This window comes from Gammaproteobacteria bacterium (assembly GCA_019911805.1).
Lineage (GTDB): Bacteria > Pseudomonadota > Gammaproteobacteria > Thiohalobacterales > Thiohalobacteraceae > JAHJQQ01.
In genome coordinates, this window is sequence record JAIOJV010000088.1 from 1 (window position 1) to 56,826 (window position 56,826).

At 65.7% G+C, this 56,826-nt stretch carries 51 protein-coding genes (1 of these 51 only partly in view); 22 read left to right on the forward strand and 29 right to left on the reverse strand.

All coding sequences use genetic code 11. The features are described 5' to 3' along the window. A partial coding sequence (locus K8I04_11095; protein MBZ0072254.1) for a hypothetical protein occupies positions 1 to 332 on the reverse strand: 332 nt, incomplete at its 3' end. A gap of 247 nt (positions 333 to 579) precedes the next feature. Between K8I04_11095 and moaA the strand changes: the two genes are divergently transcribed. Then, positions 580 to 1,602 (forward strand): GTP 3',8-cyclase MoaA, encoded by a 1,023-nt coding sequence (moaA, locus tag K8I04_11100; protein ID MBZ0072255.1) that lies wholly within the window; start codon positions 580 to 582, stop codon positions 1,600 to 1,602. Between the two features lie 86 nt (positions 1,603 to 1,688). On the opposite strand, the gene napF is transcribed toward moaA, so the two are convergent. Next, positions 1,689 to 2,192 carry a ferredoxin-type protein NapF gene (napF, locus tag K8I04_11105; protein ID MBZ0072256.1) on the reverse strand — a complete coding sequence of 168 codons (504 nt, stop codon included), beginning with the start codon at positions 2,190 to 2,192 and terminating at the stop codon, positions 1,689 to 1,691. A gap of 806 nt (positions 2,193 to 2,998) precedes the next feature. Next, positions 2,999 to 4,363, reverse strand: a complete 1,365-nt coding sequence (locus tag K8I04_11110; GenBank protein ID MBZ0072257.1) for an NAD-dependent succinate-semialdehyde dehydrogenase — start codon at positions 4,361 to 4,363, stop codon at positions 2,999 to 3,001. Positions 4,364 to 4,426: 63 nt separating this feature from the next. Here K8I04_11110 and K8I04_11115 point away from each other — a divergent pair, with 63 nt between their 5' ends. From K8I04_11115 to K8I04_11125, 3 genes are all read left to right on the forward strand, one after another. Beyond that, a complete protein-coding gene (locus tag K8I04_11115) occupies positions 4,427 to 6,367 on the forward strand; it encodes a transglycosylase SLT domain-containing protein (GenBank protein ID MBZ0072258.1) in 1,941 nt (646 codons plus the stop codon). Positions 6,368 to 6,462: 95 nt separating this feature from the next. Beyond that, positions 6,463 to 7,431: a complex I NDUFA9 subunit family protein gene (locus tag K8I04_11120; GenBank protein ID MBZ0072259.1), complete on the forward strand. Its 969-nt coding sequence runs from the start codon at positions 6,463 to 6,465 to the stop codon at positions 7,429 to 7,431. Between the two features lie 142 nt (positions 7,432 to 7,573). After that, positions 7,574 to 8,839, forward strand: a complete 1,266-nt coding sequence (locus K8I04_11125) for a multifunctional CCA addition/repair protein (GenBank protein MBZ0072260.1) — start codon at positions 7,574 to 7,576, stop codon at positions 8,837 to 8,839. A gap of 72 nt (positions 8,840 to 8,911) precedes the next feature. On the opposite strand, the gene K8I04_11130 is transcribed toward K8I04_11125, so the two are convergent. The 4 genes from K8I04_11130 to folB all read right to left on the reverse strand — a co-directional run bounded on the left by K8I04_11130 (position 8,912) and on the right by folB (position 11,958). Then, positions 8,912 to 9,709: an undecaprenyl-diphosphate phosphatase gene (locus tag K8I04_11130; protein ID MBZ0072261.1), complete on the reverse strand. Its 798-nt coding sequence runs from the start codon at positions 9,707 to 9,709 to the stop codon at positions 8,912 to 8,914. Positions 9,710 to 9,777: 68 nt separating this feature from the next. After that, positions 9,778 to 10,965, reverse strand: a complete 1,188-nt coding sequence (locus K8I04_11135) for an SAM-dependent methyltransferase (GenBank protein ID MBZ0072262.1) — start codon at positions 10,963 to 10,965, stop codon at positions 9,778 to 9,780. A gap of 138 nt (positions 10,966 to 11,103) precedes the next feature. Next, positions 11,104 to 11,595 (reverse strand): 2-amino-4-hydroxy-6-hydroxymethyldihydropteridine diphosphokinase, encoded by a 492-nt coding sequence (gene folK, locus K8I04_11140; GenBank protein ID MBZ0072263.1) that lies wholly within the window; start codon positions 11,593 to 11,595, stop codon positions 11,104 to 11,106. Continuing rightward, positions 11,596 to 11,958 carry a dihydroneopterin aldolase gene (folB, locus tag K8I04_11145; protein ID MBZ0072264.1) on the reverse strand — a complete coding sequence of 121 codons (363 nt, stop codon included), beginning with the start codon at positions 11,956 to 11,958 and terminating at the stop codon, positions 11,596 to 11,598. A gap of 232 nt (positions 11,959 to 12,190) precedes the next feature. Between folB and plsY the strand changes: the two genes are divergently transcribed. After that, entirely contained in the window at positions 12,191 to 12,793 is a 603-nt protein-coding gene (plsY, locus tag K8I04_11150; protein MBZ0072265.1) for a glycerol-3-phosphate 1-O-acyltransferase PlsY, read from the forward strand. 211 nt (positions 12,794 to 13,004) lie between these two features. Here the strand turns inward: plsY and tsaD are convergent, their stop codons facing one another. Continuing rightward, positions 13,005 to 14,036, reverse strand: coding sequence for a tRNA (adenosine(37)-N6)-threonylcarbamoyltransferase complex transferase subunit TsaD (tsaD, locus tag K8I04_11155; protein ID MBZ0072266.1), 1,032 nt, complete (start codon positions 14,034 to 14,036; stop codon positions 13,005 to 13,007). Between the two features lie 155 nt (positions 14,037 to 14,191). On the opposite strand from tsaD, the gene rpsU reads away from it, so the two are divergent. From rpsU to metH, 6 genes are all read left to right on the forward strand, one after another. Continuing rightward, positions 14,192 to 14,407, forward strand: coding sequence for a 30S ribosomal protein S21 (gene rpsU / locus K8I04_11160; protein ID MBZ0072267.1), 216 nt, complete (start codon positions 14,192 to 14,194; stop codon positions 14,405 to 14,407). A gap of 20 nt (positions 14,408 to 14,427) precedes the next feature. Next, on the forward strand, positions 14,428 to 14,874 hold the full coding sequence (locus tag K8I04_11165) for a GatB/YqeY domain-containing protein (GenBank protein ID MBZ0072268.1): 447 nt from the start codon (positions 14,428 to 14,430) through the stop codon (positions 14,872 to 14,874). 82 nt (positions 14,875 to 14,956) lie between these two features. Continuing rightward, entirely contained in the window at positions 14,957 to 16,750 is a 1,794-nt protein-coding gene (dnaG, locus tag K8I04_11170) for a DNA primase (GenBank protein MBZ0072269.1), read from the forward strand. A gap of 145 nt (positions 16,751 to 16,895) precedes the next feature. Next, positions 16,896 to 18,752: an RNA polymerase sigma factor RpoD gene (rpoD, locus tag K8I04_11175; GenBank protein MBZ0072270.1), complete on the forward strand. Its 1,857-nt coding sequence runs from the start codon at positions 16,896 to 16,898 to the stop codon at positions 18,750 to 18,752. A gap of 902 nt (positions 18,753 to 19,654) precedes the next feature. Further along, positions 19,655 to 21,550, forward strand: a complete 1,896-nt coding sequence (locus K8I04_11180) for an ATP-binding cassette domain-containing protein (GenBank protein MBZ0072271.1) — start codon at positions 19,655 to 19,657, stop codon at positions 21,548 to 21,550. 354 nt (positions 21,551 to 21,904) lie between these two features. Continuing rightward, positions 21,905 to 25,606, forward strand: coding sequence for a methionine synthase (metH, locus tag K8I04_11185; protein ID MBZ0072272.1), 3,702 nt, complete (start codon positions 21,905 to 21,907; stop codon positions 25,604 to 25,606). Positions 25,607 to 25,645: 39 nt separating this feature from the next. On the opposite strand, the gene K8I04_11190 is transcribed toward metH, so the two are convergent. The 3 genes from K8I04_11190 to K8I04_11200 all read right to left on the reverse strand — a co-directional run bounded on the left by K8I04_11190 (position 25,646) and on the right by K8I04_11200 (position 27,392). After that, on the reverse strand, positions 25,646 to 26,119 hold the full coding sequence (locus K8I04_11190; GenBank protein MBZ0072273.1) for a glycine zipper 2TM domain-containing protein: 474 nt from the start codon (positions 26,117 to 26,119) through the stop codon (positions 25,646 to 25,648). A gap of 92 nt (positions 26,120 to 26,211) precedes the next feature. Further along, complete coding sequence (locus tag K8I04_11195) at positions 26,212 to 26,760, reverse strand: TlpA family protein disulfide reductase (protein MBZ0072274.1); 549 nt, start codon at positions 26,758 to 26,760, stop codon at positions 26,212 to 26,214. 2 nt (positions 26,761 to 26,762) lie between these two features. Further along, the gene (locus K8I04_11200; protein ID MBZ0072275.1) at positions 26,763 to 27,392 is read right to left on the reverse strand and encodes a hypothetical protein; all 630 of its coding nucleotides are present in this window, start codon (positions 27,390 to 27,392) and stop codon (positions 26,763 to 26,765) included. 128 nt (positions 27,393 to 27,520) lie between these two features. On the opposite strand from K8I04_11200, the gene K8I04_11205 reads away from it, so the two are divergent. Both K8I04_11205 and K8I04_11210 read left to right on the forward strand, forming a co-directional pair. Next, the gene (locus K8I04_11205) at positions 27,521 to 27,778 is read left to right on the forward strand and encodes a hypothetical protein (protein MBZ0072276.1); all 258 of its coding nucleotides are present in this window, start codon (positions 27,521 to 27,523) and stop codon (positions 27,776 to 27,778) included. A gap of 302 nt (positions 27,779 to 28,080) precedes the next feature. Further along, positions 28,081 to 28,722 carry a TusE/DsrC/DsvC family sulfur relay protein gene (locus K8I04_11210; GenBank protein MBZ0072277.1) on the forward strand — a complete coding sequence of 214 codons (642 nt, stop codon included), beginning with the start codon at positions 28,081 to 28,083 and terminating at the stop codon, positions 28,720 to 28,722. Positions 28,723 to 28,799: 77 nt separating this feature from the next. Here K8I04_11210 and K8I04_11215 read toward each other — a convergent pair whose 3' ends face one another. Both K8I04_11215 and K8I04_11220 read right to left on the reverse strand, forming a co-directional pair. After that, on the reverse strand, positions 28,800 to 29,237 hold the full coding sequence (locus K8I04_11215) for an Rrf2 family transcriptional regulator (GenBank protein MBZ0072278.1): 438 nt from the start codon (positions 29,235 to 29,237) through the stop codon (positions 28,800 to 28,802). A gap of 192 nt (positions 29,238 to 29,429) precedes the next feature. Further along, positions 29,430 to 30,032 (reverse strand): CBS domain-containing protein, encoded by a 603-nt coding sequence (locus tag K8I04_11220; protein ID MBZ0072279.1) that lies wholly within the window; start codon positions 30,030 to 30,032, stop codon positions 29,430 to 29,432. A 300-nt stretch (positions 30,033 to 30,332) separates the two neighbouring features. On the opposite strand from K8I04_11220, the gene K8I04_11225 reads away from it, so the two are divergent. After that, the gene (locus tag K8I04_11225) at positions 30,333 to 32,654 is read left to right on the forward strand and encodes an RNA-binding transcriptional accessory protein (GenBank protein ID MBZ0072280.1); all 2,322 of its coding nucleotides are present in this window, start codon (positions 30,333 to 30,335) and stop codon (positions 32,652 to 32,654) included. A gap of 205 nt (positions 32,655 to 32,859) precedes the next feature. Here K8I04_11225 and K8I04_11230 read toward each other — a convergent pair whose 3' ends face one another. The 3 genes from K8I04_11230 to K8I04_11240 all read right to left on the reverse strand — a co-directional run bounded on the left by K8I04_11230 (position 32,860) and on the right by K8I04_11240 (position 36,107). Next, positions 32,860 to 33,945, reverse strand: coding sequence for an NAD-dependent epimerase/dehydratase family protein (locus K8I04_11230; GenBank protein MBZ0072281.1), 1,086 nt, complete (start codon positions 33,943 to 33,945; stop codon positions 32,860 to 32,862). Between the two features lie 213 nt (positions 33,946 to 34,158). After that, entirely contained in the window at positions 34,159 to 35,229 is a 1,071-nt protein-coding gene (locus K8I04_11235; GenBank protein MBZ0072282.1) for a GGDEF domain-containing protein, read from the reverse strand. After that, entirely contained in the window at positions 35,226 to 36,107 is an 882-nt protein-coding gene (locus K8I04_11240) for a PhnD/SsuA/transferrin family substrate-binding protein (GenBank protein ID MBZ0072283.1), read from the reverse strand. Before K8I04_11240 ends, K8I04_11235 begins: the two co-directional genes overlap by 4 nt. Positions 36,108 to 36,318: 211 nt before the next feature. On the opposite strand from K8I04_11240, the gene K8I04_11245 reads away from it, so the two are divergent. After that, on the forward strand, positions 36,319 to 37,257 hold the full coding sequence (locus tag K8I04_11245) for an ABC transporter ATP-binding protein (GenBank protein MBZ0072284.1): 939 nt from the start codon (positions 36,319 to 36,321) through the stop codon (positions 37,255 to 37,257). Beyond that, positions 37,254 to 38,027: an ABC transporter permease gene (locus tag K8I04_11250; protein MBZ0072285.1), complete on the forward strand. Its 774-nt coding sequence runs from the start codon at positions 37,254 to 37,256 to the stop codon at positions 38,025 to 38,027. The genes K8I04_11245 and K8I04_11250 overlap by 4 nt, the downstream gene beginning before the upstream one ends. A gap of 25 nt (positions 38,028 to 38,052) precedes the next feature. Here the strand turns inward: K8I04_11250 and rnd are convergent, their stop codons facing one another. Continuing rightward, complete coding sequence (gene rnd, locus K8I04_11255) at positions 38,053 to 39,213, reverse strand: ribonuclease D (GenBank protein MBZ0072286.1); 1,161 nt, start codon at positions 39,211 to 39,213, stop codon at positions 38,053 to 38,055. Between the two features lie 248 nt (positions 39,214 to 39,461). Here rnd and K8I04_11260 point away from each other — a divergent pair, with 248 nt between their 5' ends. Together K8I04_11260 and K8I04_11265 are read left to right on the forward strand one after the other, a co-directional pair. After that, the gene (locus K8I04_11260; protein ID MBZ0072287.1) at positions 39,462 to 41,420 is read left to right on the forward strand and encodes an ATP-binding cassette domain-containing protein; all 1,959 of its coding nucleotides are present in this window, start codon (positions 39,462 to 39,464) and stop codon (positions 41,418 to 41,420) included. A gap of 194 nt (positions 41,421 to 41,614) precedes the next feature. Beyond that, positions 41,615 to 42,013, forward strand: coding sequence for a hypothetical protein (locus tag K8I04_11265; protein ID MBZ0072288.1), 399 nt, complete (start codon positions 41,615 to 41,617; stop codon positions 42,011 to 42,013). Between the two features lie 179 nt (positions 42,014 to 42,192). Here the strand turns inward: K8I04_11265 and K8I04_11270 are convergent, their stop codons facing one another. Next, the gene (locus tag K8I04_11270; protein MBZ0072289.1) at positions 42,193 to 42,807 is read right to left on the reverse strand and encodes an NAD(P)H-dependent oxidoreductase; all 615 of its coding nucleotides are present in this window, start codon (positions 42,805 to 42,807) and stop codon (positions 42,193 to 42,195) included. Between the two features lie 319 nt (positions 42,808 to 43,126). Here K8I04_11270 and K8I04_11275 point away from each other — a divergent pair, with 319 nt between their 5' ends. The 3 genes from K8I04_11275 to K8I04_11285 all read left to right on the forward strand — a co-directional run bounded on the left by K8I04_11275 (position 43,127) and on the right by K8I04_11285 (position 47,813). Then, positions 43,127 to 44,221: an efflux RND transporter periplasmic adaptor subunit gene (locus K8I04_11275; protein MBZ0072290.1), complete on the forward strand. Its 1,095-nt coding sequence runs from the start codon at positions 43,127 to 43,129 to the stop codon at positions 44,219 to 44,221. Further along, entirely contained in the window at positions 44,218 to 47,370 is a 3,153-nt protein-coding gene (locus K8I04_11280) for an efflux RND transporter permease subunit (protein ID MBZ0072291.1), read from the forward strand. Before K8I04_11275 ends, K8I04_11280 begins: the two co-directional genes overlap by 4 nt. Positions 47,371 to 47,444: 74 nt before the next feature. Then, positions 47,445 to 47,813 carry a pentapeptide repeat-containing protein gene (locus tag K8I04_11285; GenBank protein MBZ0072292.1) on the forward strand — a complete coding sequence of 123 codons (369 nt, stop codon included), beginning with the start codon at positions 47,445 to 47,447 and terminating at the stop codon, positions 47,811 to 47,813. Between the two features lie 63 nt (positions 47,814 to 47,876). On the opposite strand, the gene K8I04_11290 is transcribed toward K8I04_11285, so the two are convergent. The 10 genes from K8I04_11290 to hisB all read right to left on the reverse strand — a co-directional run bounded on the left by K8I04_11290 (position 47,877) and on the right by hisB (position 55,382). Further along, on the reverse strand, positions 47,877 to 49,709 hold the full coding sequence (locus K8I04_11290; protein ID MBZ0072293.1) for a DUF255 domain-containing protein: 1,833 nt from the start codon (positions 49,707 to 49,709) through the stop codon (positions 47,877 to 47,879). A 57-nt stretch (positions 49,710 to 49,766) separates the two neighbouring features. Beyond that, positions 49,767 to 50,633 (reverse strand): twin-arginine translocase subunit TatC, encoded by an 867-nt coding sequence (gene tatC / locus K8I04_11295; protein ID MBZ0072294.1) that lies wholly within the window; start codon positions 50,631 to 50,633, stop codon positions 49,767 to 49,769. Next, entirely contained in the window at positions 50,620 to 51,054 is a 435-nt protein-coding gene (gene tatB / locus K8I04_11300) for a Sec-independent protein translocase protein TatB (GenBank protein ID MBZ0072295.1), read from the reverse strand. The genes tatC and tatB overlap by 14 nt, the downstream gene beginning before the upstream one ends. Positions 51,055 to 51,145: 91 nt before the next feature. Continuing rightward, positions 51,146 to 51,382, reverse strand: a complete 237-nt coding sequence (gene tatA, locus K8I04_11305; protein MBZ0072296.1) for a Sec-independent protein translocase subunit TatA — start codon at positions 51,380 to 51,382, stop codon at positions 51,146 to 51,148. A 38-nt stretch (positions 51,383 to 51,420) separates the two neighbouring features. Beyond that, complete coding sequence (locus K8I04_11310; GenBank protein ID MBZ0072297.1) at positions 51,421 to 51,747, reverse strand: phosphoribosyl-ATP diphosphatase; 327 nt, start codon at positions 51,745 to 51,747, stop codon at positions 51,421 to 51,423. Then, positions 51,740 to 52,144 carry a phosphoribosyl-AMP cyclohydrolase gene (hisI, locus tag K8I04_11315; GenBank protein MBZ0072298.1) on the reverse strand — a complete coding sequence of 135 codons (405 nt, stop codon included), beginning with the start codon at positions 52,142 to 52,144 and terminating at the stop codon, positions 51,740 to 51,742. Before hisI ends, K8I04_11310 begins: the two co-directional genes overlap by 8 nt. Before the next feature lie 110 nt (positions 52,145 to 52,254). After that, a complete protein-coding gene (gene hisF / locus K8I04_11320; protein ID MBZ0072299.1) occupies positions 52,255 to 53,025 on the reverse strand; it encodes an imidazole glycerol phosphate synthase subunit HisF in 771 nt (256 codons plus the stop codon). Positions 53,026 to 53,227: 202 nt separating this feature from the next. Beyond that, entirely contained in the window at positions 53,228 to 53,965 is a 738-nt protein-coding gene (gene hisA / locus K8I04_11325) for a 1-(5-phosphoribosyl)-5-[(5-phosphoribosylamino)methylideneamino]imidazole-4-carboxamide isomerase (GenBank protein ID MBZ0072300.1), read from the reverse strand. A gap of 52 nt (positions 53,966 to 54,017) precedes the next feature. Further along, the gene (hisH, locus tag K8I04_11330) at positions 54,018 to 54,662 is read right to left on the reverse strand and encodes an imidazole glycerol phosphate synthase subunit HisH (GenBank protein MBZ0072301.1); all 645 of its coding nucleotides are present in this window, start codon (positions 54,660 to 54,662) and stop codon (positions 54,018 to 54,020) included. Positions 54,663 to 54,788: 126 nt separating this feature from the next. Beyond that, positions 54,789 to 55,382 carry an imidazoleglycerol-phosphate dehydratase HisB gene (hisB, locus tag K8I04_11335; protein ID MBZ0072302.1) on the reverse strand — a complete coding sequence of 198 codons (594 nt, stop codon included), beginning with the start codon at positions 55,380 to 55,382 and terminating at the stop codon, positions 54,789 to 54,791. A gap of 329 nt (positions 55,383 to 55,711) precedes the next feature. On the opposite strand from hisB, the gene fnr reads away from it, so the two are divergent. Beyond that, on the forward strand, positions 55,712 to 56,488 hold the full coding sequence (fnr, locus tag K8I04_11340) for a fumarate/nitrate reduction transcriptional regulator Fnr (protein MBZ0072303.1): 777 nt from the start codon (positions 55,712 to 55,714) through the stop codon (positions 56,486 to 56,488). A gap of 183 nt (positions 56,489 to 56,671) precedes the next feature. Here the strand turns inward: fnr and K8I04_11345 are convergent, their stop codons facing one another. Further along, positions 56,672 to 56,826, reverse strand: the 3' portion of a protein-coding gene (locus K8I04_11345; protein MBZ0072304.1) for a class I SAM-dependent methyltransferase. Its footprint extends 475 nt past the window's final position; 155 of the gene's 630 nt are visible here — the last part of the coding sequence; its start codon lies beyond the right edge, outside the window; the stop codon is at positions 56,672 to 56,674.

Sequence of the window (56,826 nt, forward strand, 5' to 3'; positions counted from 1 at the left end):
GGACGCGGCCTGGGTTCGGGCTCGGCGACCTTGGGCGGGGGCGGCGGCTCCACCACCGCCTCGACGGGGACCTCCAGCGGTACCTCGACCGGTGGCGCGGGCGGCACGGGCTTCACCAGGTTCACACTGACGCGCGTGACCTCCGGGGCCTCCTGCTCGAAGGCCGGCTCCTGGTACCGCTCACCCCACCAGTAATAGCCGCTGACATGCAGCAACAACGACACTGCACACGCCAGGCCCATCGCCACGTTGCGCCGCGAGGGCGCATCCCAGGCAAAATACAGTAGAACCCCGAAGCGGTCGTCCAGGGGCGACGTGGCAAGCGACGACATGGATCTCTCCGACACAGCGTGGAACATTCGAGTGCGTTCACAGGGACTGGTGCAAATTTCCTGCCAGGCCAAAGATTGCGATATCTCAATCGTATTTTCGGCACCGACGGTATCGAGTGTGTCATTTCACACGGTCAGACAGGCCATTTCACGCATTGCCCCCGGTCAAAGCCGGTAGTCGCCGTGCGGTAGATTGGATCCCGGTGGTGAGCGCATAATCGGGATGCAGGCACATCTGCCGGGTAGCATGCCCGCCAGCCTGCCAGATCCGCCACGGAGATACGGCCCCTTGACTGCGCTGATTGATCGCCTCGGCCGGAAGATTGATTACGTCCGCCTGTCGGTGACGGACCGTTGCGACCTGCGTTGCTTCTATTGCCTCCCCAAAGGTTTCAAGGATTTCGAAGAGCCGGAGCACTGGCTCACCTTCGCGGAGATCGAACGCGTCATCGCCGCCTTCGCGCGTCTGGGGACGCGGCGGGTGCGCATCACCGGCGGCGAACCCCTGGTGCGCCACGACCTGCCCACGCTCGCCATGCGCCTGGCAACGCTGCCCGGTATCGAAGACCTCTCGCTGTCGACCAATGCGACGCGCCTGGCGAAGCATGCCCGCGATCTGCGTGCGGCCGGCATCCGCCGCATCAACGTCAGCCTGGATTCGCTCGACGCCGCGCGCTTCAAGGAGATCACCGGCGGCAAGCTGGAGAAGGTGATCGGTGGTCTGCTCGCGGCCAAGGCCGCGGGTTTTGCGCCGATCAAGATCAACATGGTGGTAATGAAAGGCATTAACGAGGACGAAGTCGAATCAATGGTCGACTTCTGCATCGAACACGGCTTCACCCTGCGTTTCATCGAGACCATGCCGATGGGCGACACCGGGCGCTCGGCCACGGACCACTACGTCGACCTGCAGACAGTGAAGGCGCGCCTGGCGCAACGCTTCGAACTGCTGCCGGGGATGATGCCGGGTGGCGGCCCGGCGCGCTACGTGCAGGTTGCCGGCACCGATCTGCGCATCGGCTTCATCACGCCCATCTCGCAGCACTTCTGCGCGACCTGCAACCGCGTGCGCCTGTCGGTCGATGGCACGCTCTACATGTGCCTCGGTCAGGAGCATCGTTTCGAGCTGCGTCCGCTGCTGCGCGCCGGCGCCAGCGACGCGGATCTGGAGGCGGCCATCCTGCAGGCCATCGATCTCAAACCCGAGCGCCACGAATTCAGCGAGAAGCCCGGACAAATAGTACGTTTCATGTCCATGACCGGCGGCTAGGAGCTGGCAGACCCGCCGGCAGCTCATCGTGCCGGCGGAGGGTGTACAAGAGGGAAATAAAGCGGAAGGCGGTGCGGACACAGACCTCAGGCGGAACCAGGGCCCTCATCGTAGAGCACCACCGCCCGGGTGGGGCAGCTGCGCACGCAGGCGCCGCAACCCGTACAGCGGTGCGCATCCACCTGAGGCCGGGCATCACCTGAAGGGAACCCGATCGCGGCGACCACACACTGCTCGCTGCACAAACGACACAGCACGTCCTGACTGACGAGGCAGGCACTGCCGATGATGGCCTTGAGCGCCCAGGGTCCCCGGGGGCGGCCGCGCAAGACCCGCGAGAGGGCGCCGCGACCGCAGGCATCGACACACTCCCCGCAGAAGCTGCATTCACCACCGCTGAAGTCTACGCGCGGGCGGCCCGCGGCGTCGCGCGTGAGCAGCCAGCGCGGGCAATCTTCGATGCACTGCCCGCAACCCGTGCACAGCGTTGCGAACAGGTCCTCGGGAACCGCCCAGGGTGGTCGCGGCGACGTCTGGCCACGGTCTGGATCAACGTGTGGATGGTTCGGGTGATTGTGGGTAGAAGACATCGTTAGTACGCCGCTTAGTCCAAAAACTGTATGTGCCACGGAACCACACGAAAAAACACCGACAAGGCCATAAATCTCACACCGCCATCTTCGTCACCCGCAAGGTGAATGAATCGCCGCTGCAACACTACCCCATGGCCCCGCGCCATGTCCGCATCCTTGCCGTGGCCGAGGTAATTTTTCCAGTCGCATGTAGACACGCAGTCACTATGAATGCCGACGGCCTCGCCGGCACTGATCTGCGTCAAGCACCGATACTAACAAACCCACCACACATCCGACAGCAGCCTGAATATCCACAATATTCAGATGCATTGCAGGACGAACGAGACGCTGCCCCGCCAGTACCCCGGCCGCCGCACTGACGGCGAGCCAGGCAAGGAATGCGGCCATGGACGAGGAAACCCTGAAACCCAGAAACCCTATTTCAACCGCAAAGGACGCGAAGGCGCGCGAAGGAAAACATTGTTGCCACGAAACCTACGAAACTTACAAACCGGGATAAACCTGAAAACCCCAATTGCCACGGAAACACACGGAAGTACACGGAAGGCACTGGAATGAAACAGCGCCGTGAAATACCGATTCATTACTTGGCGGGTGAGCAAGGCCGTTGTGCGACGCATAAAATCTTGTCTGTGTTTTCCGTGTACTTCCGTGTGTTTCCGTGGCTGAACCGGATGTTGTGGGATGCATCGGGTCTTGGCATTACGAATGCTTGGTAGATTTCGTGGCTGACATAGGTTGGATTTCCTTCGCGCGCCTTCGCGTCCTTTGCGGTTGAATCAGGGGTTTGCCAGCGGCGATCAGCGCACCCAGATGGTCTTGGCGTTGATGAATTCGTGGATGCCGTAGCGGCCGAGTTCGCGACCGTAGCCGGAGTGTTTGACCCCGCCGAAGGGCAGGCGTGGGTCACTCTTGACCAGACCGTTGACGAAGGCGCAGCCACACTGCAGCGCCCGGGCGACGCGTTCACCGCGCGCGTTGTCGCGCGTCCAGACACTGCCACCCAGGCCGTAGGGGCTGTCGTTGGCGATCTCGATGGCATGGCGCTCGTCGCGGGCGCGGATGACGCTGGCGACCGGCCCGAACAGCTCTTCGCGATAGGCACGCATGCCGTGCTCGACGCCGTCGAGGATGGAGGCCGCATAGAAGGCGCCCGTGCCGGCCAGTGGTGTACAGCCGGTGACGGCGACCGCGCCCTGGGCGATGCTCTCGACCACCTGCTGATGCAATTCATCGCGCAGGTCGTGGCGCGCCAGCGGTGCAAGCGTCACCGACTCGTCCAGCGGATCGCCATGGCGCCGCGCCTCCGCGGCCGCCTTGAAGCCCGCGAGAAAGGTCTCGGCGACCGCCTCCACGACGATGAAGCGTTTGGCGGCGATGCAGCTCTGGCCCGCATTCAGGAACCGTGACGTCGCGGCCTGCGACACCGCCAGATCCAGATCGGCATCCTCGAGGACGATGAACGGATCGGAGCCGCCGAGTTCCAGCACGGTCTTCTTGATCTGCGCGCCGGCGGTGGCGGCCACCGAACGCCCGGCGGGCTCGCTGCCGGTCAGGGTGACGGCGTGGATGCGCGGGTCTTCGATCACCCGCGCGACGCGCCCGGCCGGGATCATCAGCGTGCGGAACACACCGGCGGGCAGACCGGCCTCGATGAACACCTCTTCGATGGCGAGCGCGCAGCCGGGCACATTGGAGGCGTGCTTGAGCACACCGGTGTTGCCAGCCATCAGCGCCGGCGCGGCGAAACGGAACACCTGCCAGAAGGGAAAGTTCCAGGGCATGACCGCCAACACCGTGCCGAGCGGCTGATAGGCGACCAGGCTGCGGCCGGCATCGCTGTCGATCGGCTCGTCGGCGAGGAAGGTCGCCGCCTGGTCGGCATAGAAATCGCATACCCAGGCACACTTGTCGATTTCTGCGTGTGCTTCGCCGCTGAGCTTGCCCATTTCCAGGGTCATGGTGCGCGCCAGCTCGGCGCGGCGTGCGCGCAGCACGCCGGCGACCTTGCGCAAGGCGGCGGCACGTGCCTCGAACCCGGCCGCCGCCCAAGCCGGGGTGGCGGCGGCCACCGCGCTCAGTGCCTGGTCGAGCTGCGTCTCGTTCCAGGTCTCGACGACCCTGATGACCTCACCCGTGGCCGGATTGACGGACTTGAACACCATGAATCCATTCCCCTTCTCAGTTCGTGATTGTTGCCGTGCTGGAACTGGGGTTAACTATAGAGTATGAACACCCACCTGCGTTACAGCCTCCTGCTCCTGCACTGCCTCCTCGGTATCCTGCTGCTGAATGGCGCGGTCGCGGCGACGGACGAGTATGCCAACGAACGCCAGCACTTCCTGGAGGCCCGCAAGGCCCTGCAACAGAATCAATGGCCGCGCTACCAGCAACTCGCCGATCGCTTGCAGGATTATCCGCTCTACCTCTATCTGCGCTATGACGCGCTGCGCGCCCACTTTTCCCGGGCGACGGATGCCGATATCCGCGCGTTCCTGGAAGAATTCGGTGACACGCCGCCGGCAGAGCGCCTGCGCCACAGCTGGCTGATCCAGCTCGCCCGCCAACATCAATGGACGCGTTTCCTGAGCTTCTACCCCGGCAGCAGCAACTCGGCCGAGTTGCAATGCTTCTATCTGCAGGCCACCCACCGAGAACCTGCGGATGCCGCCTGGCTGGATGCCGCCGTCGCGCTCTGGCGGGTCGGCAAGTCGCAGCCCGATGCCTGCGACCCCGTATTCAAAGTGCTCAGCGACAGTCCGCGCATGACCCAGGCGCTGGTGTGGGAGCGCATCCGCCTGGCGATGGACAACAACGCCCTCAGCCTCGCCTCCTACCTGTCGCGCCGGTTACCGGCCGGCGAACGCAAATGGGTCGACCTCTGGCGTAAGGTGCACCACCGCCCCAGCGAGGCACGCACCATTGCGGCCCTGGCGACGGATTCCGCACCGGCACGCGAAATCCTGGCGCACGCCGTGGTGCGGTTGGCCCGTAGCGACGCCCGGGAGGCGCACGACTGGTGGGCGACGCTGGCCGACCGTTACGCCTTCGACGCACAGACCCGTGCCGACGTCAGCCGGCGCGTGGCGTTGTCCGCGGCCTATCAGCGTCTCCCGCAGGCACACCGCTGGCTGGCAGAGGTTCCGGACCGCGCGCGCGACCGTACACTGGCTGAATGGCAGGCGCGCAGCGCCTTGCTGCAGCAGGATTGGTCGATCCTGCTGACCGCCATCGACGCCCTGCCGGCGGAGGCACAGTCGGAGAGTGAATGGCGCTACTGGCGCGGCCGCGCCCAGGCATACCTGGGCGACCGGGCGGCGGCCGAACAGGCCTTCGAGGCACTGGCCGGCGAACGTTCCTACCACGGCTTTCTGGCCGCCGACTTCCTCGACCGTCCCTACCGCTTCGCGCACGCACCCATGCCCGTCGACGACGCGGATCTGGACCGGCTGCAGCAGCAGCCGGCGTTCGTCCGCGCCCGCGAACTGCGGCGCGCCGACCTGATCTACGACGCGCGCCGCGAATGGGCCTACGCGATCCGCAACCTCGATACACACGGCCTGGAGGCGGCGGCGGCACTGGCCCATCGCTGGGGCTGGCACGACCGCGCCATCATCACGGCGGCACGTTCCAGCCACCAGGACGATCTGAATGTGCGCTTTCCGGTGCTGTATGAGCGCGAGATTGCCAAGACCGCCGCGCAGCTCGATCTCGACCCCGCCTGGATCATGGGCGTGATGCGGCAGGAGAGCGCCTTCATGGTCGATGCGCGCTCCCCCGCCGGCGCGCTCGGCCTGATGCAGCTGATGCCTGCCACCGGCAGTCAGATGGCGAAGCTGCTCAAGCTGCCGGCCCCCAGCCGCGCCGCACTGCTGCAGGCCGATGCCAACATCCGCCTGGGCGGCAATTACCTGCGCCACGTCCTCGACGACCTCGGCAACAAGGTGCTGGCCACGGCCGCCTACAACGCTGGGCCGTACCGTGTGCGCAGCTGGCTGCCCGAGACCACGGTACCGGCCGAGCTGTGGGTCGACACCATCCCCTTCACCGAGACGCGCGGCTATGTGCGCGGTGTGCTGGCCTTCACGACCGTCTACGACGCGCGCCTGGAGCGACCCGTGACGCCGCTGCACAAGCGCATGCCGGACATCGGCCCGAAGCCGCAATGACGCCGCCCGCGACGCCCTTGACCTGATCCGGTGGCGCCGCCACCATTCCCTGTCACGACCGACGAGAAGCGGACGACGCCGTAAAGAGCAACCCCATGGCAGACCAGAAGATATGCATCATCGGCGGCGCCGGTTTTGTCGGCCGCCATCTCGCCCACCGGCTGACCCGGGAAGGCTGGCGGGTGACCATCCCCACGCGCCGGCGCGAACGGCAGCGGGCGCTGCTGGTCGATCCACGCGTGACGCTGGTCGAAGCCGACGTGAATGACCCGGCGACGCTGCGCGGCCTGCTCGCCGGCTGCGCCGCAGTGATCAATCTGGTCGGCATACTCAATGAACGCCGCGGTCCGGCCGGCGAGGCCTTTGCGCGTGCGCACGTGGAGTTGCCCGGGAAGCTCGTCGCGGCCATGCACGACACCGGTGTACGGCGGCTGCTGCACATGAGCGCCCTCAACGCCGACCCGCACGAGGAACACAGCCTGTATCTGCGCACCAAGGGCCAGGGCGAGGACCTGGTGCACGGTGCTGCGCGGCAGGGACTGGAGGTCACCAGCTTCCGGCCCTCCGTGATCTTCGGTCCCGGTGACAGCTTCTTCAACCGCTTCGCGACGCTGCTCCGGATCACGCCCCTGGTGTTTCCGCTGGCCTGCGCGGACAGCCGCTTCGCGCCCGTGTATGTCGACGATGTCATCGAGGCCATGGTCCGCACGCTCCAGGATCGCTCCACCGCCGGCAGACGCTGCGATCTGTGCGGCCCGGAGGTCTATACCCTGGCGCAACTGGTGGAGTACACGGCACGCCAGCTCGACCTGCGGCGGTCTATCTGGAAGCTCACGGACGGGCTGTCGCGTCTGCAGGCGCGGGCGTTGGAGTTCGTGCCGGGCAAGCCGTTCAGCCGCGACAACTACTGGTCCTTGCAGCAGGCCAGTGTCTGCGACCACAACGCGCTGATCGAACTGGGCATCCGTCCGACGGCGATCGACGCCGTAGTGCCGGGGTATCTCGGCCAGCGCAGTGCGCGTGACGCCTATCCGCGCCTCCGCGAACAGGCACGGCGCGGCTAGCATGGTGCCAGGGCGGATTGCGCTGCCCGTGTGCCTCCGCGGCCATCGGTCTTTGAGGGTCATGGCACGCGCTTAGATAAGTGCCATTTCCTTCACGGGATGCACTTTTCATGAACGCGGTTCTTCCGGGTAGAATCGAGGCATGGACATCTATCTCGTCGGCGGCGCGGTGCGCGACAAACTGCTTGGCGTACCGGTCAAGGAGCGCGACTGGGTCGTGGTCGGCGCCACGCCGGAAGACATGGTGCGGCTGGGCTATCGCCCGGTCGGCAAGGATTTCCCGGTCTTCCTGCATCCCGAGACGCACGAGGAGTACGCACTCGCCCGCACCGAGCGCAAGACCGCGCCCGGCTACAAGGGCTTCGCCGTGCACGCCAGCCCCGAGGTCACACTGGAGGACGATCTCAAGCGGCGCGACCTCACCATCAACGCCATGGCCGAGGCCGCCGACGGCACGCTCATCGATCCCTTCAACGGCCGCGAGGATCTCGCCCAGGGCCTGCTCAAGCACGTCTCCAAGGCCTTCGTGGAGGATCCGGTGCGTATCCTGCGGGTGGCGCGCTTCGCGGCGCGCTTCGCCAAGTGGGGCTTCAAGGTCGCGCACGGCACCCACGCCCTCATGAAGCAGATGGTCGCCGCCGGCGAGGTGGACCACCTGGTGTCGGAACGCGTCTGGGCGGAGACCGAGAAGGCCCTGGGCGAGGACCGCCCACGCCGCTTCTTCGAAGTCCTGCACCGCTGCGGCGCGCTGGCAGTGGTCTACCCCGAACTCGACCGCCTGTTCGGCATCCCGCAGCCGGCCCACCATCACCCTGAGATCGATACCGGCGAGCACAGCCTGATGGTGCTGGATCAGGCGGTCCGCCTCAGCCCGGACCCGCGGGTGCGCTTCGCCGCGCTGGTGCACGATCTCGGCAAGGGCACGACCCCGGCCACCGAACTGCCGCGGCACATCGGCCACGAACAGCGCAGCGTCGAATTGATCGAGGCCTTATGCCACCGGCTGCGGATCCCCAACGATTACCGCGATCTCGCCGTCAAGGTCGCCCGCTATCACAGCCACTGCCACCGCGCACTGGAACTGCGTGCCGGCACGCTGCTCGACACGCTCACCGGCCTCGATGCCTTCCGGCGCCCGGCGGTCCTGGAGGATTTTCTGATTGCCTGCGAGGCCGACAGCCGCGGCCGCGGCCATGACGGCAAGGACACGGGGGAGCGGCCCTACCCGCAGGCCGAGGTATTCCGCACGGCCTTCGCCGCGGCGCGTGCGGTGGATGCCAGAGCGCTGGCCCAGCAGGGCCTGGAGGGTGCGGCCCTGGGTGAGCGCTTGCGGGAGTTACGCTGCAACGCGATTACCGCGGTGCTCGCGAACGCCCCGGACCGAGCGACTCCGGAACCGGGTTCCTGACAGTCCCGCCCTTACCAAACGGGGGACGGATTTAAATCCGTCCCCTTTGTCCTCGGCAGTTGGCCGTCCGGCTCAGAGGAACAACACCAGCAGGACCCCACCCAGCAGCAGCCGGTACACGGCGAACGGCCACATACCCATGCGTTCGAGCAGTTTGAGGAAATAATGGATACAGGCGTAGGCGCTGACCGCCGAGATCAATGTACCCCAGGCCAGGGCCTGCCAGTCCGGTGTCCCGGCCGCGGCGATGAGCTTGCGCGTCTCCAGACCGCCGGCGAGGACGATCACCGGGATCGACAGCAGAAACGAGAAGCGCGCCGCGCCCTCGCGGGTCAGACCCAGCATCAACCCGGCCGTCATGGTGATGCCTGAGCGCGAGGTGCCGGGGATCAGGGCGATGGCCTGGGCGATGCCGATCACCAACACATCGCGCCAGCCGATGGCATGCTCATCGCGTACCCGTCGGCCCTGCACGTCGGCCCACCACAGCAGCGCGCCGAAGATCAGCGTGGTCGCGGCGATCACCAGCGGCGAGCGCAGCTGGGCCTCGATGAGGCCTGCGAACAGCAGGCCGGCAAGGCCGACCGGGATCGTGCCAAAGCCGACGGCCCAGGCCAGGCGGCTGTCCGGCGTCTGGCCGTGACCGGCCAGGGAGCGCGCCCAATCGCGCAGCATGATGCGCAGTTCCTGGCGGAAATACAGTACCACCGCGCTCAGCGTACCGACGTGCAGGGCCACGTCGAAGGCCAGCCCCTGATCGGGCCAGTCCGCCAGCTGCGGCAGCAGGATGAGGTGCGCCGAACTGGAGATCGGCAGGAATTCGGTCAGCCCCTGCAGCACGGCCAATACGATGATGTGAAACAACTCCATGTGCGGGCGCGTCTCCTGCCTGATCGTTGTCGTTATTGTCTGCCAGCCCGAACGCAGCGGCGGATTGCCTACAGCCGCCCCCGCAGATCCCGCCCGCCGAAGCCCACGACATCGCCCTCCATGCCGCGCAGCAGCAGCAGCGCCTTGAAGCGCTCACCCATCTCGCCCGGCAGCAGCAACGTCTTGGCCTGTGCGGCCAGCTGCAGATACGCGCTGTGCCCGCCCGTCTCCGGAAATGCCTCGGCCAGCATGCCCTCGATGCCGGCATCGAGCAGATAGTGCGCCTGGGCGGTGAAACCACCGACCCGCAGCCCGTGCGCGTCCGCGGCCTCGGCGACGGCGGTGAAGTCGACATGCGCGGTGATGTCCTGCAGACCCGGCAGCAGCAGGGGTTCGGCGTGCGCGCGGTGGCGATAGTGGCACAGGAGTGTGCCACGCCGCCGCTCGGCGTGATAGTACTCGCGGCGCGGGTACCCATAGTCGATGAACAGCGCGGCCCCGGCGGACAGGTGTTCGGTCAGCGCCGCCAGCCACGGCCCGAGCGACGGCGCGAACTCGGAGCGATACCCGGCCTCCCAACCGCAGGCCGCCGCCCAGGTCGCAATACGTTCGGCTTCGTCCGGTCCGGCGGGTCGCTCTGCCCATACGAAGCGCTCCCGCTCCCAGGCCACACCGTATTCGACGACCCCGCCCGGACGCCAACCGAACAGCATCACCGGCAACGCGTCCAGCACCTCATTGGCGACCAGCACGCCACGCCAGGCCCGCGCCGGCGGCCGGTCCAGCCAGTGGATGCGCGCCTGCAGGTGCGGCAGGCGCTGCGCCAGGTGTGCCCGCTGGCGCTCGCGCAGGTCGGCCGAGCGCTCGAGAATGAAATAGGTGTCGGGCAGGCGACCGCATGCCTCCAGCTCCCGCAGCAGATCGGCGGCCATCACGCCGCTGCCGGCACCGACCTCCAGCACCTCACCGCCACCGAGCTGCGTCAGCACGGACGCGCAGCTGCGCGCGACACAGCGCGAGAACAGTGCCGACGTCTCGGGTGCGGTGGTGAAGTCGCCCGACGCACCGAGCTTGCGCGCGCCGGCACTGTAATAGCCGAGGCCGGGCGCGTACAGGGCCAGCTCCATATAGCGCGCGAACCCGAGCCAGCCGCCAGCGGCGACGATCTCGGCGCGCAGGTGTTCGACCAGGGCCGTACTGACCGCACGTGCCGCGCCAGCGGGCGTCGGCCAATCGGCGGGGATCTCCCAGGGCATGGGCGTGTTCATCACTAAAAACTCAGTTCAGCCACGGCAGATACCGGGGGACAGATTTCAAATCTGCCCCCCTTCGCACGTGGATTCCGTGGCCGGTGATTTTCCGGTTCATCGGCGCTCGCACCCGACCGCGGCACCCTAGTGGTACGGCAATTCCACGCGGTGGAGCGCCTGCCCCGCGGTATCGAACTCGGCCCACAGTTGCGCATAGGTCTTGCCGGTCAGCGGATGGCGGCACGCACCGGCGATGTCGGCCAGTGGCTTGAGGACGAAGGCATGCCGGGTGATCTCGTCGCGCGGCAGTTGCAGGTGCCCCTGGTCGAGAATGAGATCGTCGTAGAGCAGCAGATCCAGGTCGAGTGTGCGCGCCGAGTAGCGTGGCCCGGTCCGTACCCGCTCGTTGTCATCCTCAATGGCGTGCAGCCGCACGGCGACCTCGGCGGGCGTGGCGTCGGTATCGAAGCCGACCACGAGGTTGTAGAAATCGTCACCGTCGAAGCCCACTGCGGTGGTCTCGTAGACCGGCGAGCACTGCAGCGGACCGTAGGTCGCGCGCAGCGCGTCCAGCGCCGCGCATACATGCCGGGTACGGTCGATGTTGCTACCGACGCTGACGTAGACCCGTGCCATTCAGTGGGCGGGGCGGACACCGCGCTCGATGATGACGCCGACATCGCGTGCGTCGCTCACCGCGCCGGTCTTGTTGAGCGTCAGGCGCACCCAGGGCACATTGAATTCGTCGCGCACGATCTCGGCGGCACGCTCGGCCAGCGTCTCGACCAGCTGGAACGAACTGCCCTCGATGAAGGCGATCAGGCGTTTGGCGACCGCCTTGTAATTGAGTGTGTCCTCGATGACATCGGTGGCGGCGGCCTTGCGGATGTCGGCGGCCATTTCCAGATCCAGGCTGATGGTATGGGTGACGCGCCGCTCCCATTCGTAGATACCGATGACTGTGTCGATGCGCAGACCGTGCAAGAAGATGATGTCCATCGCGACACGATACAAGCTGCGAGTGGCCAGTGACAAGTGAAGCACCCAGGGCTGCGTAGCGCTGTCCCGTGCGGCTGCGCGATGGGCGGCCGGGCATGGCCCCACTGCCTGACCCGGCCGGCGTATTGGATGCGCCCGGCATCGAGCCCGCTCCGCACCTGGAACCGGCAGGTGGGAAGGCGGCTCTGGCCGCTCGCTTGTCTCGCACCACCAGCGCTTGTATCTTCCGCCCATGCTGAACACCGCGCTCATCGTTATCGCCGCCTACCTGCTCGGATCGATCGCCTCCGCGATCATCGTTGGCCGCCTGCTGGGTGCGGGCGATCCGCGTACGGCGGGCTCGCGCAACCCCGGCGCCACCAACATGCTGCGCATCGGCGGCAAGAAGGCCGGCGCCCTCACCCTGGTCGGTGACATGCTCAAGGGCCTGCTGGCGGTGCTGCTCGCGCGTGCCATCGGCGCCGGCGCGGACGTGCAGGCCCTGGCCGCCGGCGCGGCGTTCCTCGGCCACCTGTTCCCGGTGTTCTTCGGCTTTCGCGGCGGCAAGGGGGTTGCCACCGCCCTCGGCGCCCTGCTGGGGCTGCAGTGGCAGGTCGGTCTGCTGGTGATCGCGACCTGGCTGGCCATGGCCGCGCTGTTCCGCTATTCCTCGCTGGCGGCGCTGATCGCCGCGGCCGCCGCACCGTTCTATATGGCGTGGCTGCGCCCGGAACCGGCCTTCATCCTCGCCAGCGTCGTCATGGGGGTGCTGCTGTACTGGCGGCACCGCTCCAATATCCGCAAGCTGCTGGCCGGCACGGAAGGCCGGATCCACCTGGGCTCCAAGCGCGGTTGAGGGTAAGGGCACGTAACTAAACCCTTCTTGGCCACGGAACAACACGGAACAACACGGGAAAAAGCTCGGTGTACAAGGCGCGAGAACTACACCGCAGGTGGTGATCCTGGGTGCACACGATGAATTCTTTCCGTATCGTTTCGTGGCCTAGAAGGGCGTAAGTAAGCGCCTTCCGGTCAAAGGGTAGGTCGGGGTGTGACCGAAGGCGTGCTCACGCCGGCAGGGGCGGCAGGTCGGTGAGCAGCCAGCGCGCCCGTGCCTCGATGGCCAGCGGCTCGTGCTGGCCGGCCTGCAGGCGGCAGAAGCCCGCATAGGCGATCATCGCCGCGTTGTCGGTACAGAAGGCCGGACGCGGGTAATACACCCGTCCGCCGCGCGCCTCGGCCAGTTCCTTGAGCCGCGCCCGTAGCGCCTGGTTGGCGCCGACGCCGCCGGCCACCACCAGCCGCTGCAGCCCGGTCGCCTCCAGTGCCCGTCGGCATTTGATGGCGAGCGTGTCCACCACGGCGTCTTCGAAGGCGCGGGCGATGTCGGCGCGCGTCTGATCAGCCCCGATCCGATCGGGCGCCGCCCCACGCAGCGTGGTCAGCGCGCACGTCTTCAGGCCACTGAAGCTGAAATCCAGCCCCGGCCGATCGGTCATCGGCCGCGGAAAACGGAAGCGCGTCGGATCGCCCTGTTGCGCCAGCCGGGCCAGTTCCGGCCCGCCCGGGTAGGGCAGACCCAGCAGTTTGGCCGTCTTGTCGAAGGCCTCGCCGGCCGCGTCGTCCACCGATTCGCCCAGCAATTGATAGGCACCGACCCCATCGACCCGCACCAGCAGGGTGTGGCCGCCGGACACCAGCAGGGCGACGAAGGGAAACGCCGGGGGATCGGCCTCCAGCATGGGCGCGAGCAGGTGGCCTTCCATATGGTGCACGGCCACCGCCGGCACGCCCCAGGCCCAGGCCAGGCTGCGCCCCAGGGATGCCCCCACCAGCAGCGCCCCGATCAGTCCGGGTCCGGCGGTGTAGGCGACACCGGTGACCTCGTCCCGCCCGACGCCCGTCTGCGCGAACACGTCCTTGAGCAACGGCACCAACTTGCGCACATGGTCGCGGGACGCCAGTTCGGGCACCACCCCCCCATAGGGCGCATGCACCTCGACCTGGCTGTAGAGGGCGTGACCGATCAGGCCGCGCGCCTCATCGTAGAGGGCGACGCCGGTTTCGTCACAGGAGGTTTCGATGCCGAGTACGAGCATGGCGGCATTGTCCCCGGCCAAGGCCGGCCCGCACAAGCGGGATTTTGCTTTCGGCCGCCCAAGGGATTAGAATCCGTCCCCCTTTAGGCCCTTGGCTTCAGGACCGTGCCGGTTCGAGGCCGCGGAATCACACACCGTTCGAGGTAATAGATTTTATGCCCAGTGTTCGTGTACGCGAAAACGAACCGTTCGAAGTCGCCCTGCGCCGCTTCAAGCGTTCCTGCGAAAAGGCCGGCATCCTCTCCGAGGTGCGCCGCCGCGAGTTCTACGAAAAGCCCACCCAGGAGCGTAAGCGCAAGCGTGCCGCCGCGGTCAAACGTCATCTGAAGAAGATCTCGCGCGACGTCTCCCGTCGCACCCGCAACTACTGATTGCAGTCCGGGACAAGCGCATGTCGCTGAAGGCACATGTCCGGGAGGATATGAAGGCCGCCATGCGCAGCGGCGACAAGCGGCGCTTGGGCGTTATCCGGCTCATCCTGGCTGCCATCACCCAGCGCGAGGTCGATGAGCGCATCGAACTCGATGCTGCGCAGACCCTGGCCGTGCTCGACAAGATGCTCAAGCAGCGGCGGGAATCCCTCACCCAGTACGAGCAGGCCGGCCGTACCGATCTGGCGGAGCAGGAAGGCTTCGAGATCGGCGTGATCCAGACCTATCTGCCGCAGCCGCTCACGCCGACCGAGATCGACGACCTGATCGCCGCCGCCATCGCCACGACCGGGGCCGCCGGCATCAAGGACATGGGTAAGGTAATGGCCATCCTCAAGCCCAAGCTCCAGGGTCGTGCCGACATGGGCGCGGTCAGCGGCCAGATCAAAGTCAAGCTCGGTGGCTGAGACCGGCGCCGATCGCGCACTTTCCCGCCACGACCCCACCTAGCCGCTGACGCGGCGCACAGCCATCGCCTATGATGCCGCCATGGCCGGCCGGATACCCCAGCAGTTCATCGACGATCTGATGCAGCGCGTCGACATCGTCGCGGTGATCGACGGCCGCGTGCCGCTGAAGAAGGCCGGCCGCGAATACCAGGCCTGTTGTCCGTTCCACAACGAGAAGACCCCCTCTTTCACGGTCAGCCCGACCAAGCAGTTCTTCCACTGCTTCGGCTGTGGCGCGCATGGCACCGCGCTCGGCTTCCTGATGGACTACGAACACATGGAATTCGTAGAGGCGGTCGAAGAGTTGGCACGCTCGGTGGGGCTGGAGGTGCCGCGCGAACCGGGTGCCGGCGCGGCACATGACCGCAGGGACGTCACCGCACCGCTCTACGACCTCCTCGAGCAGGCCGCGAAGCACTTCCGCCAGCAGCTCCGTCAGCACCCCGAGGCCGGCCGCGCCGTCGGTTACCTGAGAGACCGCGGCCTGAGCGGCGAGATCGCCCAGGCCTACGGGCTGGGTTATGCCCCGCCCGGCTGGGATAACCTCCTCCGGGCACTCGGTAGCGGGCCGGAGTATCAGGCCCGGATGGAGAACGCCGGCCTGCTCATCAAGAAGGACAACGGCGAGGTCTATGACCGGTTCCGTAATCGCATCATGTTCCCGATCCATGACCGGCGCGGGCGGGTGATCGGCTTCGGCGGGCGGGTCCTCGGCGATGACACGCCCAAGTACCTGAATTCACCCGAGACGCCCGTCTTCCACAAGGGCCGCGAACTCTACGGCCTGTTCGAGGCCCGCAAGCGCGAACGCAAACTCGAGCGGCTGCTGGTGGTCGAGGGCTACATGGACGTGGTCGCCCTGGCGCAGTTCGACATTGGCAATGTCGTCGCCACCCTGGGCACCGCGACCACCCATGAGCACCTGGAACAGCTCTACCGGGTGGTGCCCGAGGTGGTGTTCTGCTTCGATGGCGACCGCGCCGGGCGGGCCGCGGCCTGGCGGGCGCTGGAGAATGTGTTGCCGGTGCTCAAGGACGGGCGCCAGGCGCGCTTCCTGTTCCTGCCCGAGGGCGAGGATCCTGACACGCTGGTGCGCAAAGAGGGCAAGGATGCCTTCCTGCAGCGCGCCGGACACTCCACCCCATTGTCGGAATTTCTTTATGAAGCTTTGGGGGCGCAAGTCGATACAGCCAGCATGGATGGGCGCGCGCGTCTGGTGGAACTGGCAAAACCCTTGTTGAATCAGGTCCCCACAGGCGTGTTTCGACGCATGCTGGTCGACCGGCTGGAGGACGTTGCCCATCTGCCACGGCATGCGCTGGCAGATCTGCACGGCCAGCCGCTGCCGGCGGCTGCGGCGGCAACCGTTGCGCCGCCGCTGTTCAGGCCATCGCAGCCACGCCGCGGCGGGATCAGCCCCGTGCGCCGGCTCATTACCCTGCTGTTGCAGGAACCGCGCCTCGGCAGCCTGGTTGCGGAACCTCGGCAACTGGCGGATGTCTCTCTGCAGGGCATCCCGTTGCTGGTCGAACTGATTGACTTTCTGAAGAATCACCCCCACATCCATACCGGTGGCCTGATCGAACACTGGCGTGGTACCGACACCGGGCAGCATCTGGCCAGGCTGGCCATGGAGCCGGCGCCCAGGTTGGTCGGCGATCTGGAACGGGAATTCCTCGACGGTATCGCGCATCTCATGGCGAAGCCGCTCGACCACCGCCGGGAGGCCAGGATCGCGGAGCTGTCGCGCAAACCGCCCAGCGAGCTGTCTGTCGAGGAAAAGGAGGAACTGAAGATTTTACTGAAACGGGTAGAGCGATCTGCCGGTACGTGACCCAGGCTCCAGTGGAGTCCAGCCGCGAACACCTATTAGCGGCTGGTAATATGCAAGGCCATCCACTACACTGGAGGATTCATTTTTTACGCCGACCCCGCGAAGCAGTGCGTGCGGGACAGGCCACCTAAATCAGCGGACCTACATGAATCAAGAGCAGCAGTCTCAGTTGAAGTTGTTGATTGCCAAAGGCAAAGAACAGGGTTTCCTGACCTATGCCGAGGTCAATGACCACTTGCCCGATGAGATCGTCGATCCGGAGCAGATCGAAGACATCATCAACATGATCAACGATATGGGTATTTCCGTCCACGAGGAGACGCCGGACGCGGATACCCTGTTGCTCAGCCGCTCGGCGGTCACCGACGAAGACGCCGCGGAAGAGGCGGCAGCGGCCCTGGCCACCGTCGACAGCGAGTTCGGCCGCACCACCGACCCGGTGCGCATGTACATGCGCGAAATGGGGACCGTGGAACTGCTCACCCGCGAAGGCGAGATCGTGATCGCCAAACGCATCGAGGACGGTCTGCGCCAGGTGCTGTCGGCGCTCTCGAGCTACCCCGACTCCATCGCCCTGCTGCTCAACGAATACAGCAAGGTCGAGGCCGGCGAAGTCCGGCTATCCGACCTGATCGTCGGCTTCATCGACCCGAACGCCGACGATGCCGTCATTCCGCCTCCGGCGGAGGCCCGCCCCGTGGTCGATGACGCGACCACCAACTCCCGGACCGCGGCCAGCAATGATGACGACGACGACGACGAGAGCAGCGACACCGAGACCAGTGTCCTCGATACGGGGCCGGACCCGGAAGAGGCGCGCGTGCGCTTCACCGAACTGGCGTCCCTGTACGAAAAATGCATGACCACGAAGTCGGCCAAGCAACTGGAGAAGCACCGCGCCGCACTGAGCGAGATCTTCATGCAGCTCAAGCTGGTGCCGCGCATCGTCGACGAGATGACCCACCGCCTGCGCAGCATGGTCGGGCGCATCCGCGGTCACGAACGGGTGATCATGGACATCGCCGTCAATCGCGCCCAGATGCCGCGCCGGGACTTCATCACCTCGTTTCCGGACAACGAGACCAACCTGCAGTGGGGAGACAAGGAGATCAAGGCAGGCCACGCCTACTCCGCCGCCCTGGGGCAGTTCCGCGACGACATCCGCCGGGCCCAGAACCGCCTGATCGCCATCGAGCAGGAGACGGGGCAGACCATCAGCGACATCAAGGACATCAATCGCCGCATGTCCATCGGCGAGGCCAAGGCCCGTCGTGCCAAGAAGGAAATGGTCGAGGCCAACCTGCGCCTGGTGATCTCCATCGCCAAGAAATACACCAACCGCGGCCTGCAGTTCCTGGACTTGATCCAGGAGGGCAACATCGGCCTGATGAAGGCGGTCGACAAGTTCGAATATCGCCGTGGCTACAAGTTCTCGACCTATGCGACCTGGTGGATCCGCCAGGCGATCACACGCTCGATCGCCGACCAGGCGCGCACCATCCGCATCCCGGTGCACATGATCGAGACCATCAACAAGCTGAACCGCATCTCCCGGCAGATGCTGCAGGAGATGGGTCGCGAGCCGACGCCGGAAGAACTGGCCGAACGCATGATGATGCCCGAGGACAAGGTGCGCAAAGTTCTCAAGATCGCCAAGGAACCGATCTCCATGGAGACGCCCATCGGCGATGATGAAGATTCACATCTCGGTGACTTCATCGAGGACGTCAGCATCATGTCGCCGGTCGACGCCGCTGCCGTAGAAGGCCTGCGCGAGGCCACCCAATCAGTGCTCTCCGGCCTGACACCGCGCGAGGCCAAGGTCCTGCGCATGCGCTTTGGCATCGACATGAACACCGACCACACCCTGGAAGAGGTCGGCAAGCAGTTCGATGTCACCCGCGAGCGCATCCGCCAGATCGAGGCCAAGGCGTTGCGCAAGCTGCGTCACCCCTCGCGCTCGGAAACACTGCGCAGCTTCCTGGAAATCGAAAGCAGCTGATTTTCAGTCAATACGCTCGCCGCGGAAGCCACCATTCATGGTGGCTTCCGCGTTTTGGGGTCGCGCACAAGCTGGATTATGGAGTTCAGCAGGGCTAAACGAAACTGCCGCAACCGTGTAGAATCCCCGCTTCACGGGCCTGTAGCTCAGTTGGTTAGAGCAGGGGACTCATCAAAGGTGCGTCCATGACCGAAAGGCATGGAATGAACGGGATGAATTCAGGGGAACCGCCACAGCGAGGCTGTCGGCAATCCTGAGCCAAGCCGGGGGTACACCTCCGGAAGGTGCAGAGACTACCTGAGGACTAGAGCGTCCTTAATGACAGGCTAGAGCGTCCCGCGCCCTAACAATCCGGTTGAGGGTGATGAGATAGTCCACTCCCGGTAGAAATATCGGGTACAAAGTGAATCCCTTGGTCCTCGGTTCGAGTCCGAGCGGGCCCACCATCTCCCGCGAGCCGCATAGCATCAGACGTAGTAGCCGCGTAATGAATCCCGACGTAATGGCACTGCGCGCTGCGCGATCCGGCGAGCTAAGTAGCGGATCTTTTTCAAGGTCGCCAGCGACCTTGGCGGAAGTAGTCGGTATTTTTTATACACACACCGCCGTCAAAAACATGACTCCCTGCCGGCTGATCGCACGCCGCTGAAACGAACTGCTTACATTATTCCAACACGCTGTTTTACATAAAAATTTACCGCGTTGGTTATAAATTAATCACGTTAACGTCCAACCAACAGCAGCGGGTTCCGGGCGGGTTTGACCCCAAATACTCCACATGGTTATCCACAGGATTTGTGGATAAGGGCTCGTCGTACCGAGCCCCTGCGAAGCTGGCATAATGCCGCGGCACCCGCCCGTCCCGGTCGGCGGCCAATCCCCTCGAGACCTCGTTACCCGTCATGCCCCTGATCTCTCTCACAGGCGTCCAACTCGACTTCGGCGGCCGCGCCTTGCTGGAGGCCGCCGATCTGAACCTGGAACCGGGTGAGCGCGTCTGCCTGATCGGCCGCAATGGTGCCGGCAAGTCCACGCTGCTGAAACTGATCGCCGGCGATCTGCAGCCGGACGGCGGCAGCATCGTGCGGCAACCGGGCCTGCGCTGCGCCCGCCTGACCCAGGACGTACCGGATGCCCTGCGCGGCACCGCCTTCGACGTGGTCGCCGGCGGGCTGGGTGAGATGGCCCCGCTGCTGTCGCACTACCACACCGCCAGCCTGGCCGTTGCCCAGGCGGCCACACCGGCCGCCTTGGACGAACTCGCACGGGTGCAGCATGCGCTCGAGAGCCGCGACGGCTGGCGCTGGCAACAGCAGGTCGAGACGGCCGTCTCCCGTCTCCGGCTCGATCCCGAGGCGGACTTCGCCAGCCTGTCCGGCGGCCTCAAGCGACGCACCCTGCTCGCCCGTGCCCTGGTGGCCGACCCCGATCTGCTGCTGCTCGACGAGCCCACCAATCACCTGGACCTGGCCGCCATCGACTGGCTGGAGGAGTTTCTGCTCGGCTTCAAGGGCACCCTGTTGTTCGTCACCCATGACCGCACACTCCTGCAACGGCTCGCGACCCGCATCATCGAACTCGATCGCGGCCGGCTGACGAGTTGGGATTGCGACTATCCGACCTACCTGGAGCGCAAGCAGGCGGCGCTGGAGGCGGAATCCCAGCAGAACGCCTTGTTCGACAAACGACTCTCGCAGGAAGAGGCCTGGATACGCCAAGGCATCAAGGCACGACGCACCCGCAACGAGGGCCGCGTGCGCGCCCTCGAGGCCATGCGGGCGGAGCGCCGCCTGCGGCGCGAACGTGAGGGCACCGCACGTCTGCGGCTGCCGGAGGCGGAACGCTCCGGACAACTGGTCGCAGAGGTCGAAGGCATTTCCTACGCCTGGGCCGACAAGACCATCGTGCGCGATTTCTCGACCACGCTCATGCGCGGTGACAAGGTGGGTATCATCGGCCCGAACGGCGCCGGCAAGACCACGCTGCTGCGCCTGCTGCTCGGCGAACTCACGCCCGACCGCGGGCGCGTGCGCCTGGGCACACGCCTGGAGATTGCCTATTTCGATCAGAACCGCAGCGACATCGATCCGCACAGGAGCGTCCTGGACAACCTCGCCCATGGCCGTGAGAGGATCAGCATCAACGGCCAGGACCGCCATGTCATTTCCTATCTCCAGGATTTTCTGTTCGATCCCGAGCGTATCCGTCAGCCCGCGGGCACGCTGTCCGGCGGTGAGCGTAATCGGCTACTGCTCGCGCGCCTGTTCACCCGCAGCTTCAACGTGCTGGTACTCGACGAACCGACCAACGACCTGGACATGGAAACCCTCGAACTGCTGGAGGAGCGCCTGCTGGAATACCAGGGTACGCTGCTGCTGGTCAGTCACGATCGCACCTTTCTCGACAACCTCGTCACCAGTACCCTGGTGTTCGAGGGCGATGGCCGCATCGGTGAATACGTCGGTGGTTATGCAGACTGGCTGCGGCAACGGGCCGCGCCTCCGGCTGCGGCGCCCGCCCCGAGTCCGGTCCCAGCGACCAAGACCCCATCAGCCCCCGCAGCCAGGCCCACCGTGGCCAGCAAGCTCAGCTACAAGGAACAGCGCGAGCTGGAACAGTTGCCGGCCCGCATCGAGTCGCTCGAGGGGCGCGTGCAGGCGCTGCAGGCCGAGATGAGCGATCCTGCCTTCTACAAACGCGACGGTGACGCCATTGCCGTCGCGCAGACCCGCCTGGCCGAACTCGAGGTGGAACTGCAGGCCGCCTATGCGCGCTGGGAACTGCTCGAGGCGCGCTGAACTCCACCGGCCGTGCCGGCTGCGTCTGTGCACCTGAATCCCATCAAGTTCTGCGTGGCCGCGGACGTCCCCTGCAGGCGGTCGATGGGCCAGAACGAACGGCTGCCGCAGCGCGACCGGATCAACGCCCGGCTGCGGCATGCGGTCAACGCCACTACCACACCCCGGGGCGTGCAGGTCACGCGTGTCCCAGGCTCAGGCACAACACCCCGTACACGGAGTTAGCAGCCGCGAAGTCCGTGTAATAAAGGTGGTTTCTGCGCCGCAGACCACCGCCGGGAAACGGGTCCGGGTTTGGCAAGCGGGCGCAACCTGCTAGACTGATTTGCTCCACAGCAGCATGCCGCCGACATTATGACCCCGCTCAAAGACCTCCTGCGAAGCCGCATCCTCATCCTGGATGGTGCCATGGGCACCATGATCCAGAGCTACAAGCTGGAGGAGGCGGATTACCGTGGCGAACGCTTCAAAGACTGGCCCTGTGACCTAAAGGGTAACAACGACCTGCTGTCGCTGACCCAACCGAAGATCATCGGCGACATCCATCGCGCCTATCTGGAGGCCGGTGCCGACATCCTCGAGACCAACACCTTCAACTCCACGGCCATCTCCATGGCCGATTATCAGCAACAGGACCTGGTCTACGAGCTGAATCTTGAATCGGCGAAGCTGGCGCGCGCGGCGGCGGATGCCTATGCCACACCTGACAAGCCACGCTTCGTCGCCGGCGTGCTCGGCCCGACCAACCGCACCGCCTCGCTATCGCCGGACGTGAACAACCCGGGGTACCGCAACACCAGCTTCGACGAGCTGCGCGATACCTATTACGAGGCGACCAAGGGCCTGGTCGACGGCGGCGCCGACATCATCCTCATCGAGACCATCTTCGACACCCTCAACGCCAAGGCGGCGGTGTTCGCGGTGGAGAGTTATTTCGAGGACAGCGGCAGGCACCTGCCGGTGATGATCTCTGGCACCATCACTGACGCCTCCGGTCGGACGCTGTCCGGCCAGACCGCCGAGGCCTTCTACAACTCGCTGCGCCATGCACGCCCGATCTCACTCGGCTTCAACTGCGCGCTCGGCGCCCAGCAACTGCGCGAGCACATCGACGAACTGGCCGGCATCGCCGACTGTGGTGTGAATGCCCACCCCAATGCGGGGCTGCCGAACGAGTTCGGTGAATACGACGAATCGCCCGAGGCCATGGCGAAAGAGATCGCCGAGTGGGCACAGGCGGGCTTCCTGAACATCATCGGTGGCTGCTGCGGCACCACCCCGGCGCACATCAAGGCCATCGCCGAGGCGGTCGCACCGTTCCCGCCCCGCAAAATCCCGGCGCACGACCACACGTTGCGTCTGGCCGGGCTGGAGCCGTGCAACATCCGCGCGGACTCCCTGTTCGTCAACGTCGGCGAGCGCACCAATGTCACCGGCTCGGCGCTGTTCAAGAAGATGATTCTCAACGGCGACTACGACAAGGCACTGGTGGTCGCGAGAAGCCAGGTCGAGAACGGCGCACAGATCATCGACATCAACATGGACGAGGGCATGCTCGACGGCCGCGAGGCCATGGTGACCTTCCTGAACCTGATCGCCGGTGAACCCGACATCTCGCGGGTGCCGATCATGCTGGACTCCTCGAAGTGGGAGATCCTCGAGGCCGGCCTGAAGTGCATCCAGGGCAAGGGTATCGTCAACTCGATCTCCATGAAGGAAGGCGAGGCCGCGTTCATCGAGCATGCCAGGCTGTGCCGCAAATACGGTGCCGCAGTCATCGTCATGGCCTTCGACGAGGCCGGCCAGGCCGACACCCAGGCACGCAAGGTGGAGATCTGTGCACGCGCCTACAAGATTCTCACGGAACAGGTCGGTTTCCCGCCCGAGGACATCATCTTCGATCCGAACATCTTTGCCATCGCCACCGGCATCGAGGAGCACAACAACTACGGTGTGGATTTCATCGAAGCCACGCGCACCATCAAGCAGAACCTGCCGCACGCCAAGATCTCCGGCGGCGTATCCAACGTGTCGTTCTCGTTCCGCGGCAACGACTCGGTGCGCGAGGCCATCCACGCCGTGTTCCTGTATCACGCCATCAAGGCCGGCATGGACATGGGCATCGTCAACGCGGGCCAGCTCGCCATCTACGCGGAGATCCCTGCCGAGCTGCGCGAGCGCGTCGAAGACGTCGTACTCAACCGTCGTCCGGATGCCACCGAACGCCTGCTGGAGATCGCTGACCGGCACAAGGGCGACGGCAGCGGTGCGGAAAAGAAAGAGGATCTTGCCTGGCGTGAACTGCCGGTCATCAAACGCCTGGAACATGCGCTGGTGAAGGGTATCGATGCCTTCGTCGTGGAGGACACCGAGGAGTGCCGGCAGCAGTTCGCGCGGCCGATCGAGGTGATCGAAGGCCCCTTGATGGACGGCATGAACGTGGTCGGTGACCTGTTCGGTGCCGGCAAGATGTTTCTGCCGCAGGTGGTGAAATCCGCGCGCGTAATGAAGAAGGCAGTGGCCTATCTGCTGCCCTATATCGAGGCCGGGAAGGATGCCGCCGCCAAGGCCAAGGGCAAGATCGTCATGGCCACCGTCAAGGGTGACGTACACGACATCGGCAAGAACATCGTCGGTGTGGTACTACAATGCAACAACTTCGAGGTCATCGACCTCGGCGTGATGGTGCCGGCACAGAAGATCCTCGACGCGGCGAAGCAGGAAAATGCCGACATGATCGGCCTGTCCGGCCTGATCACGCCGTCACTGGACGAGATGGCGCACGTCGCCAAGGAGATGCAGCGCCTGGGTTTCACCATACCCCTGCTGATCGGCGGCGCCACCACCTCGCGCGTGCACACCGCCGTAAAGATCGAACCCAATTACGGCGCCGCCACCGTCTACGTGAAGGATGCCTCACGGGCCGTGGGCGTGGCGCAGAATCTGGTCAGCGAAGGCATGTCCAGCGACTACATCGGGAAGATCAAGGCAGAATACGAGAGCGTGCGCGCCATGCACAAAGGCAAGGCACGCAAGACCGACTGGCTGACACTGGCCGACGCACGCGCGAACAAGGTGGCGCTCGACTGGAGCAGCTACACGCCACCCGAGCCGAAATTCCTCGGGCTGAAGGTCTTCGACAACTATTCGTTGAACGACATCGCCAAGTACATCGACTGGACACCCTTCTTCAAGACCTGGGAGCTGGCCGGCAGCTATCCGAAGATTCTCAAGGATCCGGCGGTCGGCGAGCACGCACGGCAGCTGTTCGACGACGCCCAGGCCATGCTCAAGCAGATCATCGACGAGGACTGGCTGCAGGCGCGCGGTGTCATCGGACTGTTCCCCGCCAACCGGGTGGGCGATGACGATATCGAAATCTATACCGATGCCTCGCGCGCCACGGTGCTCACAACACTGCACCACCTGCGCCAGCAGAACCGCAAGCCGCCGGGGCGTCCGAACCAGTGTCTGGCGGACTTCGTCGCGCCCAGATCAGCGGGACTCGACGACTACCTCGGTGCCTTTGCCGTCACGGCAGGACTCGGCATCGATGCGCACATCCAGCGCTTCCAGGCCGATAACGATGACTACAATGCGATCCTGCTCAAGGCGCTGGCCGATCGGCTCGCCGAGGCGTTCGCGGAACTCATCCACGCGCGCGTACGGAAGGAATTCTGGGGTTACACGGATGACGAAGGGCTCGCCAACGACGACCTCATTGCCGAGGCCTACCGCGGCATCCGCCCCGCGCCCGGCTATCCCGCCTGCCCCGACCACACCGAAAAGGCGCTGCTGTGGGCACTGATCGATCCGCTGAACAATGCCGGCATCCAGCTCACCGAGTCCTTCGCGATGTGGCCCGCCGCCGCCGTCAGTGGCTGGTATTTCAGCCGCCCCGAGGCGCGCTACTTCGGCGTGGGCAAGATCAACCGCGATCAGGTCGAGGACTATGCACGCCGCAAGGGGATGTCGGTGGAGAGCGCCGAGCGCTGGCTGGCGCCGGCACTGGGCTACGAGCCGGAGGACGAGGCCCGGGCGGCCGCCACCGGCTGACCGCACACCCGGGCCCGCGACGGCATTTTCCGGCGCGTGCTAGCCCTGAACCTGCCAGCTGCCGTCCGGCTGGCGGCAGGCGGTGCCGTAGACCTTCTCCGGCCGGCCACCCACCTGCGCATCGATGGTGTACTCCCGACAGGGTCCGCTCGAGGTCTCGTAGGTCCGGGTCGGCACCACGGTGTACTGATTGCCGGTATCGGGATTGCGCCATTGCGCCGGAACGCCGGTGCGCACCGTCTCCAGCGTCTGGGCGGTCTTCATACGGTCCACCTCGTCCATGGAATTGCCGATTGCCCCGCCGATGGCCGCGCCGGCCAGGGTGCCGGCGATGATCGCCGCCGTGCGGCCGTGCCCGCCGCCGACATTGGAGCCGAGCACCCCACCCAATATCCCACCGATGACCATGCCGGCCTGTTCCTGCTGACCCTGATTCGTCGCACAGCCCGCCGCCGCGATGGCCGCTGCGAGCGTTGCCATCGCCAGTGTCCCTTTCAGTGTTTTCCTCGTCATCGCCTTACTCCTGTGTAGCCGTGAAACCCCGCGGGCCCTGGGATTGAGTATAGGAAAGCGGGGCGTGACCATGTACGCCCGGCACTACCCGGTCACGGCGCGCGCCGCAGGGCCCGCAGTTCGTCCAGCAGGCCGGTATCATCCCATTCGCGACTGCCCACCGCGCGGTGGGTGATACGGCCCGCAGGATCGATGATGTAAGTGGTCGGCAGGCCGGTCACCGGGTATGCCTCGATCACCTTGGCCTGGGCATCGAACAGCAGGGGAAAATCCACCGGATAGTCGGCCAGAAAGAGGAACACCGTGTCCGCGTCTTCACCGACGTTGACACCCAGGAAGACGATCCCCTCGTCCTTGACCTGTTCCCAGCCACGCTGCATGGACGGCATCTCGGCGCGGCACGGCGGGCACCAGGTGGCCCAGAAATTCAACACCACCACCTGGCCCCGGTAGTCCGACAGCTTGTGCAGCTGGCCATCGAGATCTGGCAGTTCGAAATCCGGTGCGAGCCGGGGTGTCTGCGCCGGATGCAGGGCCTGGGCCGCCGCGGGCTCGGCGGCGGCCGGCGCAGACGCGAGCGCCAGCAGCGCACAACAGAATGCATACAACAGCCTGCCCGGCAAACCCTCTGCAGACGTCATGGTCATGGTGTCGCCTCCGCTGTGGCATCCTCGTCGGGTGCGCAACGCATCCCTGCCAGGGTCGCGGTATGCCGTTCGCCGCCCTGGTTCCAATGAATGACGAGATCAAAACTGTCACCCGGCGCAAGGTCGAAGACCGACATGCCCCAGTTGTAATCACCGGCATGGTAGGTCTGATGGGTCGGATACAGGGCCCACTCGAATGCGATGCGTGCCGACTGCGGCACCCCACGCTCTGCCCAGACCTCCGCCCAGTCCTCGCGGGTCTTCATCCCACGCGCCTGCCCGCCAGCCTGTGCGACCCAGTCCCGCAGGTCGTACTCGATCACGGCGGGTGCCGCGGGTGGTGACAGGTTCTTGAAGACGGTCTGGAAAACACAAGCTTGCGCAATCAGCTCGACGTCCGCGCGGGAAAAACCGCGCGCCAGAAAGAACGCACGGGACTGGTCCGGCAGACGTTGCACCAAGCGCAGCGACATCCCCGGCGCGCGCCATTCCCAGAACGGCAGCTGCGCATCCGCATCGGTACCGGTGATGAGTTCGGCGCAGGCGTTGGCCGACACGAGTAAAGCGGCGGCCGGCACAATCGCCAGGCCGCCGCTCATGACATGCTGTCGTCGTGGAGTGGGCATGGCCGCCATCATAGTACAGCCCTGCAGCGAAGGCACCTGGCGGCATTGACAGCGCCGCGGCGTACTCCGACAGTAGCACGAACAGCCGGCTGCGCCGGTCACGAGACCATCCGGAGTAAACCCATCCGATGCTGCTCCTACACGCATGCGCACGCGGCGGGCCGACCCACGAGCGCCGTGGTATTTCGATCTGGGTGGATGCCGTCGATACCGCTCAGGCGCAGCGTCAGGCCACGCAGGCGCTGACGACCGCGGGCTGGGAGCTGCTGGACATCGACAGTATCATGACAACAACCGCCGATGATTATTTTCGCACCTGCCCCAGCCAGCAGGCCTTCGAACGCGCCCGGGTCCACGGCATCGCCTGGCGGTTCGACGACGAATAGCTTCATGCGCTGCCAACGGCCGTCGACCTGATTCCCACACACCGACTGCCGCATCATGCACGCCGCCAGGAGGTATCTTGACTAACGGTCAAGGTACCGAAAATATCGGAGAAATCATGCTTGAACAAAAATTCTGGGAATCTGCCGTTTAAGACCGGCGTGACCCAGACGATACGCCCACTGCACCTATCCCATCCGAGATAAAGAGGCATGGGCAATACTTGTTAAAATGGCGGACAGCGCGTTAGAGTAAGGCCATAGCGCCGGCGTCCACTGACGCCATAAAGGCCCGGAGAGAGATCATGCTGCTTATCTACGTGTCGATGAAACACACCCATGAGCCGCTGAAGCGGACGCCGGTGACGCTCATGCTGGATACGGACCCGGATAACCCCATCGAAGGTGTCACGGACCGGCTGGGTATCGCGGAGTTCGACCTCCCACCGAGTATCGGCAAGGTCGTGATCGCAGGTGTCACGCGTTATCACGGCCGCCTGGATGGTAACGTCGAGATCGGTATCTGGTCGTTGACCGATGGCGACGTGGTGGATGAACACGGCGCCCCGGGCGTCGCCGGCGGCAGCACCGCCTACCCTAACATGAAGACCCGCACGCTCAAGGTCAACGGCCACGAGGTCACCACCGACAGCGAGGGTTATCTGGTGGATCTGGCCGACTGGTCGGAGGATTTCGTCCGCGCCCAGGCCGCGTACGAAGGGCTGGAGCTGAACAGTCAGCACTGGGAAGTCATCCGCTTCCTGCGCAGCCAGTATGAGAAGCGCATGGTTCAGGCCAACGTGCGCGACGTCATCAAGCACTTCCGTAAGATCTGGGGACCGGAACAGGGCAGCAACCACTACCTGCACGACCTGTTCCCGCGCGGCGGGCCGCAGAAGCAGGGCAACCGCCTGGCGGGCCTGCTACGCGTCAAGGGCGAGCACTGAGGGAAGGGGCAACCGGTACCACCGGGCCTCGGGCCGCGCCCCGCCACACCCCATCACGGGAACCGGCCGGGACCGCCTCACGCCACCTTGAGCAGCGCCGCCAGCTGATCCCGGTTGCGCATGACGTCCGCCAGGGTGTATCCATCCAGCACGGCATAAAATGCCTGCAATGCGCGCTGCAGTATCCCCCGCAGCGCGCAGGCCGGCTCGATACGACACCGTGAGGAATCGGCTGCGAAGCACTCCACCAGTGAGGTGCTGGATTCCGTGCCCCGCACCAGCTGGCCGAGATTGATCTGCTCGGGCTGCATCCCAAGACGTACACCGCCACTCTTGCCCCGCACGGTTTCGACGTATCCCTGCTGGCCGAGATAATGGACCACCTTCATGAGATGGTTCTTGGAAATCCCATGGGCCACGGCGATATCCGCGCTGGTGACCAGCTCGTCCTCGGGATGCAGCGCGAGATAGATCAGCACGCGCATACTGTAGTCGGTAAATGTCGTCAATCGCATGAGAACAACTCACTTAAAAACACTTTCACCGCGGTGACATGCGGGAGATACCGAGATCCACAACCTCCCGCACACGCCCGTCGCCCCCCAGCGTACGCGTGCTGGGGGGGTAGCGGTTTGAAAGGTGTGGTCGTGTCCGCATTTACCTCGGTGTTGCTGTGGCAAATGCGGTGCCCTGAGGCCTCCGGTGATTTACAGGCCGGGCGCCATCAGCAGCCCCTTGATGACCGTCGAGCGACTCACAATGCCGGTAACACGGTTCCGCTCGTCGGTGACAACCAGGGTTTTGACCTCTGTCTGACGCATGCGTTCACAGGCATCGTTCAGCGTATCCTGCTCGCGCACTGTGACGACGGCTGACGACATGAGGTCCGCCACCCGTCCCGCCAGCGTCGGTGTGCTGTGATGGTGGCCGGTGAGAGTATCCCACAAGTCGTGTAAACGCGAGCCCTTGCGGTGGTGGTGTGGCAGCCCCGCCAGCGTCAGCAGATCCGCTTCCGTGATGATGCCGAGCAGCTGCATGTCGGCATCGACTACCGGCAGGGCACTGACGTGGTGCTCAAGGAAACGCCGGCCGGCCTCCAGCAGGGGCTCATCCGCGCCGATGGTGAAGACCTCCCGGGCCATCAGATCCGCTACCGGCACGCTTTCCGCGCGCCGGATGAGTGCATGATTGACCGCACGCTCGTAGATTTCCATCAGGTCATCCAAGGTTACATCGATGTAGGTGGCGATCTCCCGCAGGGCTTGGCGCAGATCGTCACGCGTCACCATGACCAGGTCGATGCTCTGCATGACGTCCCTCCTCGCGGGTGGAAAACAGCCATTAAATATACATCTTTGAATATACATCTTTTCAGCAGACGGTACCTAGTCGCAGATACTTGGTCGCAGATGCTTGGCCGAGGCAATTTGACCCTGCAAATCGCCGGGTTTTCCGTACCGCGCTGCCCCACCCCCGGCTACGCGGCCGGCAGCGGCTGGAATCGGCGCAAACCTGCAAGACCTGTCCGCCGCGCGGTGCTCTGCTAGACTCGCCCGCCTGGCCACCGCAACCGGGGCCGGGCGCGGCCCCCAGCAGCAACGAGAATGTCCATGATCGACCTCATCCAACGCATTGCCCAGGAATTGTCCGCCCACCCCCGGCAGGTGCAGGCGGCCGTCGCGCTGCTCGACGAGGGCGCCACCGTGCCGTTCATCGCCCGCTACCGCAAAGAGGCCACCGGCGGCCTGGACGATACCCAGCTGCGCAACCTGGAAGAGCGCCTCGGCTATCTGCGCGCACTCGAGGAGCGCCGCGCGAGCGTGCTCAAGAGCATCGATGAACAGGGCAAGCTCACGCCCGAACTGAACACCGCTATCCTCGGCGCCGACACCAAGACCCGTCTGGAGGATCTCTACGCGCCCTACAAACCGAAGCGCCGCACCAAGGCCCAGATCGCCCGCGAAGCGGGTATCGAGCCGTTGCTGGATGCCCTGCTTACCGATCCGGCACTCGATCCGGAGACGGCTGCGGGAGACTATCTGAATGCCGACGCCGGCTTCGCCGATAGCGCCGCGGTGCTCGAGGGTGCGCGACAGCTCTTCATGGAGCGCGCCGCTGAGGACGCCGATCTGGTCGGCGCACTGCGCACGCTGGCCTGGGACACCGGCCTGCTGCAATCGAGCGTCATCGAAGGCCAGGAGCAGGCCGGCGCGAAGTTCAGTGACTACTTCGATTTCTCGGAACCGCTGCACAAGGTCCCCTCCCACCGCGCACTGGCGATGTTTCGCGGCCGCAGCGAGGGCGCGCTGCGCCTGAAGCTGTGCGTGCCCGGCCAGGATACCGCCGCGGCCGGCAACGCTACCCTCGCCGCGGGGGGCCGCTGCGAGGCACGCATCGCCGCATGCTTCGGTATTCAGGACCAGGGCCGCGCCGCGGACGGCTGGTTGGCAACCTCGGTGCGTTGGGCCTGGCGCGTGAAACTGCACTTGCAGCTGGAGAACGAACTGTTTCTGCGCCTGCGCGAGGCGGCGGAGGAGGAGGCCATCCGGGTGTTCGGCGAGAACCTGCGTGACCTGCTGCTGGCCGCGCCGGCCGGCCCGCGCGTCACCCTCGGCCTCGATCCCGGCCTGCGCACCGGCGTGAAGGCCGCCGTCGTCAACAGCACCGGTGCGCTGGTCGACCACACGACCATCTATCCGCACGAACCGAGAAGGCAGTGGGACGCATCCATCGCCACGCTCGCCGCGCTCATCACCAGGCACAAGGTCGAACTCGTCAGCATCGGCAACGGTACCGCCTCGCGCGAGACCGACCGGCTGGTGAAGGATCTCGCCAAGCGTCACCCGGAACTGGGGATCACCAGCCTGGTGGTGAGCGAGGCTGGCGCCTCGGTGTATTCGGCCTCCGAGTTCGCCGCCCACGAATTCCCCGATCTCGACGTGTCGCTGCGCGGCGCGGCCTCCATCGCGCGGCGCCTGCAGGACCCGCTCGCGGAACTGGTGAAGATCGAACCCAAGGCCATCGGCGTCGGCCAGTACCAGCACGATGTCAATCAATCACGCCTGGCACACAAGCTCGGTGCGGTCGTGGAGGATTGTGTGAATGCCGTCGGCGTGACCGTGAATACCGCTTCCGTCCCGCTGCTCGCGCGCGTCGCCGGGTTCTCGGAGACGCTGGCGCGTAACGTCGTCGCCCACCGCGACCAGCACGGCCCGTTCCGCAACCGCCAGCAACTGCTGCAGGTCGCACGCCTGGGTCCCAAGGCCTTCGAGCAGGCCGCCGGCTTTCTGCGCATCATGAACGGTGACAACCCGCTCGATGCCTCTGCCGTGCACCCCGAGGCCTATCCCGTGGTGGAGCGCATCCTGGCCCGGACGGGCCGCGACATCCGTGAACTCCTGGGCAACGGCGCCGTCCTGAAAACGCTCGCCGCCAACGAGTTCACCGACGAGCGCTTCGGTGAACCCACCGTGCGCGACATCATCCGCGAGTTGGACAAGCCTGGTCGCGACCCGCGCCCCGGGTTCAAGACCGCCAGCTTCAAGGACGGCGTGGAGAAGCTCTCCGATCTCCAGCCGGGCATGCTCCTCGAAGGCGTGGTCACCAATGTCGCCAACTTCGGCGCCTTCGTCGACATCGGCGTGCACCAGGACGGCCTGGTGCATATCTCCATGCTGGCGGATAAGTTCGTCAAGGACCCGCGCGAGGTGGTCAAGGCCGGCGACGTCGTGAAAGTGAAGGTGCTGGAGATCGACCAGGCGCGTAAGCGCATCAGCCTGAGCATGCGGCTTCACGATGAAGCCTCGGCGAAAGCACCGCGCGCACACGCCGACCGCGGCCGTCCCTCTCAGGCCAGGCGCGACAAGCCGCGCGCCGAACCCCCGCAACCCAGCGGCGCGATGGCCGAGGCGTTCGCGAGATTGAAGCGGTAGGGCGGGATTTGGGATTTGGGATTTGGGATTTGGGAAAGAGTGTGGAGCCCCTGGTTAGGGTGTCAATACCCTGAATCCCAAATGTTGAATCTCAGATCCAGCCCCCGTAGGAGCGGCATTCCTGCCGCGATCGGCGCAGCTCCCGACCCCCGAATCCCGAATCCCGAATCCTGGTTGCCGAATCCCGGCTGCCGCGGTCTGGACGTCAACCCCCGAATCCCGAATCCCGAATCCCAAATCCCGAATCCCGATTGCGATACACATGCACCATGTCGGGCAGGACATCTTCGAGCCGGTACCGTGGCTCGAAACCCAACAGCACCTCCGCCTGCACGGAACGGTAGCAGGCCGAATCCAGCAGGCGCGCCGCAAGTGTGCCGTTGAACGGTAGGCGACGGCGCAACAGCCGCTCGCCCAGATCGCCGACGCGGCCGAGCGCGCGCAGCAGGCCGGCCGGCACGCTCCATGCCGGAACCGGTCTGCCGAGGGCGGCCGCCATGGACGTGTAGATGCGCCGCGTCGAATAGGCCTCGCCGTCATCGACGATACACACCTGACCGGCGGCCTCGGCGCGCGTGCCGGCGGCGAGCAGCGCCGCGACCAGATCCTGCACGCTCACCATGGAACGGACGTTGTGCGTCTCCGGCACAGGCGGGAAGCTGCCCCGGTCGATGGCGCGCAGCATGGCGGCGAGATTGCCTTTCACCCCCGGACCGTACACCAGCGCCGGCCGCAGCACGCTGATCTCCACGCCGCGGCGCGCACCCTGCTCCAACAACCAGTCTTCGATCTCGCGTTTGATCCGGCCGTAGGGGTCAGTCGGCGCGCACATGCTGTGCTCGTTCAGGCATGCGTGTGCATCCTCGCTGCCGGCCTTGACGCTGCTGACGAACACGAGCCGGCGCACCCCGCCCTCGGCGGCGCAGCGGAACAGGTTCTGTGTGCCTTCCAGATTGATGTGGCGGTGACGTTCGAGTTCCGCCGGATCCGGGGTGGAGACGGCATGCGCGTAGCCGGCGAGGTGGAAGAGCGTGTCCACACCGTCCAGGAAGCCCTGCAGCGACGCCGGCTCGGTCAGGTCGCCGCAATGCCGGATCGCACCCGCAGGCATTATTGGCAGCGGCCGGCGCACGAGCAGTCGCAGCGGCACGGCACGCTCGCTCAGCGCCTGCAGCAACGCGCCGCCGACGAAGCCGCTCACCCCGGTCACGGCCGTCATGCCGATACTGCGCCCGTCCATTGTCACGTCCGCCGCATCCTCGTCGGTGCTCAGGGCAGATCCGTGAGCCATATCGCGATGCCCAGAAAGCAGGACGTGCCCCGGCGATGAAATCCATCCATCACAAGGGCTGGGAACTGCTCATGGGGCGCCTCATGATGCGCTGGTTGGAAAACAGCCTCCCATTGTCTGGGAGACACCGCTACGGGTCCAGCGCACCATCCGCGTTTCGGCAGAGGGCTGCGACCGACAATGACCACAACGGGGAGTACTGCCGACAGACCCCTAGGCACGAACCACCAGCGGCGGCCCCTCGCCCGCGGCGGCAACGACACGATTGCCGCCGGCCTGCTTGGCGAGATAGAGCGCGCAGTCGGCGCGCTCGATCAGTTTCGTCGGCGGCACCTCGCCGAACGGCACCAGCGCCGCCACGCCCAGGCTGAGCGTCACCCGCCCGGTCGCCGGGGCGGCCGGGTGTGCCAGTTCGAGCCCCTCCACGGCGGCGCGCATCTGCTCGGCGAGATGCCGCGCGCTGCTGAGCTCCGTGTCCGGCAGCACCACGACAAATTCCTCCCCACCGTAGCGCGCCACCAGATCCGCCGGGCGGACCGCCTGGCGGGCGAGCACCGCCGCCACCTGTCGCAGGCAGTCGTCGCCGGCCAGATGACCGAGCGCATCGTTGTAGGCCTTGAAGGCGTCCAGATCGGCCATGATCAACGCCAGTGGGGTCTGGCTGCGCCGTGCGCGCCGCCATTCCATCTCCAGCATCTGTTCGAAACGGCGCCGGTTGCCGATGCCCGTCAACCCGTCCTGGTGTGCCCATGCCTCGAGTACCCGCTGCTGCCGACTGCGATCCAGCAGCACCAGCAGCTGCCCGAACAGTGCCAGCAGCACCACCGTGCCACCGACGATCTGCAGGGTGTAGCGGCGGACCGCGACCCCGGCCCCGCGCAGATCCACCTCCAGCTTGAGACGCGCCTCGCGGGCATAGCCGTAGGTGATCGTCTGCGACAGCAGCAGACGATCCGTACCGTCCGCCCCGCTCGGTTCGCCACCATAGCGCGCCAGCACGAAGCCATCCTGTGTCTCCACCGACAGGTGGATGGCCTCAGGATGCTGCCGCCCCCAGCTGTCCACCAGCAGCTCGGCCAGATGGTATTGCTCACTGGTCAGCGACTCGGTGATCAAGCCGGCCAGAAACCCGAGCTCGGCCTTGGCCGCATCACGCTGACGGGCGTAGACCTCGTGATATTCGCGGCTGATCAGCAGGGCGTCCGCGACCAGGACCAGCACCAGCAGCAACGCCAATGTCGCCCAATAGAGGTCGCGGTGACGACCGGCGAGGTACCTGATCATGGCGTGCTACCCGCGCCCATCGGCCCCGCGGGCGTGGCCTCAGCCCCACCGAGCAGCTCGCGCAATGCCGCGTAGCCGCCAGCGTTCGCAGCGACGATGGCGGTGACCTCGGGACGGATTGCCCTGAGTACCGCCCGGCCCGACTCGCTGTCGCGCAGCGCGAGCAGGAGTTCGCGCAGGCGCGTCACCTGCGCCGGGGGAAGACGGGCACTGGCGACGAACAGATTCTCCGGGATCGGCGGTGTCACCGCGATCGCCCGCAGCCCCCGTGCCCGGTAGCGTTCGAAGACCTCCGCGCGCGCCGCGCCGGCGGCGTAGTCGCCCGACAGCACAGCCAGTGCCACATTTTCGGGGCTGCCGAGAAAGCGGTAGCCCCCCAGGTCCAGGAGATCGATGCCGGCCCGCCGCAACAGTTCGCGCGGCGCCCGGTAACCCGTCGCGGAATATTCACTGCCGAAGGCGAACAGCTGCCCGGTGAGCTGATCGAGATTGCGGATCGACGCATCCGACCGCACGAAGATCGTACCGTGAAACGCCGCGCGGCCGTCGACCTCCAACCGGCCGAGCAGCGGGCGTGGACCATAGCGCTCGACCAGCGACAGATAGGCGGTCGACGAGACGAAGGCGATATCCACGGCCGCACGGCCGACCTGCTCGATGTGCTGCGCGTGGCTGTGCGCGACGCGCAGCCGGACCTGAACCCCAAGCTGTCCAGTGAGGTACTGTGTGAGCGGCTGGAACCGCGCCTCCAGCTCGGTCGCGGCCAGATAGGGAGGCAGACCCAGAACGAGCCGGTCTGCCGGTGGCGCGGCCATCATCACAAGCGACCACAGCCCCAGCCCCAATGCAACCACGCCCTTCGCACCTATCCGCATCATGGGCTTGCATACCTCGGCCTGTGACCCAACCGGCAACGCCTCCGCAACGGCGGGCTGGTCCGCCGAACGCCGAAAGACCACAGTGAAAAGGTAGTTGAGACGCCTTGAAGAGGCAACCGGGGCACGCGTTCCGAGCCACCGGGCCATGCCGGCCGGCGGGCGCATGCTACACTGGAGCGCCCCCAGGATCGGCCGCCCGATACCCGATGTCATGACCACCGCACTGTCTCTGCGCAAGCTCACCAAGACCTACGCCAACGGTTACACCGCCCTGAAGGGCATCGATCTGGATGTCCTGGAGGGTGACTTTTTCGCCCTGCTCGGCCCCAATGGCGCCGGCAAGTCCACCGCCATCGGCATCATCGCATCGCTCGTCAACAAGACCAGCGGCACAGTCGAGGTATTCGGCCACGATATGGATACCGACCTCGCCGCGGCCAAGAGCTGCCTGGGCCTGGTGCCGCAGGAATTCAACTTCAACGTGTTCGAGCCGGTGGTGGAGATCGTGGTCAATCAGGCCGGCTTCTATGGCATACCCCACCGGGAGGCCGTCGTCCGCGCGGAATACTGCCTGCGCCAGTTGGGTCTGTGGGAAAAACGCCGCAGCCCGGCCCGCGACCTGTCGGGCGGTATGAAGCGGCGGCTGATGATCGCGCGCGCCCTGGTACACCGGCCGCGGTTGCTGATCCTGGACGAGCCGACCGCTGGCGTGGACATCGAGATCCGCCGCTCCATGTGGGACTTTCTGCGCTGCATCAACGCCGACGGGACGACCATCATCCTCACGACGCATTATCTGGAAGAGGCGGAAAGCCTGTGCCGCAACATCGCCATCATCGATGAAGGGCAGATCATCGAGAACACCAGCATGAAACAACTGCTCGCCAAGCTGCACACGGAAACCTTCGTGTTGGATCTCAAGGCGCCGATCGATGCCTGCCCCACGATCCCCGGCTACGACATCACCCTCCTGGACGAGACCACGCTGGAAGTGACCGTAGCCAAGGCGAGCAACGTCAACGCGCTGTTCACGGAGCTGACGCGCCACGGCGTCGAGGTACTGAGCATGCGCAACAAGACCGGCCGCCTGGAGCAGCTGTTCGTAGGCCTGGTCAGGGACAGCGCCGGCGAGCGACGGGGGATCGTATGACGCCACGCGAAAAATACATCGCCTTCCAGACCATCCTGGTCAGGGAGGTCCTGCGCTTCAGCCGTATCTGGATCCAGACCGTGCTGCCGCCGGTGATCACCACGGCGCTGTACTTCATCATCTTCGGCAATCTGATCGGCTCACAGATCGGCGACATGGGTGGCTTCCGCTACATGGATTACATCGTCCCCGGTCTGATCATGATGGCGGTGATCACCAACTCCTACGCCAACGTCGTGTCGTCGTTCTACGGCTCCAAATTCCAGCACAACATCGAAGAGATGCTGGTGGCACCGATACCGAATTACCTGATCATCAGTGGCTTCGTGGCGGGCGGGGTCGCGCGTGGCATCACCGTGGGCATCGCCGTCACGCTCACCTCGCTGTTCTTTTCGAAGCTGCAGATACACAACCTGTGGATTGCGGCCAGTGTGGTCGTGCTGACGTCGGTATTGTTCGCGCTGGCGGGACTGATCAATGCCGTGTTCGCCAATAGCTTCGACGACATCACCATCATCCCGACCTTCGTGTTGACGCCGCTGACCTATCTGGGCGGGATCTTCTACAGCATCGACATGCTGCCCGAGTTCTGGCAGAAGGCATCGCTGATCAATCCCATCCTCTACATGGTCAACGCCTTTCGCTACGGCATCCTCGGCGTCAGCGACATCGGCCTGTGGTCGTCGTACGCCATCATTCTCGGCTTCGTCACGGCCCTGTTCGTCTTCAGCCTGTATCTGCTGAACAAGGGGCATGGCATCCGGACCTAGAGGTTCCAGAGCTTGTTGAGCGGCTTCAGTCCTCCACCACCAGACCACCCGGCTGGATATGCAGCCGGCGGCGACCCTCGAGCACGTCCAGCAGTTGCTCGCCGGCCACACCACGGCGCCAGCCGCGCAGCAGCGGCGAGTGGGCACGCTCGCCACGCACCAGATTCTGCAGGTCCTTGCGGGAGGCGATGCTGGCGGGGTTGAGCGTCTGTGCCGCGGCCAGCTGCCGCAGTACGCCGGCGAGTACATCGACCGCGGCCTCCTGATCCTCGCTGAGTGCCTGTGGCCGCGCGCTGTCGGGCAGCGGTTCCGGAGGCTGGCCGCGGGCGGCCTCGAGCAGGCTCAGCAGTTCCGCTCCGTAGCGATCGATCACCGCAGGCTGCAGACCGCGCACCCGTTTGAAATCGTTCACCGACTGCACCTTGATGCGCGCCAGTGTCAGCAGCGCAGCGTCATCCAGCACCCATTTGCGCGGGCGGTTCTCCAGCTGGGCGCGCTGCTCGCGCCAGGCGGCCAGCGCCTGGGCGCAGGCCAGCGCCGGCCCACGGAATTTCTGCAGCCCGCGCAGGCGTCGCCAGGCCTGGTCGGGTGGGTTCTCGTAGGTCGCGGGATCGGTCAGGGTCGCGAAATCGTCCGCCAACCAATCGAGTCGACCGTGTCCGGCCAGCTCGTCGCGCATGACCGGGAACAGTTCGGCGAGATGGCGCACATCGGCGGCCGCGTACTCCAGCTGTGAGGCCGTCAACGGGCGCCGCGACCAGTCGGTGCGGGTCTCGGATTTGTCGAGCTCGAGGCCGAGGCGCTCCTTCACCAGCGCCGCATACCCCATCTGCTCGGAGTAGCCCAGCAGCGGTGCCGCCACCTGGGTGTCGAACAACGCGGCGGGCAGCATGCGGTGGCTGTGCCAGAACAGCTCCAGGTCCTGGCGCGCGGCGTGAAACACCTTGAGGATACGGGGATCGGCGAACAGCGCCACCAGCGGATCGAGGGACGTCACCTGTTGCGGGTCGATGCAGGCCACCTCGTCGGCGGAGGCGATCTGGATCAGACACAATTGCGGATAATAGGTACGCTCGCGCAGGAACTCGGTATCGACGGTCAGCCAATCGGACTGCGCCAGGCGCGTACAGAGTTCACGCAGCTGATCGTCGCGTTCGACGAACAGATAGGGATCGGAGAGGCTCATGCTGGGTGTTGCAGGGCTTTCAGGCCCGCCCCGCCATCGGGTCGATCATCTCCGGGCCGGGGATGTCGCCCTCCCGGGCCGCCATCGATCGCTGCGCCAGATCGTTGCGGGGCTCGAAGGGTGCATCGAATGCGTTCATGCCGGTCTATCCAGTCCTGATTCGGACGCCAAGGCTGGGGTATTTCCCCGGTGAATGCAAACCCCGGCTTTCTATTGGAATAAGGCGCCGGCTGGTACACTGCGCGCCCATGCTCGAACTCCGCAATGTCAGCCTGCGGCGCGGTCCGCGCCAGCTGTTTTCCGATGCCACCGTGACCCTGCACGCGGGCCAGCGCGTCGGCGTGACCGGGGCCAACGGCAGCGGCAAGTCCAGCCTGTTCGCGCTGCTGCGCGGCGAGCTGCAGAACGACACCGGCGAGTGTCGCGTCCCCGCGCACTGGATCATCGCCCAGGTCGCTCAGGAGACCTCGGCCCTGGAGCTGCCCGCCCTCGACTACGTGCTGCGCGGCGACGCGGAACTGGAGCACCTGCAGAAGCAATTGCACGCCGCCGGGTCCCAGGACAGCCTCTCGGCGCAGGCGCCTCACCGGCAGGCCACGCACGATGGCCCGCGCATCGCCGCACTCCATGCCCAGCTCGAGGCCATCGACGGTTACAGCGCACCCAGCCGGGCGGCGCGACTGCTGCATGGGCTCGGATTCACAGCCGACCAGGAGCACCTGCCGGTCGCACAGTTCTCCGGCGGCTGGCGCATGCGGCTCAATCTCGCCCAGGCACTGATGTGCCGCTCCGACCTGCTGCTGCTCGACGAGCCGACCAACCATCTGGATCTCGACGCGGTGCTGTGGCTGGAGGAATGGCTCAGCCGCTACCCGGGCACGCTGCTGCTGATCTCGCACGACCGCGAGTTCCTCGACCGCACGGTGCAACACATCCTGCACATCGAGCGTGAACGGGTGCGTTTGTATACCGGCAACTATTCCGACTTCGAGACCCAACGCGCCGCACAACTCGCGCAGCAGCAGACCGCCTTCGAGCGTCAGCAGCGCGAGATCGCCCACATCCAGCGCTTCATCGATCGCTTCAAGGCCAAGGCGACCAAGGCCAAGCAGGCACAGAGCCGCATAAAGGCACTGGCACGCCTGGAGCGCATCGCCGCCGCGCACGTGGATTCGCCGTTCCAGTTCGAATTCCCCCTGCCAGCAAAGCTGCCACATCCCTTGCTGCAACTGGAGCGGGTGTCGGCGGGCTATGCGGACAAGGTGATCCTCTCCGGCGTCGACCTGAGCCTCGCACCCGGCGACCGGCTCGGCCTGCTCGGGCCCAACGGCGCGGGCAAGTCCACCCTCATCAAGCTGCTCGCCGGCGTGATCGGACCGCTCGGCGGCCAGCGTGCGGGCGCGCCCGACCTGGATGTCGGCTACTTCGCCCAGCACCAACTCGAACAGCTGGACGCCGGCGCCAGCCCGCTGTTACACCTGCAGCGCCTGGCGCCGCGCGCGAGTGAGCAGTCATTGCGCGACTTCCTCGGCGGCTTCGGTTTCTCCGGTGCGCTCGCCGAGTCACCGGTCGCGCCGTTCTCGGGCGGCGAGAAGGCGCGCCTGGTGCTGGCCCTGCTGGTCCATCAGGCACCGAACCTGCTGCTGCTCGACGAACCGACCAACCACCTCGACCTGGAGATGCGACTGGCCCTGGAACTCGCGCTGCAGGACTACCCCGGCGCCGTGGTGCTGGTCTCGCACGACCGCCACCTGCTGCGCACCGTGACCGACCGTTTTCTGCTCGTCGCCGGCGGCCACGCACGGCCCTTCGACGGCGACCTCGACGACTACCGCCGCTGGCTGGAACAGCGCGCGCGCACCAGCGAATCCCGCAGCGAAGACAGCGAAGACAAGGCCCACAGCGCCACCGCCCGCCGCGAGCGCAAGCGCCAGGAGGCCGCACAGCGCCAGCGCCTGCAGCCGCTGCGCAACGAACTCAAGAAGCTGGATGCGCAGCTCGAGAAATTGCACACGCGGCAGACGGAACTGGAAGCCGCGCTCGGCGACAGCACGCTCTACGAGGCGGCGCAGAAAGGGCGTCTGCAGCAACTGCTGGTGGAGAAGTCGGCGCTGGACAGCGAGTTAGAAACGACGGAAGAGCGCTGGCTGGAGGTCGGTGAGATGCTCGAAGCGGCACCGGAACCCGACGAGAACCCTTCTCTGTAACGCCGCTCAGGCCACCGGCATGAAGGTGCCCGATGCACCGTCACCCGATTCGTGCGATCGGGCACATTTACCGCGACCCACGAAGACCACGGCACCTGCTCACGGCGTGCCGCACCTTCCTTTTGCACCGCCGTGTCCGTTGTGGTTAATTGTCCCCATCTACTTACTCATCCTGAACCGAGGAACCATCCGCCATGATCCGACCCGCCGCCTTCGCCGCACTCACCGCCCTCGCCTTGAGCGCGCATGCTCAGCTGTCTGTCGGCATGAACGAGGCGACCATGCAACAGATGATGCAGGGTATGCAGGCGCTGCAGACCTGTATGGAAAACGTCGATCAGGCAGCGCTGGAACGGCTCGGCGAGCAAGCCGAGCAGGTGGAGGCGGAAGTCAAGACGCTGTGTATGCAAGGCAAGCGTGATGCGGCGCAGGCCCGGGCCGTGGCGTACGGTATGCAGGTCGCGAAGGAGCCGGCCGTGCAGGCCATGGCCGAGTGCGGCAAGGAGATGCAGGGGATGATGCCGCAAATGCAATCGCTGCCGTATGCGGATATCGCGGATGACCACGCGGCTGGACATGTCTGCGACGAGTGACCCGACGCACGCGTGGTTGTACCTGATGACCTGAATTTCCGACCGATGCTCCAAGCACTCGGGCGGCATCCGGCCCTGTAGTGTGGCGAGCATTACCCTCAGCACCCGTCGCCGGACCGTGCAGGCAACGCACTGCCCGGATGACAGCGACCGAGCGCAGCGTCCGGTGTCCGGCGGAGTCACATCCCGTTCTTGTACACCGATCGGTCCGCCGCGCCGCTGGCGCGCACCTGGCGCAGGGCGATGGCGTATTCCTTGAGCAGGGTCAGCGCGTAGCGGATGCGATCGCGGAAATACGCATCGGCGGCTTCGTCATTGGCGGCGGGATCGTCGTTGAGCACCGTCTCGACGTTGCGCACGACAATCTGCTCGGGGATGTAACAGATGCGGTTGTTCTTGTAGCTGCTCATGCGCAGCTCGGCGACCGGATAGGCACCGCCGTCGGCGGACGACACCGTGACGATGAGCGCGGGCTTGTGGGCGAGCTCACCCTTGCCCCAGAGCAGGAAGAAATTCTTCAGGCCCGCCGGTACCTGGCCATGCCATTCCGGCGAGACGATCACGAAGGCATCGCTGGCGTGCAGTTGCTCCGCCAGCGGCCCCAGCTGCGCCTCCCATTCAGGGTGGCCGTCCCAGACGCCCTCATCCCACAACGGCAGCGGGTTGCCGGCCAGACTGAGCAACCAGGTCTGCGCACACAAGCCATGCTGTTTTAAACTCGTCTCGACGTGGCGCGCGACCTTCTCGCTCTGGGAGTCGTGCCGGTGACTGCCGCTGATGATACTGATCTGCATATCGGATTCCTGAACTTGGATTCCTGGCCGGCAGGAGGCCCACCAGGAGCCTGTCGGACCTGGGCGATCATAGCGCGCCGGGTGGGAAAGCGAGGTCATTTCTTCGATCCTTCGCGGACAATAGCCGTAGCTATTTGACGAGCAGGATCAAACAATGGACGGCTATCCCACCGGCGCGGTAGATCAGCCCCAAATCCCGACGGGCCCCTAGTCTAACAGGCGGGTCGGACGGGGCCTAAACCCCTTCACCGCGGGACGTCCAGGATATGGCCACAGTCGTGGCTGCGCCCCAGAAGGCTTGTTGATACCATTCCCCCATATGCCTCCCTATCACTCCCGTAACGCACGACCGGCGCGGATTATCCTCGGCGCTGCGCTGCTCATCCTGCTGGGCGCCTGTGGCGACCGGCAATCTGCGCCCGGGCAAGACGCGGCCCGCGTCGACCAGCCCGTGCTGGTCACTGTCGCGACCATCGCCACCGAACGGCTCGCCCAGACCGTCGTGCGTACCGGCACGCTGCGCGCCCGCCGCATCGTGCGCCTGCACAGTCAGGAGGAGGGACGGGTCGAGACGCTGGCGGTATACGAAGGTGACCGGGTCAAGGCCGGCACCCTGCTGCTGCAGCTGGACGACCGTCTGGTGCGCGCCGAGCTGAACAAGGCCGAGGCCAACCGCCGCCAGGCCGAACAGGACCTCACGCGCCTGCAGCGCCTGGCCGGCCGCAAGCTGGTGTCCGAGGACGAACAGTTGCGCGCCGAGACCACCCTGCGCATCGCCGAGGCCGAGGAATCACTGCTCAAGACGCGCCTGGGCTATACCGCCATCCGGGCGCCGTTCGACGGCGTCATCACCGAACGCATGGTCGAGCCGGGCGACGCCGCACCGCGCTTCACCCACCTGCTGACCCTGGCCGATCCGGATTCGCTGGTCACCGAGGTGCCAATCTCCGAGCTGATCCTGCCCACGCTCACCGTCGGCGACGCCGTCACGGTACGTATCGACGCGCTGGGGGCCGCGACCTATGCCGGCCGCATCGACCGCATCCATCCCACCGTCGATGCGAACACCCGGCAGGGTATGGTCGAGATCGCCCTCGACCCCGTGCCGCCGGGCGCCCAGGCGGGCCAGCTGTGCCGCGTCTATCTGCCCGGGGAGGTACGGCCGCGGCGCAGCGTGCCGCTCGCGGCCCTGCGTCAGGATACGCAGGGCGAGTACGTCTACACCATCGATGCCGAAGGCTACGCCCGCCGCACGCCGGTACACAGCGGCATGGCGCTTGGCGAACGCATCGAGATCGTCGACGGGCTCGCCGACGGCGACCGGGTCATCACCCGCGGCTTCATCAATCTGGCCGCCGGCAAACCGGTGAAGATCGTCGCCACAGCGGACGCCCCGCCGACACCCCGGCCATGAGCACGTCGCAACCCCCGGCCGCGCCCGGACGCAGCGGCGGGCTCGCCGCCTGGTCGATCCGCCACCCCATCGGCGTCACCATGATCGCGCTCGCCGTGGTGGTACTGGGCTTCTTCTTCTCGCTGCGCCTGCCGGTCGACCTGTTGCCGAACATCGTCTATCCCGAGGTGCGCGTGCGCATCCTCGATCCGGGCGTCTCGGCGAGCATCATGGAGGACCAGATCACCCGCAACCTGGAAGAACAGCTGGCGATCACGGAAAACGTCATCTCCCTGATCTCCACCAGCAAGGAAGGCGAGAGCGCGGTGGACATGTGGTTCCCCTACGGCACCGACATCGATATTGCGCTGCGTGATGCCAGCAACCGTCTCGACCGGGCCATGCGCTTCCTGCCCACGACCATCGATCCGCCCATCATCTACAAGAGTGATCCGCAGCAGATACCCGTGGCGGAATTCGTCGTCAGCTCGGCGCACCTCGACCCCGTGGAACTGCGCAGCTATGTCGACTACTCGCTGTCCCGGTCGTTCATCAACCTGCCCGGCGTGGCCTCCACCGAGGTCGGCGGCGGCCTGGTGCGCGAGATCCAGGTACTACCCGATCTGGAGCGCCTGGCGGCGGTGGGCCTGACCCCCGACGGCCTCGTCACGCGGCTGCGCGCAGCCAACCGCGACGTGGCCGCCGGCCGGCTGCACGCCGGAGCACGCGAATACAGCAGCCGCACCGACGGACGCTTTCAGCGTGTCGAGGAGATCCGCCAGCTGCCGATCGTGGTACCGGGCGGCCACAGTCTGCCGTTGCAGGAACTCGCCGAGGTCCGCGACACCCACGAGGACGAGCGGCTGCGGGTGCGCTTCGACGGCGTCGCGGGCGTCAAACTCACCATCCAGAAACAGCCGACGGCCAACACCGTTGCCGTGGTCGACGCCGTCATGGCGCGGATGCAATGGCTGCGCGACACCGGCCAGCTGCCCGCCGACGTGGACATCAGCACCGTGTCGGACCAGTCCATCTACGTGCGTTATGCGCTCAACAACGCGATCGCGGCCGGCTTGAGCGGCGCGGGGCTGGCGATGGCGGTGGTGTTCCTGTTCCTCGGCGATGTGCGCCGCACGCTGGTGATCGGTAGCGCCATCCCCATCGCCATCGCCGTCACCCTGTTCGTCATGGAATTCACCGGGCTGACCCTGAACATCATGAGCCTGGGTGGCCTGGCGGTCGGCATCGGTATGCTGGTGGACAGTGCCATCGTCATGCTGGAGAACATCCACCGCCATCAGGATGCCGGCGAGGAGCCGCTGCACGCCGGCATCCAGGCCGCCACCGAGGTCAACAGCGCCATCGTCGCGTCCACCAGCACCAACCTGGCCGCCGTGCTGCCGTTTCTGATGATCGCGGGATTGTCGGGGATGCTGTTCCGGGAGCTCATCATCACGATCTCGGCCGCCATCTTCGCAGCCATGGTGGTGGCCTTGACGCTGGTGCCGGCCTGGGGCACGCGCCTGCGCCCCGAGCACGAACGTGGCGAGCCCGCCTGGCACCGTGCCTTCAACCGCCAGCTCGGCAGGCTGCAGCGTACCTATGCACGCCTGTTGCGCGGTCTGACGGCGCACCGCGGCACGCAACTGCTGGCACTGCTCGCGTTCGTGGTGCTGCTCGGTGTCAGTGTGCTGCCCTTCCTCACCGGCAAGGAGATCTTTCTGCCGGACCTGGACGATGGCCGCATCACGGTGCGCGTCACCGGCGACACCGGCACCGCCATGGAAACCATGGACGTGACCGCCCGACGGCTGGAGGCGCTGTTCCACCGTCAGTCCGAGGTCGAGTCGGTGTTCACTACCACCGGCGGCTTCATCTTCGGGCGCACCGCACGCGAGCTGTCCAGTCGCGCCACCCTGCAGGTACAGCTCAAACCCCTGGACCAGCGCACGGTCTCGTCCAATGAGTGGGTCACCCACATGAACACCGAGATCGAGCAGCTGCAGCTGGTCGGCTACAAGATCATCATGCGCGTCGCCGGCCTGCGCGGCCTGCGGGTCGGCGCGGGTGAGGACGACATCGCCTTCCGCGTCCAGGGGCCGGATCTGGACACCCTGCAGGAGCTGGGCCCGCAGGTCGTCGCCGTGCTGAACGACACGCCCGGCCTGCGCAATGTCTCCTGGACGGGTGAAGAGGCCCAGCATGAACTGGCGGTGACCGTCGACCGCGAGCGTGCCACGCAGCTGGGACTGGACGTGGATGATATCGGCATGGCACTGCGCTTCGCGCTGGATGGCGAGCTCGCCGGCGACTTCATCGCCGACGACCGGCAGTTCGATATCCGCGTGCGCCTGCCGCAACCGGACATGAAAACGATCTCCGACCTGGAAAGTATTTTACTGACCGCGTCCGGCGGCAACCGCCCCGCGGTACGCCTGAGCGATGTCGCCCGGATCGGCCTGACCGCCGCCCCCACCGAGATTCTGCGCTACCAGCAGGAACGCATGATCGAGGTGTACGCCTCGCTGAGCGGCACCCGGGCACTCAGCGAGGTCATGGAGGATGCGCTGCAGCGGCTGGCGGCGCTCGATCTGCCGGCCGGCTATCGACTCTACGACATCGGCGCCTTCACAGAACTGCAGGAAGGCCGGCAGATCGCCGGACTGCTGCTCGCGCTGGCGCTGTTCCTGGTGTTCGTCGTCATGGCGGTACAGTACGAGTCGCTGCGCAATCCGTTGGTGATCCTGTTGAGCGTGCCCTTCGCGGTTACCGGGCCGGCGCTGGCGCTGCCGCTGCTGGGCGTGCCGCTGTCCATGCCGGTATGGCTCGGCCTGATCATGCTCGCCGGCATCGTCGTGAACAATGCCATCGTGCTGGTGGAGTACATCGAACTGCTGCGCGCACGGGGTCGGTCCGTGCACGCGGCCATCGCCACGGCGGGCGAACTGCGGCTGCGTCCCATCCTGATGACGACCCTCACGACCGTGGTAGGCCTGCTGCCGCTGTCGCTGGGCTGGGGCGAGGGCGCGGAGATGCTGCAGCCGCTGGCCCAGACCATGGTCTGGGGGTTGAGCTTCTCCCTTTTGGTATCCTTGCTGTTGGTACCCGTGATCTACCTCGGCTTTCACCGCGTCGCCCCGCCCGTCCCGTCCCGCAGCGCCAGCGCCTGAGCACCGGACGGCCCGCGCACCGCTGGTGGTCCACTGCTACACTGCCCCCAACTGCGAGATCGAGGGAGAGGCCCATGAGCGACCAGACACCCGCCATCAAGAACGATCCGCTCTACCAACTGTTGCGCGCCGGCAAGGTCGACGAATTCAACCAGCGCCGACAGGCAGGTGAGCATTGCGATCTGACCGGTTGCGATTTCCGTGGCCTGGACCTGCGCGGTCTGGATGCCGATGGTCTGGATCTGAGCAACAGCTACTTCCGCCAGGCGGACTTGCGCGGCGTCGATCTGAGTACTGCCCGGCTGACCGGCGCAAGCATCCACGGCGCCAAGATCTCCGGGGCCCACCTGCCCGTCGACCTGGCCGCCGACGAGATCCTGATGTCGCTGACACACGGCACCCGGCTGCGCTACGGCACACCGGTGCGCGCCTGCAAGGAGTGAACCTGAAACCTGCATTGGCCGCGGGAGCACACGGAAACCCACGGGCAAGACCATGAACGGCGTTCAGTCGCGCCGATACAGCGCAGCGTAGCTCGCGTGCACGAACGGCGCGCGCCGCACCGCCGGCAGCGCCTGCGCCAACGCCCGGCGCAGGCGCGGTGCAGCGACACCGAGGTCCTGCGACACCGCCATCAGCACCGCCGGCGGCGCGGGCAGCGGACCATCGGGCACGGCGCTGCCGGCCACCCCCCAGTGCAACAAGGCATCCTCACCCAGGCGCCAGCCGCCTTCCTCAGCGTAGAACCGCGCCCAGGCCTGCTCGGTCAGACCCCGCAGTCGCCGCTCAGCGTCTGCGTCTGCGCCGAAGACCTCCCCGTAATCGCGCAGGCCGGCGGCGACGAGGGTGTAATCCTCCAGTTCCGCCGCAGCCGGCACGTGACCGTCCGGGTGCACGCGCAGCAAGCGCCCGCCGACAAGAAAATGTGCCACGATGAAGTCCCGCTGCGCCCGCGCGGCACGCGTATAGCGCCCCTGCGGGTGCCCCGCATCGAACCGGCGCGCGGCCTCACTCAAGGCCGTCAGCATCAGGCCGTTCCAGCCGGCCAGACGCTTGGTGTCGACGGGCAGCCCACGCGCGCTGCGCGCCGCCCGCAGGCGGACACGCAGCGCCGCGAGGACCTGTCCGACCGCGGCCGGTGTGCGGTCGGTCGCGTGCGCCAGCGCAGCCTCGTCCAGGCGCGGTATCAGGAGATGACCGCCCTCGAAGTCGGGCCTGTCGTCCAGCGCCCAGAGGCGCTCCAGCAGCGGAAAGTACTCACCCGCCAACCGCTCGATCTCCGTCGTGTCCCATAGATAGTAACCACCCTCCTCACCCGCGGTGTCGACCGCTGACAGCGCGGCAACATAACCACCGCCCGGTGCCGCCATGTCCGTCAGCAGAAACTCCAGCGTATCGCGGGCGGTGGCGGCGAAGCGTGCCTCGCCAAACAGCTCCGCGGCGCGCAGATACACGACGACGAGCTGGGCATTGTCGTAGAGCATCTTTTCAAAATGCGGCTGTTGCCAGCCGGGATCGGTCGTGTAGCGGAAGAAGCCCCCACCGAGATGATCGCGCAGGCCCTGCGTTGCCATCTGCTCCAGCGTAAACCGTAGAAAATCCGCCAGCCGCGGGTCCGGCCTGCGCGCCTGCAGCTCCAGCAGCGCCGCCAGCTGTGGCGCCAGCGGGAATTTGCTCTGTGCGCCGAAACCGCCGGCGAGGGTGTCGGCCCGTGCCAGCGCCTCGTCCAGCAAGCGGTCATCGAGGGGCCGGGGGGGCTGCCCCGCAACGGCCTCCCCGGTCTGCGTCGACGGGTCGTTGCGGGTAGCGGCGGCGGCGCGCGCCAGGTCCGCGAGCGCCTCGGCGTCACGCGCCCAGCGCCCTGCGAGGTCTTCCAGAATGCCCTGAAATTCCTGCGGAGGCAGATAGAGGGTGCCGGCCAGTGGGAAACCATCGGGGGTGAGGAAGACATTGGCCGGCCAGCCCGCCTGGCCGCGCGTGTGGCGCAGGAAGTCCATCAGTCCGGCGTCGACCGTCGGTGACCATTCGCGGTCGAGCTTCACGGGGATGAAATGGCGGTTGATGTACGCGGCGATGCCAGGGTCGCGATAGCTCTCCCGCTGCATGACGTGGCACCAGTGACAGCTGAAGTAGCCGGTCGACACCAGCAGCAACCGACCCTCGCGCGTCGCACGACCGAAGGCCTCCGCATCCCACAGCTGCCAGTGCACCGGATCGTCCGCATGCATGGCGAGATAGGGTGAGGGGTGATCCGCGAGCCGGTTGCGCGACGGCGCATCGGTGCCCGGGACGGACAGCGGCGCGAACAGCAGCAGGATCAGGATCAGAGGGACGGGCATGATTCCCTTCCTTCGCGCCACCGCGCGGGGTCGGGCGCACTATTTATGGACTGGCACTCACGGCTTGGGCTCCGCGGCGTCCTTGCGTTCGTCCGCCTCGATACGATCAAGCTCGGCGTCCATGTCCGCCTCGGTCATGGGTTCGAAGGGCGTGTGGTCGGTCTCGGCGGTGCTCTTCTTCGGCACGAAGTGCCGGGCCATGAACACGCCGATCTCGAACAGCAGCCACATCGGCAGGGCGAGCAGGGTCTGCGAAATGATATCCGGCGGCGTGAGCAGCATGCCGATCACGAAGGCGCCCACGATGATGTAGGGGCGCTTCGCCGCCAGTGCGTCCGGCGTCGTCACACCCATCCACACCAGGACGAAGGTGGCCACCGGGACCTCGAACGCGGCGCCGAAGGCGAAGAACAACGTCAGCACGAAGTCCAGATACTTGCCGATGTCGGTCATCACCGCCACACCCTCGGGTGCGGTGCCGGTGAGGAAGGCGAAGATCAGGGGAAACACCACATAGTAGGCGAACAGCCCGCCCAGATAGAACAGCAGCGTGCTCGACACCAGCAGCGGTACGATCATGCGGCGCTCGTTCCGATACAGCCCGGGCGCGATGAACGCCCACAGCTGATAGAGCAGAAACGGCACGGCGACGAAGATCGCCAGCACCAGCGTGAGCTTGAAGGGAATCAGGAACGGTGACACCACCTCGATGGCGATCATGGAGCTGTTTTCGGGCATGTGCGCGAGCAGCGGCTCGGCCAGCAACGAGAACAGCTGGTTGGCGAAGGGCGCCATCGCCAGAAAGATAACGAGCACGACCACGACCATGCGCAGGACCCGGTCGCGCAGTTCGACCAGGTGGGCAAGGAACGGCTGCTCCACGTCGCCAGCGGACGTGTCGCGCTTGGGATCAGATCTTGCCATGCTGCTTTGGCGACGCCTGGTCCGTCAGCTCGGTGGCGGCGGTGCCCCCGGTAACGGCGGTGTCCTCGACGGCCGCGGTGTCCTCGACGGTCGCGGTGTCCTCGATGGCCGCGGCTTCCTCGGCATCACGCGCCGCCTGGGCCTCCGGGCTGAAGAACTCCCGGGCGGCGGCCGTGGCCTGGTCGACCTCTTCAACAATCTCGTGCAGACCGACGGAATCGGCCTGTTTCTCGAGCGTACGCTTGAGTTCTTCGGTGGCCAGTTCGCGCTGCACATCCGCCTTGACCGTCGCGACCATGCGCCGCGCGCGGCCCATGTACAGCCCGGCCGTACGCGCCACCCGCGGCAGACGCTCCGGGCCGATGACGATCAGCGCCACGATTGCAATGAGGATGAGTTCCCAGAAACCGATATCAAACATGATGTCAGGGACTAGGGGCCAGGGGTTAGGAGGAGGTGCGGAAAACGGGTAGTTTTCCTAGAACCTAGTCCCTAGTCCCTAACCCCTGATCCTATGCCTTATCCTTCTCTTTGGCAGTCACTTCGCCATCGATAGTGCGGCCGTCCGCCTGCTCGAGCTGATCTTTGTCGGCGCCCTTTTCCTCGCCTTCTTTCACCGCACTCTTGAAACCTTTGACGGCGGTGCCCAGATCCGAGCCCAACGTCCGCAGACGCTTCGCGCCGAACAGGACCAGCACGATCGCCAGAACGATCAGAAGCTGCCAGATACTGATGCCACCAAATCCCATACCAACTCCTCCAGCCGCAACTCAGCGGCGCTGTAAATTCAGGCCTGATCAGGCGTACGGGCCGCCTTCTCCTCCAGCCCCGAGAGACCGAAGCGGCGTTCCAGTTCCTGCAGTACATCTGCGGGACCGAGGTCCTGCTGCGCCAGCATGACCAGGGTATGAAACCACAAATCCGCAGTTTCATAAATCAAGTGCTCCCGCGCACCACCCTTTGCGGCCAGGATGGTCTCGGTGGCCTCTTCACCCACCTTCTTCAGGATGGCGTCGAGACCTTTGCTGTAGAGCCCGGCAACATAGGAACTATCGGGATCGGCGCCTTTGCGCGCCTCCAGGATCACTGCCAGCCTCTCCAGGGTATCACTCATGGCCACTCCGCTGCGTATAGATGCTGCCGGGGTCCTTCAGTACCGGTTCCACCGCCTGCCACTGACCATCTTCCAGCCGGTGGAAGAAGCAGCTGCGCCGGCCGGTATGACAGGCAATGCCACCGACCTGCTCGATCTTCAGCAGGATCACGTCCTTATCGCAGTCGAGGCGGATGTCGCGGACCTCCTGCACATGCCCCGACTCCTCGCCCTTGCGCCACAGGCGCTGGCGCGAGCGCGACCAGTACACGGCGCGCCCTTCAGCCACGGTGAGCGTGAGGGATTCGCGGTTCATCCAGGCGAACATGAGGACCTCGCCGGTCGCCGCGTCCTGCGCGATCGCCGGTACCAGGCCATCCGCAGTCCATTCGATCTCATCCAACCAGTTCGGTTCCATGTTCCCGATTACGCTCCGGCGTCTCGATAGGACGCCCCAGGGGGTGGATTTATTGCAGACGCCGCCAATTCACGTGGCAGCATCCGAACGGCACCCGGCCGCGCCTGCGTCTACAGGCGGACCTCCACGCCGGCGGCGGCCATGTACGCCTTGGCCTCGGCGATGGTGTAGGTGCCGAAGTGGAAGATGCTCGCGGCCAGCACCGCATCCGCGCCGCCCTCGCGCACGCCCTCGACCAGATGATCGAGGTTGCCCACACCGCCGGAGGCGATCACCGGCACCTCCACCGCATCACTGACGGCACGGGTGAGTGCCAGATCGAAGCCGTCCTTGGTGCCGTCGCGATCCATGCTGGTGAGCAGGATCTCACCAGCGCCGTAGTCGACCATGCGGCGCGCCCACTCGACGGCATCCAGACCGGTGGGCTTGCGCCCGCCGTGGGTGAAGATCTCCCAGCGCGCCGGCTCGCCCGCGGTGCTGACACGCTTGGCGTCGATGGCCACGACGATGCATTGCGAGCCGAAGCGCTCGGCCGCCTCGCGCACGAATTCGGGCCGGCTCACCGCCGCAGTGTTGATTGCGACCTTGTCGGCGCCGGCATTCAGCATCCTGCGGATGTCGGGCAACGCGCGGATGCCACCGCCAACGGTCAGCGGGATGAACACCTCGCCGGCGACCTGCTCGACGACGTGGACCATGGTCTCACGATCGTCGGAGCTGGCCGTGATATCCAGAAACGTGATCTCGTCGGCACCCTGCTCGTCGTAGCGGCGCGCGATCTCCACCGGATCACCGGCATCGCGGATCGCGACGAACTTCACGCCCTTGACGACACGTCCGGCATCGACATCAAGACAGGGGATGATACGTTTGGATAGCATGAATTCAGGTCCTAGGTCCTAGGTCCAGGTTCTAGGTCCTAGGGGTTCGTGGTCAGGCTTGGGAGCGAGATCTTTCCTCGGTCTACTTAAAAGTCAGGTCCTAGGTCCTAGGTGCTAGGAGTTCGCGACCAAGCTCAGGAGAAAGGTTTTCCCTCGTCCCTAGCACCTAGAACCTAGAACCTAGAGCCTAGAACCTAGAACCTCAACCCCGTAATTCATCGACCCGTTTCTGGGCGGCGGTCAGATCGATACTGCCTTCATAGAGGGCGCGGCCGATGATCGCGCCCATGATGCCCTCGTTCTCCTCGGCGCACAGCGCGTCGATGTCGGTCATGCTGCTGACACCACCGGAGGCGATCACCGGAATGGTGATGGCGCGTGCCAGTGCCAGCGTGGCCTCGACGTTGACGCCGTTCATCATGCCGTCACGGCCGATGTCGGTGTACACGATCGCCACCACGCCGTCGCGCTCGAAGCGCTGCGCGAGTTCCTGGACGTTATGGTGCGACAGCTTGGACCAGCCGTCGATCGCCACCTTGCCGTCTTTGGCGTCGAGCCCGACGATGATGTGCCCCGGAAATTCCATGCACAGATTGTTGACGAAATGCGGCGCGCTGACCGCCTTGGTGCCGATGATGACATAGCTGACGCCGGCATCCAGATACGCCTGCACCGTGTCCTCGTCGCGGATGCCGCCACCGACCTGGATGGGCAGGTCGGGAAAGGTCGCGGCGATCTCCTTGATCACCGCCGCATTCACCGGCTGGCCGGCCAAGGCCCCGTTCAGGTCGACGATGTGCAGCCGTCGCGCGCCGGCCTCCACCCAGCGCCGCGCGACCTCGACGGGGGCGTCGGAGAATACCGTCACGTCATCCATGCGGCCCTGGCGCAGACGCACACATTTGCCGTCTTTCAGGTCGATGGCGGGTATCAGCAACATGGTCCTGTCCTCTGTGCCTGATCAGGTTGTGAAGTGTGATCCGGGGACCAGTCTAGTCCTGACCGTCCCAGTTGACGAAATTGGCCAGCAGCCGCAGCCCGGCGTGTTGACTCTTCTCCGGGTGGAACTGCACGGCAAAGACGCCCTCGCCGCGCAGGGCGCTGACGAAGCTCAGGCCATAGTCGGTCGTGCCGGCGCAACTGGCCATGTCGGCCGGCTGCGCGTAGTAACTGTGCACGAAATAGAAACGGCTGTCCTGCTCGATGCCGTCCCAGAGCGGATGAGCGCGCTGCTGCACCTGATTCCAGCCCATGTGCGGAATCTTCAGACGTGTGCCGTGGGCGCTGTCCGTGAACCCATCCGGGAAGCGCCGCACCTGGCCGGCGATCAGACCCAGGGCCGGCGTGCCGCCGTTCTCCTCGGAAAAGTCCAGCAAGGCCTGCATGCCCAGGCAGACGCCGAGCAGCGGCCGCTGGCCGACCAGGCCGCGGATCAGGGCATCGAATTCCAGTCGCCGCAATTCTTCCATGCAGTCGCGGATGGCGCCCACGCCCGGGAAGATGACACGATCGGCGCGCTCGATCTCGGTGCGATCGGCTGTCACCACGACGCGCGTGTCACCGGCGACGTGCTCCACTGCCTTCGCGATGGAATGCAGGTTGCCCATGCCATAGTCGATGATGGCGACGGATGTCATAGCGATGGCAGCGGGTAGGAGCGGCCTGTGGCCGCGAACCGGGTTTGCTCCACGCGGTTCGCGGCCAAGGCCACTCCTACAAGGTTATGTGAGTAAGTACCCATGGTGACGGGTTAAGGAGCCGGCTCAGAGACTTCCCTTGGTGGAGGGCACCCGGCCCTGCATGCGCGGATCCGGCTCGGCCGCCATGCGCAGGGCGCGCCCGAAGGCCTTGAAGAGCGTCTCGGCGATGTGATGAGCGTTCACCCCACGCAGCATGTCGATGTGCAGGGTGGCCGGTACGTGGTTGACGAAGCCCTGGAAGAACTCGCGCAGCAGATCCACGTCGAAATCACCGATACGGGCCCGCTGGAACTGGACGTGGTACTCCAGCCCCGGCCGCCCGGAAAAATCGATCACCACCCGTGATAACGCCTCATCCAGCGGCACGTAGGCATGGCCGTAACGGCGGATGCCCTGTTTGTCGCCCAGCGCCTGGCCGAAGGCCTGGCCCAGGGTGATACCGACGTCCTCGACGGTGTGGTGGGCGTCGATGTGCAGATCGCCCTCGGCCTGGATGTCCAGGTCGATCAGCCCATGGCGGGCGATCTGATCCAGCATGTGATCCAGGAAGGGTACGCCGGTGCTGAAACGCGCGGCGCCGGTCCCGTCGAGATTCACCCGGATGGCGACGCGGGTCTCGAGCGTCTCCCGCCGCACCTCGGCTTGTCGTTGTGTCATGTTGGATCATCCGGGCGAGACACGCGGCACTCTGTGCTCAGTCGGTCTTCTATTCAGTGAGTCGGGAAAATGGCGTATCCGCCGCGCGCAGCCCTGCAGACAGATCCACGGCAGCGACCCGATAACGGGCTCAGACGGCATCCTAACTGAAAATCACTTCGGAGAGAACCACCTGCGGCGCCCGCGACACGCCCGGGTAGCATATTCGGACCCAGTGACCTAGCCTGTGACCAATGGCGCCCATCAGCGCCTAAATTGATTTAGCTCAAACAATCTGCTCAAATCGAACTGCCGATCGCCGGCCCGATGAAGGAACTTACTTGGGCATCATGGACTCTTCCGTCGTCAACCTGAGTCGTATCCAGGCCGCCTGCGAAAATTGCAGCCTGCACCAGCTGTGCCTGCCGCTGGAGCTCAACCACAGTGACGTCGAGGAGCTGGAGCGCATCATCAAACGCCGCCGCCCGTTGCAGCGCGGCGAACGGCTGTTCCAGGCGGGTGACAGCTTCTCGTCCATCTATGCCATCCGCTCCGGTTCGGTCAAGACCTTCGCCCTCACCGACGACGGTCAGGAGCAGGTGACCGGCTTCCATCTCCCCAGCGAGCTCGTCGGCCTGGACGCCATCACCAGTGTGCTCCACAACTGCACGGCCGAGGCCCTGGAGACCACCAGCGCCTGCGAGATTCCGTTCGACATGCTGGAAGATCTCGCGACCCGTATCCCGGGACTGCAACGCCAGCTGCTGCGCATCATGAGTCGTGAGATCCTGGAGGATCAGGATATGATGATCTGGCTGGGCAAGAAGAGCGCCGAGGAACGGCTCGCCTTGCTGCTGCTGCGTATCTCCAAGCGTTTCAGCGACCGCAACTTTTCCGCCTGCGAATTCAACCTGAGCATGTCCCGGACCGACATCGCCAATTACCTCGGCCTGGCGGTGGAGACCGTCAGCCGGCTGTTCTCGCGCTTCCAGGCCGACGAGCTGCTGCGGGTCGACCGCAAACATGTCGTGATCAAGGACATGGCCGGCCTGCAGCGCATGGCCGGTCACGAACCCCGCGTGCCCCAACGAGCCACATACGCGGCGGATCCGGCCACATCAAAATAGGCAACGGGCTCGCTGCGCGCGAGTACCGGCGCACGAGCCTGTTTCTTGGATTCGGTACGTCAGGCCACGCCCCGACGCCTGTATGGGCTCCCTGCCCACTGCCGCCGCGCATCCTGCACACGCGGGACGCCTGGGCGCGGCGTCATACCGCCGGATGCGCTGATGCGCGCAGCGTCGGGCGTGTTATGGCCCACGGCCTGACGCATGACGCACGAACCTGAAGTAGCCAAACTGCTGATCCTTGCCGCCGGGGGTCACATGACGCTCGGCGGTTTCCTCGACCAGGTCGAATGCCGCACCGAGTTCGGCGCACAGTTTGGCCGCGTCGTACTGCACGA

Excerpts from the sequence above, each read along its gene's own strand:
- hisB (MBZ0072302.1), bottom strand. The coding sequence starts at position 55,382 with ATGACACAACGACAAGCCGAGGTGCGGCGGGAGACGCTCGAGACCCGC.
- K8I04_11240 (MBZ0072283.1), bottom strand. The coding sequence starts at position 36,107 with ATGATGCGGATAGGTGCGAAGGGCGTGGTTGCATTGGGGCTGGGGCTG.
- K8I04_11215 (MBZ0072278.1), bottom strand. The coding sequence starts at position 29,237 with ATGCGATTGACGACATTTACCGACTACAGTATGCGCGTGCTGATCTAT.
- hisH (MBZ0072301.1), bottom strand. The coding sequence starts at position 54,662 with ATGACATCCGTCGCCATCATCGACTATGGCATGGGCAACCTGCATTCC.
- K8I04_11245 (MBZ0072284.1), top strand. The coding sequence starts at position 36,319 with ATGACCACCGCACTGTCTCTGCGCAAGCTCACCAAGACCTACGCCAAC.
- hisA (MBZ0072300.1), bottom strand. The coding sequence starts at position 53,965 with ATGTTGCTGATACCCGCCATCGACCTGAAAGACGGCAAATGTGTGCGT.
- K8I04_11190 (MBZ0072273.1), bottom strand. The coding sequence starts at position 26,119 with ATGACGAGGAAAACACTGAAAGGGACACTGGCGATGGCAACGCTCGCA.
- K8I04_11260 (MBZ0072287.1), top strand. The coding sequence starts at position 39,462 with ATGCTCGAACTCCGCAATGTCAGCCTGCGGCGCGGTCCGCGCCAGCTG.
- K8I04_11290 (MBZ0072293.1), bottom strand. The coding sequence starts at position 49,709 with ATGCCCGTCCCTCTGATCCTGATCCTGCTGCTGTTCGCGCCGCTGTCC.
- hisF (MBZ0072299.1), bottom strand. The coding sequence starts at position 53,025 with ATGCTATCCAAACGTATCATCCCCTGTCTTGATGTCGATGCCGGACGT.
- K8I04_11225 (MBZ0072280.1), top strand. The coding sequence starts at position 30,333 with ATGATCGACCTCATCCAACGCATTGCCCAGGAATTGTCCGCCCACCCC.
- K8I04_11265 (MBZ0072288.1), top strand. The coding sequence starts at position 41,615 with ATGATCCGACCCGCCGCCTTCGCCGCACTCACCGCCCTCGCCTTGAGC.
- K8I04_11275 (MBZ0072290.1), top strand. The coding sequence starts at position 43,127 with ATGCCTCCCTATCACTCCCGTAACGCACGACCGGCGCGGATTATCCTC.
- K8I04_11110 (MBZ0072257.1), bottom strand. The coding sequence starts at position 4,363 with ATGGTGTTCAAGTCCGTCAATCCGGCCACGGGTGAGGTCATCAGGGTC.
- K8I04_11165 (MBZ0072268.1), top strand. The coding sequence starts at position 14,428 with ATGTCGCTGAAGGCACATGTCCGGGAGGATATGAAGGCCGCCATGCGC.
- rpoD (MBZ0072270.1), top strand. The coding sequence starts at position 16,896 with ATGAATCAAGAGCAGCAGTCTCAGTTGAAGTTGTTGATTGCCAAAGGC.
- K8I04_11310 (MBZ0072297.1), bottom strand. The coding sequence starts at position 51,747 with ATGAGTGATACCCTGGAGAGGCTGGCAGTGATCCTGGAGGCGCGCAAA.
- folB (MBZ0072264.1), bottom strand. The coding sequence starts at position 11,958 with ATGGACATCATCTTCTTGCACGGTCTGCGCATCGACACAGTCATCGGT.
- napF (MBZ0072256.1), bottom strand. The coding sequence starts at position 2,192 with ATGTCTTCTACCCACAATCACCCGAACCATCCACACGTTGATCCAGAC.
- tatB (MBZ0072295.1), bottom strand. The coding sequence starts at position 51,054 with ATGTTTGATATCGGTTTCTGGGAACTCATCCTCATTGCAATCGTGGCG.
- K8I04_11250 (MBZ0072285.1), top strand. The coding sequence starts at position 37,254 with ATGACGCCACGCGAAAAATACATCGCCTTCCAGACCATCCTGGTCAGG.
- fnr (MBZ0072303.1), top strand. The coding sequence starts at position 55,712 with ATGGACTCTTCCGTCGTCAACCTGAGTCGTATCCAGGCCGCCTGCGAA.
- K8I04_11280 (MBZ0072291.1), top strand. The coding sequence starts at position 44,218 with ATGAGCACGTCGCAACCCCCGGCCGCGCCCGGACGCAGCGGCGGGCTC.
- K8I04_11135 (MBZ0072262.1), bottom strand. The coding sequence starts at position 10,965 with ATGCCCTGGGAGATCCCCGCCGATTGGCCGACGCCCGCTGGCGCGGCA.
- K8I04_11285 (MBZ0072292.1), top strand. The coding sequence starts at position 47,445 with ATGAGCGACCAGACACCCGCCATCAAGAACGATCCGCTCTACCAACTG.
- K8I04_11200 (MBZ0072275.1), bottom strand. The coding sequence starts at position 27,392 with ATGCCCACTCCACGACGACAGCATGTCATGAGCGGCGGCCTGGCGATT.
- K8I04_11115 (MBZ0072258.1), top strand. The coding sequence starts at position 4,427 with ATGAACACCCACCTGCGTTACAGCCTCCTGCTCCTGCACTGCCTCCTC.
- hisI (MBZ0072298.1), bottom strand. The coding sequence starts at position 52,144 with ATGGAACCGAACTGGTTGGATGAGATCGAATGGACTGCGGATGGCCTG.
- tatC (MBZ0072294.1), bottom strand. The coding sequence starts at position 50,633 with ATGGCAAGATCTGATCCCAAGCGCGACACGTCCGCTGGCGACGTGGAG.
- tatA (MBZ0072296.1), bottom strand. The coding sequence starts at position 51,382 with ATGGGATTTGGTGGCATCAGTATCTGGCAGCTTCTGATCGTTCTGGCG.
- rpsU (MBZ0072267.1), top strand. The coding sequence starts at position 14,192 with ATGCCCAGTGTTCGTGTACGCGAAAACGAACCGTTCGAAGTCGCCCTG.
- K8I04_11270 (MBZ0072289.1), bottom strand. The coding sequence starts at position 42,807 with ATGCAGATCAGTATCATCAGCGGCAGTCACCGGCACGACTCCCAGAGC.
- K8I04_11235 (MBZ0072282.1), bottom strand. The coding sequence starts at position 35,229 with ATGATCAGGTACCTCGCCGGTCGTCACCGCGACCTCTATTGGGCGACA.
- K8I04_11120 (MBZ0072259.1), top strand. The coding sequence starts at position 6,463 with ATGGCAGACCAGAAGATATGCATCATCGGCGGCGCCGGTTTTGTCGGC.
- moaA (MBZ0072255.1), top strand. The coding sequence starts at position 580 with ATGCCCGCCAGCCTGCCAGATCCGCCACGGAGATACGGCCCCTTGACT.
- K8I04_11180 (MBZ0072271.1), top strand. The coding sequence starts at position 19,655 with ATGCCCCTGATCTCTCTCACAGGCGTCCAACTCGACTTCGGCGGCCGC.
- K8I04_11125 (MBZ0072260.1), top strand. The coding sequence starts at position 7,574 with ATGGACATCTATCTCGTCGGCGGCGCGGTGCGCGACAAACTGCTTGGC.
- metH (MBZ0072272.1), top strand. The coding sequence starts at position 21,905 with ATGACCCCGCTCAAAGACCTCCTGCGAAGCCGCATCCTCATCCTGGAT.
- K8I04_11195 (MBZ0072274.1), bottom strand. The coding sequence starts at position 26,760 with ATGACGTCTGCAGAGGGTTTGCCGGGCAGGCTGTTGTATGCATTCTGT.
- dnaG (MBZ0072269.1), top strand. The coding sequence starts at position 14,957 with ATGGCCGGCCGGATACCCCAGCAGTTCATCGACGATCTGATGCAGCGC.
- K8I04_11230 (MBZ0072281.1), bottom strand. The coding sequence starts at position 33,945 with ATGGCTCACGGATCTGCCCTGAGCACCGACGAGGATGCGGCGGACGTG.
- K8I04_11210 (MBZ0072277.1), top strand. The coding sequence starts at position 28,081 with ATGCTGCTTATCTACGTGTCGATGAAACACACCCATGAGCCGCTGAAG.
- rnd (MBZ0072286.1), bottom strand. The coding sequence starts at position 39,213 with ATGAGCCTCTCCGATCCCTATCTGTTCGTCGAACGCGACGATCAGCTG.
- K8I04_11205 (MBZ0072276.1), top strand. The coding sequence starts at position 27,521 with ATGCTGCTCCTACACGCATGCGCACGCGGCGGGCCGACCCACGAGCGC.
- K8I04_11130 (MBZ0072261.1), bottom strand. The coding sequence starts at position 9,709 with ATGGAGTTGTTTCACATCATCGTATTGGCCGTGCTGCAGGGGCTGACC.
- folK (MBZ0072263.1), bottom strand. The coding sequence starts at position 11,595 with ATGGCACGGGTCTACGTCAGCGTCGGTAGCAACATCGACCGTACCCGG.
- tsaD (MBZ0072266.1), bottom strand. The coding sequence starts at position 14,036 with ATGCTCGTACTCGGCATCGAAACCTCCTGTGACGAAACCGGCGTCGCC.
- K8I04_11220 (MBZ0072279.1), bottom strand. The coding sequence starts at position 30,032 with ATGCAGAGCATCGACCTGGTCATGGTGACGCGTGACGATCTGCGCCAA.
- plsY (MBZ0072265.1), top strand. The coding sequence starts at position 12,191 with ATGCTGAACACCGCGCTCATCGTTATCGCCGCCTACCTGCTCGGATCG.